Here is a 57,671-nt window from a genome sequence, read left to right as displayed (position 1 = left end):
TATGCATTCCGTGAAGTCCAAGCTGTAACACCGTGTTTTCACCGATCTTATATATCTCTTCTTCGAGTTCTATTCTGACTTTTTCGACCACTTCTTCGATTCTTGCGGGTTGTATTCTGCCATCGGCAATCAGTCTTTCAAGTGATACCCTTGCGACTTCCCTTCTAAACGGATCGAAAGATGAGAGTATAACCGCTTCCGGAGTGTCATCAACAATTACATCAACACCGGTTGCAGCTTCAAATGCCCGGATATTCCGACCTTCCTTGCCGATAATTCTTCCCTTGATCTCGTCGCTCTGGATATTCAATACAGACACAGTGGTTTCCACCGCATAATCGGCAGCGGTTCTCTGAATTGCCTGAACCACCACTTTCTGAGCTTCTTTCTTGGCTTCCGATTTCGCTTTTTCGTAGATATCTTTGATCAGCTTCTGCGATTCCATCTTGGCATCCTGTACCATGTTTTCCAGTAACATGGTTTTGGCTTCGTCAGCGGTAAGATTTGCTATTCTCTCGAGCCTGTTATTTTGCTCAGTCTCAAGAAGTTCAAGCTCTTCTTCCTTCTGCTTTATGGATCGCTGTTTGTCACTGATTGACTGTTCAAGCCGCTTAAAATCGTTTTCCTTTACTCGAACAAGCTCAATCTTTCTGTCGATTTCATCCTCACGACGCGAAAGCTGTTTCTCCATGCTTTGGAGATTCTGTCTTTTAGAGTTAAAGTCGTTGTCAAACTCCACTTTTTTCTTATACCACTCATCTTTTACTTCGAGAAGTTTTTCTCTTTTGAGATTATTGGCTTCTTTCTCGGCATCCTTAAGTAGTTGAGTGGCTCTCTCTTCTGCATTGGAAACTATATGTCTGGCTTTTTCCTCTGCGAGTTCGACGATCTCTTTCCCTTTGTCTTCGGCTGCAGCGATGCTTTTCTTCCCGAACCGGTTGTTTATATACCAGCCCAAATAGAAAAAGATCGAAACCGCTGCCAAAAGCATCGGAATTATAATTACTAAATCATCCATTATCTGTATCCTAAGTTAAAAATAAATCCGTCTTGGCCGGCAATGTCAGTCAAGGAAAAGAACCCTTTAACGACATATTGGGTAACGACCCTGAGCTTTTTGCTTCCACTGCCACACGGATGTGGTTCCGACAAGTCGGAATGAGGCCTGCAATACGCCTTTGGAGTCCGAGTCCCATGATTTTTACATATGGTTCTTTTTATGTGTGTCATCAACCGGCCGGACGGAAAAACTTATGACGGACTGTGAAGAGAGCGGGATTCTAAGAGGAGTTTTAAACCTTTTATTTTATCTGAAGCTTTAGAGGTAAATTCTTTACTTTTTTCTCTCTCTATAAAGAGATCATACGCAATGTTCAGGGCAGCAATAACTGCTACAGTTTGCATCGGCTGATTGGGCAATTCCTGCCTCGTTTCTTCCATTATTTGATCTACATATTTTGCAAGATCTTTGGCAAGATCCTCATTATCTACTAATAGAGAGTATTCTTTATCAAAAATTTTAATCTTCAGCTTCTTTTTTTCGCTCATCAGGGTGTCCGCTGTACCAATATCTATAAGTTGATCAGATGCTTGTTGATCTTAAGAATCAGATCATTTATTTTTTGTACCAAAATTTCCTTTTCGTGGTCACTCATCTCTTGAAATAATGAAAGATGAGTAGCAAAAGTTCCACTTTTAAGTGTATCACTTTCCTTCTCAAGTTCGGCGATATGTTTTCTAAGATTTTTATTCTCTTCGAGCACCTTGGTCAGTCGTGATTCAAGTGCATTTCTCTCCTCAACAGCCCGGTTATGGTCTGTAATTAGAGCTTTCACAAGATTTTGTAAAGAATCCAGATCGCTGAATAAAACATCAATTTTGGTCAGATCACTCAATCAGTTTCCTCGTAAAACTGCGTTGAAATGTTTTGTTATTTTTTGTATTAACCCGGAAAACTCCTTTTCCACTTCCTCTTCGGTAAGAGTTCTGTCATTCTCAAAAAATTCAAGAGTAAATGCAAGACTTCTCTTTCCCTCACCAATTACCGATTCATTCTCGTACTGGTCGAAAAGGTCCACTTTTTTAAGAAGTGAAGAAGAATTTTTCCTGATGAATTGAGAAATTTCACCGTATTTGATATTCGAATCAAAAATGAATGCAAAATCTCTGATGATTTTCGGATATTTCAGAAGTGGTGAATACTTCTTAACCTTATCCGTATTTCTTTTAATGCAATTTACGAATAATTCAGCACAATACACAACTTGTCCGATATCAAATTTTGAACAAAATTGATCTGATACCTTTCCAAGTACCCCAAGTTTCTCTTCGCCGGCGAAAACTTCGATCGAATACTCAAAAATCCCCTTCTCTTCGTTGTTATAGACATGACCTAAAGGACTTGTGTTCATGAATGATTCGAGGAGTGACTTGAAGTAACCCTTCAGATCATAGAAGTCGAAGTAGCGCTCACTGCTGTTCCAGGTTTTTTGAGTTGCCCGTCCGGTAAGCAGAAATGTAACCATCCTGTCTTCAACAAAATCATCGAAGGAATTTATTACTTCCCCTTTTTTGTTGAAGGTATGCCCTGTCTCAAAAAGCATCAGATCTTTTTCACCAACATTCAGATTATTTCTGACAGTATACAGAGCACCCGGTATAAGAGAACTTCTTAAGACTGCCATTTCTGCATTTAGAGGATTTAACACCGGGACAGGATTTCCGGTTTCGGCAGCAATTTCGTTCGGTTGAAGTGAATTGTTCATTATTTCATTAAATCCAAAACCTGACAGGATTCCCCGGATTGTATCCAATAACTCCAGATCATCAACTGTGGATTCCAATGGAGATGTAATCCGGTGTACAGTTGGAATATTGTCATAACCGTGAATTCTTGCCACCTCTTCAATCAAATCAATTTCGCGGTCGATATCCGGTCTGAAACCGGGCACATTTACCGTAACTTTGGATTCGTTAACCGAGACAACCTCAAGGTCAAGATTCTTCAGAATTTGGACAACTTTGTCGTCAGGGACATGATAACCGAGTATTCTTTCAATTTGTGCAAATCTTAATTCAACTTTTAGCGGTTTGAGCTGCTCGGAAACAATATCAATCTCACCGGAAAGAATTTTTCCACCTGCGAATCTGGACATCAACTCTGCCGCTCTGGTTGCAGCATAGAGTGTACCTTCGTGATTTGTACCTCTCTCAAACCTGTATGAAGCCTCTGTGGAAAGCCCCAGATATTTTGCCGATTTTCTCACACTCGTAGGATGGAAATATGCACTTTCGAGCAGAATATTGGTAGTATTCTCGCTCACCTCGGAGTTTTCCCCACCCATAACTCCGGCAATTGCCACTTCCTTCTCGCCGTCACAAATCATCAGAACCGACTCCTTCAGAGTTCTCTCAACAGAATCAAGGGTTTTGAATTTCGAATTTTCAACAGCTTTTTTAACGACAATCTTCCTGCCGCTTAGATTATCAAGATCAAATGCATGCAATGGTTGACCGAGTTCGAGCATTATATAATTTGTAATATCCACAATATTATTAATGGGACGCATTCCGGCCATCTTTAATCTGTTCTTCATCCAAACAGGTGAATCGCCAACTTTGCAGTTTTTTATGACTACCGCTGAATATCTCGGACAATTGATCTCATCTTCCACAATCACATTTGCGACATCCCAAATCCGTTCTGTGTCTCTTGTTACAGTTACAGTTTTTTTCTTCAGGGGTTTGTTAAAAAGAGCTGCCAAATCTCTTGCAACGCCGGTATGGCTTAGTGCGTCAGGACGATTTGGAGTAATTCCAATTTCGAATACAACATCATCATATCCGATAGCCTTGGCAAGAGGTGTACCCGGAACTGAATCTTCAGGAAGCACCATGATGCCGGAATGATCGTTGGAAAGACCAAGTTCAGCTTCTGAACAAATCATTCCCTGCGATAACTGTCCACGAAGTTTAGTCGATTTGATTATAAAATCAGCATCAGGTATTTTGGCTCCTTCTATTGCCAAAGGTACTTTCTGCCCTGCGGCAACATTTGGAGCACCACAGACGATCTGAAGTGTTTCCGTTCCTGTGTTTACCTTACATACAGAGAGTTTATCGGCATTCGGGTGTTTGGTTTTTTCCAGAACTTCTGCCACGATAAACTTATCATAAACGAGATTGTAGTCGGTTACACTTTCCACTTCCAAACCGGCCATTGTCAGTTCATATGCCAGCTTGTCAACACTGATTTCCGAGAGGTCGATAAATTCATTCAACCAGCTTAAAACTATTTTCACTTTTTCACCATCTAAAATTGTTTCAAGAATCTGACATCATTTTCGTAAAGAAGACGAATGTCATTGATATCATGCTTTAACATTGAAATTCTTTCTATTCCCATACCAAAGGCATAGCCGGTAACTTTTTCTGGGTCATAACCGACATATTTGAACACATTCGGATCAACCATTCCGCATCCAAGTATCTCGAGCCAGCCACTGTGCTTACAAACCCGGCATCCTTTGCCACCACAGATAAAACAGGTAATATCCATCTCGGCACTTGGTTCGGTAAACGGGAAAAAACTTGGTCTGAATTTATATTGAACACTGCTGCCGTAATATTCCCGTGCGAAATGAACGAGTGTCCCCTTCAATTCTGCAAATGTCACCTTTTCGTCAATGTAGATGCCATCAACCTGGTGAAACATACAGTAGCTTCTGGCATTAATTGCCTCATTTCTGTATACTCTGCCTGGCATTATTGCACGGATGGGAGGCTGCTGATTTTCCATGATTCTCACTTGAACCGGAGTAGTGTGGGTCCTGAGAACAAAATCCTTGTTGATGAAAAATGTATCCTGCATGTCTCTTGCCGGGTGGTCTGCCGGAAAGTTCAAAGCTTCGAAATTGTTTTTATCCGATTCAATTTCAGGACCCGTAATAACAGAAAATCCAATTTTCTTGAAAATGGAAATAATTTCCATCATTGTCTCAGCGACAAGGTGACCTGAACCTGCTTTGGTTTGCCGTCCTGGAAGTGTCAAATCGATTTTTGGCGCATTCAATTTTGCAGCCTTTTCGATTGTTTCTTTTAGATCATCGTACTTTGACTGCAGCTCCTGGCGGAGGAAGTTCAATTCCTTCCCCAATACTCTTTTTTCTTCAGGAGTTACGGTTTTAAATTCTTCGAAGAGAACCGATACAAGTCCGTTTCTCCCGAGATATTTGATCCTTAAATCTTCAAGATCTTTGGGAGTTTTAACATGCAAAATATCGGAGGCATATTGCGTTTTGGCATCATTTATCTTGTTTAACATCTGCTGACACTTTAAGTTTAAATAAAAAAACCCTCTTAATCGGATAATTTCCGAGAAAGAGGGTGTAAAACATTTAATTTAAGTTAGCTTTTAACCAGATTCGCCAGTTCTGCGAAAACCTGCGGATTTTCAGCAGCAAGATTAGCGAGAACTTTACGATTGATTGCTACACCTTTTTTGCTCAAACCGGAAATAAAAGTAGAATAATTCAATCCGTGCATTCTTGCACCGGCGTTTATTCTTGCGATCCAGAGTCTTCTGTATTCGCGTTTCTTTAATTTTCTGCCCACATAAGCGTGTGTTAAACCTTTTTCAACATGGTTTTTGGCAATAGTGTAAACATTTTTTCTGGAACCCCAGTAACCTTTTGCAAGTTTGAGGATCTTTTTTCTTCTGTGGTGTGAAGCTACATTATTTTGTGACCTTGGCATATTATTTCATCCTTCCTATTGCAACATTCTTTTAATCTTCGGAGCATCTGCGTCGGTAACCATTGTACCTTTTCTAAGATGTCTCTTCCGTTTTGTTGTTTTGGAAGTAAGAATATGGCTTCTGTAAGCTTTCTTACGCTTGAAACCGCCTGATGCAGTCTCTTTGAAGGTCTTCCGCGCTCCGCGGTTGGTTTTCATTTTTGGCATTGCTGTCCCGAATTTATTTCTTTTTGGATTTGTTTTTTACCGGTACAACGATAACATTCATATTTCGTCCCTCCAATTTAATTGGAGATTCTACTTTAGCGATTTCTGCAATTCTTTCAACAAACTTGTTCAACAATGTCTCTCCAAGCTGTGTATAAGCCATTTCGCGACCTTTGAACATTACTGACACCTTAACTTTGTTTCCTTCTTCAAGGAAGTTAATTGCATGCTTTGTCTTGAACTCGAAATCGTGAGAATCGGTATTCGGATGGAACCTTATCTCTTTGAGTATCTGTACCACTTGATTTTTTCGCTGGGTTTTCTCCCGTTTTTGCTTCTCGTATTTAAACTTGCCGAAATTGATTATTTTACAAACCGGGGGGTCTGCTTTTGGAGCTATCTCAACGAGATCCAGCTCTTTACTTCTTGCAACGGCTATCGCCGCTTTTGTTTCCATAACCCCTAATTGCCCGCCGTCTGAATCTATTACCCGAACCTGAGGAACACGAATCTCCTCGTTAATCCTTACGGAATCTTTTGGTTCTTTGGAATTTGAATTGTTATCTTGTATCAAATTTTAAATGATACCTTTCAAAAGTTGTAAAATAATCACTGCATAACAAAACCGGAATAAACCGGTTTTTGTGGGTTCTACAGGAGTCGAACCTGTGACCTTCTGTACGTCAAACAGACGCTCTAGCCAACTGAGCTAAGAACCCGTTTTAACTCCCTCTCAAATTTATGGTACCGAGAGCCGGGGTCGAACCGGCACGGGAGAAACTCCCACAGGATTTTAAGTCCTGTGCGTCTACCAATTCCGCCATCCCGGCACACAAAAATTTAGATTACAAATATACCTTTTTCTAAAAAAATAACCAAATACTTCTTTTATTTCTTTAGTTCAGGTTTTATGGGTGTAAACTTGATTTCCCGGGACTCAACAATTCGCCAGCCGCCATCAATTTTTTCGAGGATGTGTCGGGTTATTGATCTGTGATCGTCAAACTGAGGTCCGTTTACTTTTCTGACTTCCATCTCAACCTCAACTTCAGCAGACCGGGCATCGGCTCTTAAAACGGTAAAGTTCAGAATGGTGTAATCAAGATCGTAGAGTTTTGTTACTGTTTCGAAGTAGTTATAAGCATTTATTGAGTCAAGCCCGCTCACTTTAATGGTGCTCATGTAGTCCGTTACATTTTTCCCCTTTAGACCCTGTATCTGTTTGTTGAACACAAGTTTTAAAGCTGTGTAATTTGTGTCGTTTTTTGAACTTACTTCAATCGAATCTTTGGGGGAAGGTATTTCGTCTGACTTGGAACCACAACCATGAATGATTAACAATAATCCGGCGAGAATGAGAACTGAAACTCTTTTGTATCTCAAAACAAATTTATCCATTTCAAAAAAAATTATTTGTTGAAAACACAAAAATAGCTATATTTTCAGTCTCAATTTGAAATTTTTTAGGACCCTTAGCTCAGTTGGTTAGAGCAACTGACTCATAATCAGTAGGTCCCAGGTTCAAGTCCTGGAGGGTCCACCACTTTCCTGCCAAAATATCTTCCTTTTGATTCCCCTATTTTAAATAAACCAGTTTATGGTGTTTTCTATGCATTTCCCCGGATGAGGAAACAAAGTTTACATCTGCAATATAGACTCCGGATGGCTGACTTCCAAACTCTACGGGCAGCAGTAAAGTCCCGACTTCTTTGCGACTGAACAGGGTCTCCATAGCTTTTTCACCGGTCAGTGAGTAGATGTTAACTGTTACTTCCCCGCTCTCAAAATGGTCGATTTTCAATGAGGTGGAATTGTTAAATGGATTTGGGTAGGCGGTGAGTTGGAAAAAGTTGTCGGGCAATGTTTCGTTTTCAATTCCAACTGGTACATTAAATGTAAGCGTATGATATGCTTGATATTCAGGGTTTTTTATAAATTTGGGACGGAAACTTTTGTCCTTTAATTTAAGCCAGTACTTGACATGATAACCACTTTTAATAATACTGCTATCGAAGGTGACCACAAAACTGTTTGAACTTGAAGCTTTGTATTTTAATGTTATGATGTCGGTTGAGTCAACTCCATTTGAGTAATAATATTCAAAAAAAAGTGTATCAAGATAATTGAACTGCGGATTATTTGGCTGCAGACGATAGTTTAGATAATGCCAGTTGGCTGTCGAAAAAGTCGGGCTATAGGTAGTTGAGGGAGATGTTACAGGTGTAAAAATCATAGAAGGGTAGTAACCATGATCAAGGTAAAGTGTATCGCCATTTACTTTCCTCCCGAGTTTCGATAAGGTTGTAGTACTGAATTTCGACCATCTTGAACTCATCACCATTTGTGATACATCACTAATTACCCCTGTTTCCTTGGCATAGGTGACAGTTATGTCATAAACAGGGTAAACGCCATAGTGAGCCTTGAAAACTTTTGAACTGGAGTTTCCCGTTACAGTGATGGGCGTACCATTCCCGAATCCACCGATAAAAGAAGACCCTGAAGGTAGACTGAAGTCAAGATGTAGCCGTTTCACTCCATCACTATATTCATAAAGTTTATTTGAATCCCGATCAAATCCATAATAAATAAGTCCCTGTTTAAAGAACATGATACCATCAAGCAGCATTGAGTCAGTAATTTCCCAAGTACTGTAACTATAACTCGAGTAGCCCCCGTCCCCTGTTGCATGAGTTAAGCCTTCCCACCGGTCCATTCCTGATAATCTTAGGAAAGGTACCGGGTCTGTCTGAGCATGCAATAGAGGTAACCTTAAGACAAATACTAAACAAATAATCGATATGAACATTTTTTTCGTATTCATTTTTCAAACTCCTGTATAATGTTCTCAAAAATAACAAAAAATCTCAAAACTCCAAAATATCATCTCATCATAGCAATTTTCACACTTCTGAAGCCTGACTCTGTTTTCATCACGAGGAAATATACACCGTTGGTGAGATGTCTTGAGTTGAACGAAAAATTTTGTAATCCTGATGAAACCGTACCTGAAAGGAGATTCATCACCTTCTCACCGAGAGGGTTATAAAGTGATATATCTACATCCTCTGTTGTGTTTAACCGGAAAGAGACAGTCGCATTCTCTTTAAGAGGATTGGGATAAACTTTTATGTATTCGTCAGTTAACGCCACTCCGTCTTCTCCATTTGTGGAAGTTACGGTAAAGTTTTTGGTTTCAGTTGCAATTATTGAAGGTGAATGATCTTCATTTTGCCACATTGAAATAAACCTGACAGCTTCGGGGGTGTTTAGTGCTGCAAGTCTTTCTATTGCACCGGGTTTCATGGCCTGATAGCACAGTCGTGCATGAATTGTCAGTTCGCCATTTTCAGAAGGTTTTATTCGATAAGTGACGATGTCAGCCCCGCTTCCTTCGACATTAGCGATTTTATTGAAATTTGGATCGTCATTCACACCGGAAATCTTTACGCTGTCATATGAAGGATGTGCAGTTGTAAATCCTGAAGGAGGCAGTCTGTTATCTTTAACATTACCAGCCGCCCTAAGCAGCGTTTGAGTAACAACTCCATTTACATCGACAGGAACACATTCAAATATTTGAACTTCATCAGGATTACGAATTATGTCATGATGCTTTTCATAAAGAGAATCATGCCCGATGATTTCTCCATCACTCTCCCACTCTCCCGAATGAAAAATCTTCTGATTCAGCGAATTTAAAATTTTAAGTTCAATCCACATTCTTCGGAAAGGGATTCCGGAGGGGAGTTTGTGACCAGTCAGGTTGGATATTTTTACATTTATATCGATTGAATCTTCGACGGGTACAACTTCAATTTGAAGTGTTGCAGTCTTGCCATCGAAGTTTTTGTTAACTCTGCCAATTGTGCTGTCAAAAAGAGCGGCTGAAGCGGTTGCACCGAGTGAGTCAATATTATTTTTGATCAGATTCAGCATCATTTTATTAGCACCGACAAACTCATGTTTGAAGTATGGCGAGTGCTTAACGGTGTGGTTGGCCGGGATAGTGGAAATATCGATGGAGTCCTGAATTGCAGGCATATGGCAGGTTTGGCACTCAGTTCCGTTTTGGGCAAATTCACTGTTTTTCCATTCCAGATAAGGTGTTTGTTCAGGGTAATAGCCGGCAATCTGATTGTTATAATCAAAGTAGGGTGTGAAAAGCGTATGGCATGTGGCACAAAGTTCTGACTTGTTTATGTGTGGCGAATAGACAGAATTGAAGTTTACAAAACTGATCATGGGCTGTGTGAATGGATTTTGATAGGGACCGTAAATAATCCTTGTTGTATCAATTTTGTAACCACCGCTGAATGAGGTTTGCATTCCGAGATTGGCGGGATTAATCTGGTGGCAAAGAGTGCAACTTACGCCGTCCTTTCCAAGAGGGTCGTTCCGCATTTGTGTCAGTGTATAAGTCGTTAATCCATCTTTCTTTGCCTGAGTGTTTCCCATCGGAGCATGACATTTTGTACAGATTGACTCGATCTCATCTTTCATCCCCGGAAAATTATGCGTTTCTTCAGAGACCACTGCCTGCCAGAGAGGATCTTTTGAGGCATTTGCCATCATCGTGCTTCTCCAATGAGTTACAGGCGATATATCCACACCGTTTTGCGTAAGAACCGCCCCGGAACCGGTGTGACAGGTGGAGCAGTTACCGGAAGCGGTGAATAATGAAGAGTTAAAATAAGGGAGTGGATTTTGCGCAAAAAGCGCAACGGAAAAAAGGCAAATGTGTAACAAATATTTCATTCAGATCTCAATTTGATTCGCTTGTGTATCGTAATTTTTTCAGTTTGACAAGTTTTAATTGAATTTAGTTTATTATAATTGAAAATATACAGTTTCTGGACAAATTTTTATGAATCCTTATTGAATCTTTTTTGTTACACGAATATCTAACCTGTTAGAGTTTTAATAATTATCCGGAGAAGAGAAATGAAGAAGAATGTCGGATCGGCTGATAAAATTATCAGATATGTTGTCGGGATCGCCATCATTGGTGCAGGAATTTACTTTAAGACCTGGTGGGGTGCGGTCGGAATTGTACCAATACTCACTGCCGCTATGAGCACTTGTCCGGCTTACCTGCCGTTTGGCTTGTCAACCATCGAGACAAAAAAGAAGTAATTTAACAGAGGCTGTCTCAAAAGGGGCAGCCTCTTATTATATACATAATTTATTATTTTCACCTTCCGATTCAAAAGATTAATTTGGAATATACTTCAGATTAATTTTTTGGAACAGCCATGAAAAAGCTCTCACTTCTACTTACTCTTCTTTTTATATCATCAACAAACCTGTTTTCACAACCTGTAATTAAAGTCAAGGATTTTGGCGAATTCAATGAGGGATTACTCTCTGTCCTTATAGGTGATAAATGGGGATTCATCGATACAAACGGAGTTATGGTAATCCAGCCCAAATACCAAAGCATGACGGGTGCTCCATTTTTCTCAAACGGAGTAGCGGTAGTTGAACTTGAAAAAGCAGGTCCTTTTGGGGCGATTGACAGAACCGACAAGACAGTCGTTCCTTTTAAATTTTACAGAATGAGCCGGTTTGGTGATGATGTTGCGGTAACAATGAAACCTGCCGATGCGGGAAATGGCGGAACCCGAGCACATTGCCAGGTGGTTTCAAAGACCGGAACCATTCTGAATGATTCAACTATTAACGACTACAACTTCAACACATTTTACAGCGAAGGCTTGAGCCACTTCCGTGAAAAATCAAAATACGGATTTTTGGATAAAAACGGAATGGAGTACATCGACAATGTCTATGGTGACATCGCCCCCTTCAGTGAAGGTCTTGCTGCTGTCTACCATGAAGGGAAATGGATATTTATCGACAAATCGAACAAACAGGTTCCGGGATTTTCATCGAAGAACCAGCCCGGTGATTTTAAAAACGGCAGATCGATCATTTTTGAAAATAATAAAAGAGGAGCAATCGACAAATCAGGAAAGGTTGTTGTCGAGCTCAAATATGAAAGTTTAAGTACATTTGACGACGGATTCGCTGTCGGAAAATACACTGATGAAAAGACATGGGAGACTGTTTTCGAAATAATCGATTTGAACGGCAAAGTGATCAAAAAATTCGCACCCTCTGTTGATAAAGGTAAATACTTTTTCATGCTAACGGGGTTTTCCGAGGGGCTGGCGGTAATAAGAGAGGGTTATGAAAAGTCAGGATTTATTGATACCAAGGGTAAAATGGTGATTGACTTCAAATTCAATCAGCTTGAAAAATTCAAAGATGGCAGGGCTTATGCCGAGTATACAGACCCAAAAACTCAGGAAGAAAAAGCAGGATTTATTGACAAAAAAGGTAAATTTGCGTTTTACTTGAAAAAAGATTAACAAACAGAAGGACACAATTTGGAAAAGAAAAGGATCGGGTTCATCGGGTTGGGACTCATGGGTAATCCGATGGCAGCAAGAATCATCGAGGCAGGTCACGAGTTGTTTATATTCAATCGCACCGTTGAAAAAGCAACTGATCTGATCGCCAGGGGTGCAGTCTTTTGCAGTACTCCCCGGGAAACAGCGGCGAATTGTGATATCATTTTTACAATGTTGACGGATTCAAAAGTGCTGGAGGATGTTGTCTCTGGTGAAGATGGATTATTAGCCGGATTGAAGCCTGGAGCTGTACACATTGACTGCAGTACAGTACTCGCAAAAACCACCACTACACTGTTCGAAAGGTACAAAGCGGAAGCCAGGAACTTCGTTCACTCCCCTGTTCTTGGCAGCGTTCCGCAGGCAACTGACGGTTCTCTTTTAATGTTTCCCGGTGGAGAAACAGATGTTATCGAAAATTGCACACCCGTTCTCAAGCTGTTATGCAAATCAATGTGGATATTCGACCATCCATCAAAATCCGGTAATCTTAAAATAGCATTAAACTCTATAATTGCAGGAACGATCTCAATGCTTTCGCAAAGCATGGTTTTTCTCCAAAAAGCGGGAGTGGATAATTCTGTATTTCTGGAAGTACTTTCAAATTCCACCTTGAATTCACAAACGATTCAATTCAAGGGAAATAATATGCTGGACAGGAATTTTACTCCCCGGTTTACCGTACAAAATCTGCTCAAAGACAGTAATTACATGGCTGAGTCTTGTCACAGCCTTGATTGTCGTGCTGACATAGCCGAGAGCATATCTCAAATTCTGAGGGATGCAATCGCACTCGGTCATGGTGATGAAGATTATTCTGCGCTTATTAAAGCATTCGAATCGAGCGCTAACATCGAAGTAAAAAGAAAAGACTAAAAATGAAAAAACTGTTCATAATCCCTTTATTGCTCTTGTTGATTCCGGTCAGCCTCAAGGCACAAAAAGAAGAGGTAATTGTTTCCGGAGAACTTATTGCAGGCGGTAAACCGGTTGAATTGATCTTTGTCATAAAACCGGGGCGAAGTATAATTGAGGTACCGGTTCAGTATGTGTATGACATGGAACTGACTTCTGCTTTTTTTAAGGATGACAGTCTCTTCATTGCACACGACCCAATGAAAGTGAAATATTCGGGCAAAGTATACGGTTCGATCGATTCCATCAACGGAATTTATACTCAGGGAAATTACTCTTCACCCCTTTCGCTTTTTCCCAAGAAAGACTATAAACCTGTCGTCAGAACCCAGAAAATCTCACCACCGTTTCCCTACTACACAAAAGATGTTACATTCAAAAACAAAGTGGAGGGATTTGAACTCGCGGGAACAGTTACTGCTCCAGATTCAACGGGTAAATATCCCGCAGTGATTTTGGTAACGGGTTCCGGTCCACAGGACAGAGATGAAAGTCTGGTTGGTCATAAACCGTTTTTAGTGATTGCAGATTATCTTACCCGCAACGGCATCGCCGTTCTTAGATATGATGACAGGGGAACAGCCAAATCAAAAGGTAATTTTAAAAGTGCTAAAACACTCGATTTCGTGGTTGATGCATCCTCTGCCATCGATTTTCTTCGAACATTACCGTTTGTGGATACAATGAAAACCGGTCTGATCGGTCACAGCGAGGGCGGGATAATCGCACCCATTGCAGCAACTGAAAATTCCGGAATTAAATTCATTGTCTCTCTTGCGGGTCCGGGAGTTACCGGGAAGGAAATTATTATGGAACAAACCATACTCCTTGCGAGAGCCGAGAATGCAGATGAAAAGGATTTGGTGATCTTTAACGAGTTGTTAAAATCATGTCTCGATGCGATCCTTGCCAACCCGGAGTTTGCCGCAAAACAACTCGATTCAGCTTACAAGGCGTATATGTCACAATTTCCGGAAGAGGAAAAAGAGAGACTACAGAAACTGGAACAGTTTGATAAAAGAGGTTTTTTCTCCTTCACAACACCCTGGTTTTTGCAGTTTTTGGTCCTCGATCCTGTTTCATACATCGAAAAGCTAAAAGTTCCGATGCTCGCTTTGTGGGGAAGCAAAGATTTGCAGGTACCGCCAGATCAGAGTATGCCACCAGTAAAGAAGGCACTCGAAAAAGCCGGTGTTGAATATGAGATCGAGGTATTTGACTCACTGAATCACCTGTTTCAAAAAGTAAAGACCGGCGGCATGAGCGAGTATGCAACTACCGAGACAACCATTGAACCTGAGGTACTCGAAAAATTGGTGAAATTTATCAAGGCTCTCAAGTAGATTTTTTTACAGGGGATTTCATAACACTCGAAGATACCCGAAAGTGAAATGAATCCCCTGATTCTTTTCTTAGCTCAGAAAATCGTTTCTTGATGCAGGATACAACTGATTGATCATGTAAGTTCCCGCCTCGGAAAACTCTCTCAAATATCCATCGACATCATCAGTAATTATATAGTCGAACACCCTGTCAACCTCGTGTTCCTCATTTCTGTGTTCGATTACATTAAGACAGTCATTCCAGACATTCATATAAACCCTCAGGTTGTGGAGAAGGTTGTCAGTAGCCATTGACTTTACGAGAAGTACTGATCTCATCCTGTCAGCTTCCATTGCATGAACCGGAGGAAGATAGTAAACTGACTCTATTTTATATTTGTCCTTATCCAGCTTTGACACCATTCTTTCGAAAAACTTGGCATTTCTGTTGTACTTAATATCAGCACCGAGTTCTTTGAATGTGTGGGTTGAACTGTCATCGTGCACTTCAGGTTCGGTGTATCCTTCGGGCATTATTACAGCAATCGCTTTCTCCTCTTCCGCATTCATAAGTATCTTAAGTGTACCGCCATCGAACTCATCCATAATATCGGTTACATAGACAACACTCGAAAGATGTGCGCTCTCAGGCAGCATGTCGATAAGAAGGTTATCCGACTTTTTGATAAACGACTCGTTAAAATTGGCATTGGTCTCTTCAAGGAAGAGTGGCAGATATCGAATGGAAGATTCAACCAGATCCTGAAAGAAATGGGTACCAAAACTAAGGTCAGGCTTGTAATTGCCTTTCTGTTTCGCAATTTCTATAAGCATTGCAGTATTGTTGATTTGGGAGTAGGTCACACTCACACCAAGTTTGATATCTCCCCGGCTTCCCCATCTCCCCGGACCCATCAAAATAAACTTTCGTCTTGGAAGCATCTTGTTCAGCTTTCCAACTACAGATGCTACCTCAAGCATGGCTTCTTTGGTCTGGAGACCTTCATAACCATCGGGATCTACATATACAATGAACCGTACAGGATTCACTTTACCGTTCGAAATGTACTTGTTAGTTGAAAAGAGAACCCTGTCTGCCGGAATATTTTTTGGTATGGTATCCGCAGTGTGTTGTTTGGAGTAACTTTGTGGACGGCACTGCAGCAGATAAAAATCCTTACCGTCACTTGCAAACTCAACATCTACAGGGACACCAAACTTATTCTGTAAAATTTGCAGAATTGTGTGCATTTTCTGAAGGAACTGGGATTTATTCAAAAGTCCGTTAAATGTAACAACAAAATCATCATTCTGATAATCGACCTGCAACGGATTGGGTGGTCTCAACATTCCGTTCGAAATTACAGAAAGGATATTGTTGATCTGAGGGTACTCTTCCCCCACTTCTTTTATAAGCTGGTCGATCTCTATGGTCTGGAACTGGTTAGTTTTAAGATTAATAAGATCAATGTTTTTCGGAGAATATCTTAGTGATTCCTCGAAAGTAACATTCACCCTGAGATTCGGCTGACCCGGGGCTATAAGAATTGGATAGTCATCGCTTACGCGGTCAACTGCCCTGGTCCCGAGACCCGGCACAATCCTGACGAGACCGTCCTCTCTGTTGATTCTTGGTGACCATCTGAATTCGTTGTTGCTGAAAGCCACACCTGCAAACGCCGGGAAGAAATAGTCTTGAACCCGGGTTCCCACCACTTCCATGATCATTATACCCATCTCCTCGTGGAAGTCAATCAAACCTCTTTCCGACCTGTATTCAATGGGATCCGGTCCGAATGTGGAGGCATATACTTCGGCGATGGCATCCATCAGAGCGCTGAGTCGTTCCGGTTTGCTCCCCTGGTTCGCAAGGAAAAGCGATTTGTATTTCCCTGAAAAAGCAGACCCGACCTGATCTTCCAAAAGACTGGAACTTCTTACAATTATAGGACTGTTGCCAAAATCATCAAGAGCGAGTGAAAGTCCTTTAAAGATATCGGGAGGAAACTGACTGTCTTTGAAAAGCTGAAGCACCTGAGGATATTCCACTCTGATTTCCTCGATATCCCTGTATTTGTGCTCGTAAACTTCCTCAAGGTTATTGTACTGAATAAACTGCATAATACAATCGGAAGTCAGATACCATGTTTTGGGAATTTTCACTTCGAATGGCAGTTCTGCATCGTTTACACTCGCTGTCAGGATATTATGGGCAAGAAACACACCCGAACTTTTACCACCGAGTTTACCGTGACTTCCGGGGAGAAAAATCATTTTGTCGATGAGTTTGTGGAAGTCTGTCAATTTTACATAATCTTTGGCAATCTGAATAAAATCGAGATCATCTGTGAGGAATCTTCTCAGGAGCGATACTCTGAGTCCTTTGACTGTGGCAGGCGACAATTCGATTTTTTCAGGTGCCATATGGTAGAATCTTCGGATGGCATCTGAGATATCAGCAAGAGAGGAATCCTGTGACTCGAGTACTTTTATGAGAGAGCTGGTATTGTCGTTCTGAATCCATTTCTGGACTCTCCAGAGGATTTCCTCTTCTGTAAAGTTCTCACTTGTAAGTTTCAGGATGGCGTTAATATAGTTATCATAATCGTTGATTATTCTTTTTTGGAGAGGCCGATTCTCATCCTCGGTTTTTCTCTCCTCATCCCCTTTCAAATCGATACTCATCTCTTTAAGAAGTGCTTCGGCTTCCTCTATCCCTTTCCAGTTCAACTGATGGAGCATCTTTCTTAGCAGACGCATAAAGAGAGCAGGGTCTGTCTTCCTGATCATATCCACCACAATCCGCCACTCTGTTTTTTCTTTGACCGCTTCTTCAACTTTTTTCTTGTCAAGTTTCTTTTTGAGCCGCTGATTATAGATAAAATCACCGAGTCTGTTTGCCACAGTCTCGAGAAGCCTCTTTTCCTCTTTCAGGAATGGACCAATATCTGCATTGGGTGCCTCTTTCACATAAGTGACCTGAATGTCACCAACGATTTTCTCACCGGCAATTAAATCCTGATTGAGAACAGGCATGTCTTCGATATACGCCCCTGTATCGAAGGTTTTATCTCTGTAACGAAGCCGCACTTCACAAATATCAGGATGCTGCCAGGCAGACTGCATCCGGTGTATTATGATTGTAAAAATATCCTCTTTTAGAAGTGTCGGATCATGAAGGAGGTCTTCCAGTTCATGGAGAAAGCTGATCTCTTTCAATCTCTCGTCAAGTTGAGTTGATATTCTTGATTTGTTTTCGGAGTGGGGCATTAAAAACCTTAAATTATGGAATCGATTATTTAAAAATAAAAAGGCTGCCTTAATTATCGCTAATATAAGACAGCCTTAAAGCCTTTTTCAAGGGAAAATTATCAGCACCAGCCTCTGTCGTGGCAAGCCTGAGCTACTCTGCTGATTGCAATCACATAAGCGGCATCTCTCATGTAGATTTTCTTCTTTGCAGAAGTGTCGTAAACAGCGTGGAAAGCTGAAGTCATTTTTGAATCAAGCTTGGTCAGAACTTCCTCTTTATCCCAGAAGTAGTTCATGTTTCCCTGTACCTGTTCGAAATAACTGCAGGTTACACCACCGGCATTTGCGAGGAAATCAGGAATAACAAAGATACCTTTTTGTTCAAAATATTTGTCAGCCTGAGGAGTGGTTGGTCCGTTTGCACCTTCGGCAACAAACTTGACTCTAGGGCTTATTTTGACAACATTATCTTCTCTTATTTGATTTTCGAGGGCAGCAGGGATGAGGATATCGACATCCTGCTCGATCCACTTGTCACCGGAGAGTACTTCATAACCGAGTTGTTTGGCTTTATCTTTATTGATACCGCCGAATTTGTTTGTGATGCTTAAAAGCTCTTGCAGATCTATTCCCGTAGTTCTCTTGAAGCTGTATGAAGCCTGATCTTCTTCATCCCAACTGGATACGCAAATAACTTTGCCACCAAGCTGAGTATAGAGTTTAATTGCATACTGGGCAACATTTCCAAAGCCCTGAACACTTGCAAGAGTATCTTTTGGATCGATACCTTTAAGTTTCAAAGCTTCGCGAAGCGTATAGATAACACCATAACCTGTAGCTTCGGTTCTGCCAAGTGATCCACCCATCCCGACGGGTTTTCCGGTTATAAATCCGGGATATTTAGCACCGTGAATTGCTTCGTATTCATCGAGCATCCAGAGCATGTGCTGTGGATTTGTCATAACATCAGGAGCCGGTACATCCTGGATTGGTCCGATGTTTCTTGCGATTTGTCTTACCCAACCACGGCAAATTGCCTCCTGCTCTCTCATACTGAGGTTGTGAGGGTTGCAGATTACACCACCCTTGCCACCGCCAAGTGGAATATCAACAACAGCACACTTCCAGGTCATCCACATCGAAAGGGCTCTTACTGTATCTACTGTTTCCTGAGGGTGAAAGCGAATTCCACCTTTTGCAGGTCCTCTGGCGTCGTTGTGCTGACATCTGAAACCTTTAAAAACCTTGTTTGTGCCGTCATCCATCTTAACGGAGATGCTAAAATGATATTCGCGCAAAGGATTTCTTAGAAGGTCGCGGGTCGCTTCATCGAGTTCGAGAAGTTCTGCTACTTTGTCAAATTGTGCTTGCGCCATTGCGAAAGCATTGAATCCTGATTCAGACATGTTTATGCCTCCAATATTCAGATTTTAGATTTTATGCAAATAGATAATTATTCTTTCAAAGATTTAGTTTAATAATGAAAAAATAATTATTTGAGATATTAAATTACCACTAAATGAACCACATTTCAAAATAATTTTCAAGACTATTTAAAAAGTTTTGGAAAACCTGAAAAGAACACTGCCTTTAATCAGGCTGACACAGTTCCGGCAGTCCGGACTCTCTTTAAAGTGCCTTGTGTCCTATATCTTTTCGGTAATAAATATTGGCAAAACTTATTTTTTTTAGTTCTGTGTATGCACTGTCAATTGCTGAACGGAGATTTCCGGTTGAGTCCACAGAGGTAACAGCGAGCACTCTGCCGCCTGTCGTTAAGGTCTTATTTTCCTTAAATTCTGTACCTGCATGAAAAACGAAACTGTTTCCTTTTACGCCTTTGAGTCCGGAAATCTCGTATCCTTTTTCATATTTACCGGGATAACCTTCAGAAGCTGCAACTACACTGACTGCGGCAGCATTTTCGTACCAGATTTTTCCGGTTTCAATTTCTCCGGAAGCGGCTGAATACAGCAGCCCGAGGAAATCACCCTCAATAACCGGAAGAACCGCCTGCGTTTCAGGATCGCCAAAACGACAGTTGAACTCAACAACCTTCGGACCTGTCCTGGTGATCATAATTCCCACATAGAGACACCCCGTGAAAGGATTTGACTCTGCTCTCAAAGCTGCCAAAAACGGAATAATAACTTCCTCATTCACCCTTTTTTCAATTTCAGGGGTCACAACCCGTGCTGGACAATATGCCCCCATTCCCCCTGTGTTGGGACCGGAATCACCATCCCCGATTCTCTTGTGGTCCTGAGCAGCCGGTAGACAAACAAAATTTTTCCCGTCGGTAATGGCGAAAATTGAAGCTTCCTCCCCCTCCATAAATTCTTCGATTACAACAGTAGAACCTGCTGCACCGAAAATTTTGTCAAGCATCATGTCACGAAGAGCATTTTCCGCTTCTATATAATTGGAAGCTATTACAACACCCTTACCCGCAGCAAGTCCATCCGCTTTGAGAACAACCGGGAATTTGCCGGAGGCCAAGTACTCGACAGCAACATCATACTCATCGACTGTAAACTTCTGCCAGGCAGCGGTCGGAATTCCGTATTTTCTCATGATTCTTTTCGAGTATGATTTTTCAGATTCTATCCGTGCCGCCTTTGCGGTGGGTGCGAAAACCACTACTGCATGGTTTCTGAGGTGATCTCCAAGTCCGTCAACGATCGGAATTTCGGGACCGATAACGACAAAATCGATCTGCTCAATTATCACGAATGCGGCTACTTTATTGTGATCTTTCAGATCGATATCGACATTTTCACCGAGAGTGTGTGTACCACCATTCCCGGGTAAAAAGAAAAGCTTCGAGCACTGTGGAGATTTGGCAATTGCGTAACCGAGTGCGTGTTCCCTGCCGCCATTTCCAATTATTGCCACTTTCATTAGTGCACCTTCAGGAAAAACTGAAATTCAGTTGCGAGTTGTTTAGTCAGGATTCTTCTGTCAAACCTGTTCACAAATTCCTCATCGGGTTTAGGTTGTTTTCCGGAAGTGTAGTCATTATAAGCTTTTAGAATGTTTTGCTTGATTTTTTTAATATCATATGGATCGGAAATGTAGCTGGCTTCATAGTCTGCAAGGTGGCTTCGCAATGCACCATCCGGCAGACACGCAAGGACAGGTTTTCTGGTTCCAAAATACTCATACATTTTGCTGCTCGAGATTGTATCAGCATTTCTTCCCTTCCCTACCATGAACCAAAGGAGGTCACTTGCCATTATCTTTTTCAGTGCTTCATTGTGCTCCATATAGCTGTGCTCCACAACAAAGTTCTGCAGATTGTAGCGTCTGATAAGTTTTCTGTTTTCAATCCTGAGAAATCCAATAAAATGCAGTTCGATGTTCGCAGCTATTTCAGGATTTTCTTTTACTATCTGTCTGAAAGCCTTCAGGAAATATTTGGGAGTAATGTATTCGTAAAACAATCCCGAATAGGTAATCACCATTTTTTTCGAGAGTTTTACAATACTCTGGGAAGCTTTTACCAAGTCATCAGGGTCATAACCGTGCGGAATAATCAACATCTTGTTGTGAGTGAGGAAAGGATAATATTTCATCAGTCTTTCCTTGATTCGCCGGTTGGTTACCACAATCTTGTCAACTTTACGAAGGGTTGCATCCTCTTCCTTTTTGGTTTTCAATCTGTGCCACACCGTGGGATACCTTGCAAACTGATTTCCATACCAAAGATCGCGGTAGTCAACAAAGAGAGGAATTTTGAATTCTTCGCTTATTTTCAATGCTGCCTCAACCGATGAGAAAGGAGGTCCTGTAACAAATACAACATCAAATCTCTCCTCGGCACAAAGCTTTTTTGCTTCTTTGTAAGCTTTTTTACTCCATGATCTTTTGTTGTCAGGGATATAGAACCATGAACTGATGTATGAAAAGATTTTACGAAATATCTCGCGGGGCATTTTTATTGTGCCCTTCTTCTTGAGGATCGAGTTAATCTCTTTTCCGCTCACTCTTACCACTCGTATATTTTCGTTTTTCAAATCATCGAGCAGCGAGTGATCATGAGCAAAGTATGCAATATCCCCGGTTGTAATTACCGTGGGACTCCAGTTGAATTCGGGGAGATATTTAACAAATTTTGAGGTTCTCTGTACCCCGCTCAACCCCTTGGGGGGGAAATAATATGAGAATATTAGTGCTTTATACATGAAATTATTTCGTTAGCAGTTTTGGACCATCTTCTGTGATGAGCCAGTCATTTTCAATTCTGATGCCAAATTTACCGGGAATATAAATCCCGGGTTCGATGGTAATTATTTGTCCGGTCTTAAATTTAGTCCCTTTCGCTGAAGAGATTCTTGGAGTCTGATGTACCTCATAACCGAGTCCGTGTCCAAGAGAGTGTGGCAAACATTCTTCCGGATTATCATGCTTTGATTCCAGATACTCTTTTGCAGCGATATAAGCTTTGGAAGTATCTTTCCCTGGTTTGCACAGTTTTTCAGCAATTTTTACCGATTTTTTAACAATTTTCATTACTTTTTTGTACTCTTCGGTCGGGTTTTTCCCATACCAGAATGAGCGGGTAATGTCGGTGGATACACCTTTGTATTTCACACCGAAATCAATTAAAACGGGTGAATCCTTTTCAAGTTGCCTGTCCGATGGTTCTGTGTGAATTTTGGCAGTATTCTCACCAAAAGAGACAACTGGTGTGAATGCCTCCTCACATCCCGAAAGATGGATAAAGTAACTGATTGTCGCCCGAAGCTCAAACTCCCTCATTCCGGGGATTAAAAGATCAGGGATATTTTGCTCAATCCTTTTAGTGACTTTATTCGCATATTCAAAGCGTGACAAAGTCTCATCATCCGCTATCGAAATAAACTCGTCTATGGCATTCGAAATGTTGACTGGTCGGGATTTACCTCGCAGCAGACTCCTGCCGATTTGCGAAGCCGCAAGATCAGAGTCCGCGCCGACAGCCACCGGTCTGTGGGGGAAGAAATTTTTAAGAATCTCCTGCGGATCACTTACAACTTTTCTTACTATTCTTCCATCCACCTCTTCGAGTTCAAGCCGGTATCTCGGATCGGTAATAATCATAATTTCGTCACCGATGGCAAGGAGGCAGGCATTGCTGGAAACAAAATCGGAAAAGTAGCGGATATTTGAAGGATTGGCGAGGATAATGCAATCGAGCATATTATCCCGCTTGTAGTTAAGCAGAAAAGAGAATCTGTTGTCGAGATATCTGTTTATCATATCTTTTGGTAGTTTGGAGCTTCCTTTGTGACAATAATGTCATGAGGATGGCTCTCTTTCAATGAAGCCGCGGTGATTTTCACAAACCTAGATTTATCCTTAAGGTCTGAAATGGTGGCTGCACCGGCATATCCCATCGAGGCTTTCAGTCCGCCTGTAAGCTGGAATACAGTGTCAGACAATGGACCTTTGTATGGAACCATTCCTTCCACCCCCTCCGGGACAAGCTTGCTGATCTCGGTTTCGGAATCCTGGAAATAGCGGTCACCGCTCCCCTTTTTCATGGCATCCAGAGAGCCCATACCACGGTAAACTTTGAAGCTCCTTCCGTCGTAAAGGACTTTTTCACCGGGACTTTCGTCCGTACCGGCAAACAATCCACCAATCATCACGGTATCAGCACCGGCGGCAATGGCTTTCGCCACATCACCCGAATATTTTATTCCACCATCAGCGATGATGGGAATTCCCTTGTCTTTCAAAGCTCTGTGTACTTCCATTATCGCACTGATTTGCGGGACACCAATACCGGCGATTACTCTGGTAGTACAAATTGAACCGGGACCTATACCAACTTTCACGGCATCAACGCCTGCATCGTATAATTCAAGAGCTGCTTCATAAGTGGCAATATTTCCGGCTATCAGTTGTATATCGGGGTATTTCGCACGAATCTTTTTAATAGTGTTGATCACACCCATCGAATGGCCATGCGCAGTATCCACAATAATAACATCCACACCAACCGCTACTAGTCTGTCCATTCGTTCAAAGGTGTCGTTGCTTACACCTACCGCTGCACCGACTCTCAATCTGCCCATTTCGTCCTTGCAGGCGAGCGGAAATCTCTTCTTTTTTTGGATGTCCTTGAATGTTATCAAACCTCGAAGAATCCCTACACCGTCAACTACAGGAAGTTTTTCGATCCGGTGCCGGTGGAGAAGTTCTTCAGCGTGTTCCAATGTGGTGCCGACAGCAGCAGTTACGAGATTTTTTGAGGTCATCAGTTCATCAACACCGAGACTAGGATCCTTTACGAACCTCAAATCACGATTCGTCAGAATTCCAATCAGTTTTCCTGTGGAATCAACAATTGGGATTCCTGAAATGGAATATTTCCGCATCATTTCGAAAGCATCGGCAGCCTTTTTGTCAGAAGTAAGAGTAACAGGATTTCTGATCATGCCACTTTCGGAGCGTTTTACCCTGTCGGCTTCCTCAGCCTGTTGTTCGATCGACATGTTTTTATGGAGGATGCCGATGCCTCCCTCTCTTGCAATAGCAACGGCAAGTTTGCTTTCGGTTACAGTATCCATCGCTGCGGAGAGGAAAGGAATATTCAATCTTATTCCCCGCGAGAGTTGCGAAGATACATCCACTTCTCTCGGTAAAACTGATGATTTAGCAGGAAGTATCAGCACATCGTCAAATGTGATACCTTCGTAAGCAAACTTTTCGTTGTTCATTGTAATGCCTTTTTGTTTAATCGAAAGCAGGAATACCCGTGATATCCTCACCCAAAATCAGAGTGTGCATCTCGTGTGTTCCTTCATAAGTTTTAACCGATTCCAGGTTGTTGGCGTGTCTCATGACGGGGTACTCATCTAGAATTCCGTTGGCACCATGAATTTCTCTCGCTACTCTTGCTATGGTAAGCGCGATTTCACAGTTGTTTCTTTTTGCCAGTGATACATGCTGAAAACGGAGATTGCCCGAATCCTTCAGCCTGCCAAGCTGCAGGTTAAGAAGTTGTGCCTTCGTAATCTCGGTGAGCATATAAACAAGTTTTTCCTGAGTCATTTGGTAACCGGCAATCGGCTTTGAGAACTGAATTCTCGATTTTGAATAGTTTAACGAAGAATCGTAGGAAGCCATCATGGAACCGACCACACCCCATGCAATGCCATAACGGGCCTGGTTGAGGCACATCAGAGGTGATTTTAATCCGGCAGCTCCGGGAAGTCTGTTTTCTTCAGGTATAAATACGGAATCGAAGACCAGCTCCGAAGTAACGGAAGCCCGCAGCGAGTGTTTTCCCTTCATCTCCGGGGCACTAAAACCTTTCATGCCCTTTTCCACGAGGAATCCGGCTACCTTTCCGTCAAGTTTTGCCCAAACCACAGCCACATCGGCGAGTGTTCCATTGGTGATCCACATTTTGGCACCATTGAGTATGTAGCCGCCATCAACTTTTTCAGCTTTTGTGACCATACCGCCTGGATTTGATCCGAAATCAGGCTCTGTCAAACCGAAGCAACCGATTTTTTCACCATTGGCAAGTGCCGGAAGCCATTTTAATCTTTGCTCTTCACTTCCAAATGTATAAATCGGATACATAACCAGTGCACTCTGTACCGAAACAAAACTGCGTACACCACTGTCTCCCCTTTCAAGTTCCTGCATTACGAGGCCGTAGGCAACATTATTCATGTCGGATCCGCCATATTTTGATGGGAGATTCGCTCCAAACAGCCCCAATTCACCCATTTTGGGAATCAGATCCATCGGGAAAGTGCCTTCCCTGTAATGTTTTTCTATGACCGGAATTACATTGTCGTCCACAAATTCCCTGACCATATCTCTGACCATTTTCTCTTCATCTGACAATAAAAGATCCGTATTGAAATAATCCAAACCAATAAACTTTGACATCTGATCTCCTTCTGTTTTCGAACACATTTTTTTGAAAATATTAACTTTAAAGGTAAGATTTTGGGAGTTTGTGTACAAGTATTAAGAAAGGGGTTAGTTATGAGTTTTGAGTTTTTATTTATGAGTAATGGTGGATAGTTTAAGGTACGCACGGAGAAATGGTTACACGGGATTTTTAAGGGAACGCGGATACACGCAGATTCGACGGATTTACGCAGAGGCAGGATGGTTACACAGATGGCACGGATTTTTCACGGATGGCACGGATTTTTTTGAGACAACGCAGGGCGAAATATGAGAATCTCGCCCGGGCGGGATTTTCACATACCGTCTTGCGAACATTCTCAGGCAATATATATTGTCTTTACATTCACAAATTCTTTAATGCCGAATGGTGATAATTCCCTTCCGTAACCTGATTGTTTGATGCCACCAAAAGGTAATCTTGGGTCGCTTTTAACGAATGAATTGACAAAACTCGAACCTGATTCGAGCATCGTTTTTGCCATCTCTTCGCCAAATGTCAGGTCTGATGTAAACACGGCACTACCGAGTCCGTAGTCAGTTGAGTTTGCCAGGGAAAGGGCTTCTTCCATAGTTTTAACTTTGAAAAGAAGTGCCACGGGACCAAAAATCTCCTCACAAAAAGCAGGAGAATTTACTGGAATGTTTTCGAGTACAGTCGGCGGGTAGCAAAAACCGGGACTATCCGGGATGAATCCTCCTGTCAAAACTGTGGCTCCAAGTTCAATTGTCTTTTGCACCTGGGCATGAAGTGTATCCCGTAAGTCCTTACGGGCTATGGCTCCAATGTAATTTATCTCATCCATTGGATCACCCGTCTTGAGTTTTTTTACTTCAGCCAGGAAAAGTTCTTTGAACCGATCATAAACTTTTTCGAAGATTAAAAGCCTTTTCGCGGCGATGCAACTTTGTCCCGTGTTGAGCATTCTTCCAATCAGACATGCTTTAACTGCCGCCTCAATATCAGCATCTTCCATGACAATGTATGGATCGCTGCCACCGAGTTCGAGGACACATTTTTTCAGTTCACTTCCTGCAATTGCTGCTACAGACTTCCCTGCCCGGGTACTTCCGGTAAGAGTGACTGCGGCAACTTTTTTGTTCCTTATCATACCTTCCACATTTTCCACTTCAGTGACAATCATACGAAATATATTATCAGGGAAACCTGCTTCCTTAAAAATCTTTTCAATTGCAAGTGCGCATCCGGTGACATTTGGCGAATGCTTCAGGAGCACACCATTTCCCGCCATGAGAGCAGGTGCTGCAAATCTGAATACCTGCCAAAAAGGGAAATTCCACGGCATTATCGCGAGAATAACGCCCAAAGGTTGAAAAGTTACAAAACTTTTTTTAGCATCTGTTTCAATGGTAACATCCTGTAAAAATGTCTCGGCTCCGTCGGCATAGTATTCGCAGACCCAGGCACATTTTTCTGCTTCAGCCACTCCCTGCATGATTGGTTTTCCCATTTCGGTGGTCATCAATTTCGCGAATTCAGTTTTTCGGGAACGAAGAATTTCAGCCGCTTTTTTGAGTACGAATTTTCTTTCTTCAAATCCTGTTTTTTTGAAAGACAGAAAAGCCTCATCAACCTGATCAATCACGGATGCAACCTCTGAAGGATCCATCACGGAATATTCTGCCACCACTTCCCCGTTGTGGGGATTAATCGATTGAAACATTATTTTCCTGTGTAGTAATCAATCATTTTTTGAATCGCCCTTTTGCAGGCAGTGCAATAGTTGTCAACTGAAATTGAGTTCATCGAACAGTCCATTTTCGGACGGTAAACGCCTTTTTCCACATAGCCACCACCCTCGAAAGCACCGAGTTTCTTTTCAAATTCCTTGGTTGCGGGGGTCGGAATGGGTGTGTCTTCTTTTACGAGTTCTTTCCATTTTGATGCAAAATCGACCAAAGTGGTGATATTTGGTTCGAGAGGTTCGACACCCAAAGGATAAAAATCGTTGTAAGCTGTTGAACTGGTGTAGTATTCATCGGCAAGGAAGGCAAAAGCGTGTCCGAATTCGTGAACAAATACATACTCGGAATAGATATTGAAATTGACGCAGGTAGCGTAGTAATTATAAATGGCACCGCCGCCATATTTGTCGGTATTTACCAGGATGTAAATCTGATCGTAAGGGGCATTTGCTGCGAGATCCCTGACATTGTTATATTCCTCGGTCATCAGATACCGTTCTTCGTCGAAAGTATAAAAGGAAGATCCGGCTACTGTATTCACATAGATTTTTTCTTTCGGAATATCTGTGCCAGATTGAGCGGAAGGAGCTTCAATTCCCCAGATATTAAAGAAATTTTTATTCTCTTTATATGGGGATGAATTGAAAAGATACTGAGCGAAGCGGTTGCAGTCTTTTTTGAACTGATCCATTTCCTTCGCTGTATATCCTTCGGGTATTATCACGATATCCACTTTTTCGGAGGAATCACCACTGTTTACAACCTGAAATGAAGGATAGACATTTTTTCTGTCTTTTTTGATAAAGTAGTTCTTCGGATCCACTTCAAGTTCATATCTCTTTTCGAGGGACAGGTCTTTTTTTCTGGAGGAAATAGTTATAAGAACGGGATTTTTCGGGTATGGAAAGACGACACTTTCTTCAAAAGATTTGCTTATTTTCATGGCTTCTTTAGTAGTCTGCCATTCGGAAAAAAGTGTGGAGTAATGTTTTGAATAGATAAGTTTGCCCGAAGCTTTGTCAAATACTTCGAGTTTGTATTTCCCGTAATTGAAGGGATCAATCATTTTTTTAACAGGACCTCCCCAGAAGGGTTCCTCGATCAGACTTCCAAAGGAGAAGTAGTCATCGGTCTTGTTGCCTGAGTGAATATAGTTCAGACGAAGTGTCTTTTTCTCAAAATAATTGTTGAAATCACTTTGAGAAAAAGCCAGAGTGGAAACAAAAAGGACAAAAAATAAGATTCTCATTGTACACCGTATAATTGATAGTGCACAAATTTACAGATTTTCTCTCTTTTTTTTAGTTTAAAAAGATTTGGTTATCTCCCGGAAAATATTTTTTGCTCAATTGCCGAGGCAAGTTTAAAATCCCTGCCGGTAATTCCGTTGGCATCGTGTGTGGAAGTGGTTATTCTTAACTTGTTCCAGCCGAACATCAGGATATCGGGGTGGTGGTTCTGATCTTCAGCAAGTTCGGCAATTTTATTTACAGCCTGTACCACTTCGGAAAAATTACCGAGGCTGTATATTTTGGTGATTGTGTCACCTTCTCTCTGCCAGCCGTTTAAGCCTGCGAGTTCGTTATTGATCATTTCATCGGGCAGTTTTAACATTTTGTACCTCCGTAAAAATAAAAAAAGGCTACCCGAAGATAGCCTTGTTGAAATTAAACACTAAGATCGGAACCAACCTCGAGTGATTTTTCATCCATAAAGACGAGAAAATCATTTTCGTCCACATGTCTTGCAATCACGCGGGTTCCTTCTTTGAATGACCCTCTAAGAATTTCTTCCGAGAGAGGATCTTCAATATAGTTCTGAATCGCTCTTTTTAGAGGACGGGCACCGAATTTGGGATCGAAGCCTTTGTCTGCAAGGAAACTCTTGGCAGAATCCTCAATCACGAGCTCAAGTTTGTTGTCATGAATATTCTTTAACAGGTCCTTAATTTCCACATCGATAATTTTCAGGATATCTTCTTTCGTAAGATTTCTAAAAACGATCTGATCATCAAGCCTGTTAAGAAATTCGGGACTGAAAAGTTTTTTCACAGCATCATCAATTACACTTTTCATATTGTTATATTGATCCGCAACTCCGTCGGCATTGAACCCAAAGGAGCCGAGAGGTTTTATATCTCTCAGACCAATATTTGAAGTCATAATAATGATTGTGTTCTTGAAATCCACTTTTCTTCCGAGGCTGTCAGTCAGTCTTCCCTCATCGAGTACCTGCAACAGAAGAGAAAAGATATCGGGATGAGCTTTTTCTATCTCATCAAACAGTACTACCGAGTAAGGTTTTCTTCTGACTTTTTCAGTAAGCTGCCCGCCTTCTTCATAACCGACATATCCCGGAGGCGCTCCAACGAGTCTCGAAACGGCGAATTTTTCCATGTACTCACTCATATCAATCTTGATAAGGGCATCCTCGGTATCGAAAAGGTATTTGGCAAGAACTTTGCAGAGCTCGGTTTTTCCAACGCCGGTAGGACCGAGGAAAATAAAACTTCCTATTGGTCTGTCGGGGTTCTTTAATCCGGCTCTTGCTCTCCTGATAGCCTTTGTAAGTTTCTTAACGGCTTCGTCCTGACCGATGATGCTCCCTTTAAGAGCCTCTTCCATATTCAGAAGTTTATCCGATTCCGTCTGAGCAACTCTGGTAACTGGGATACCTGTCATCATCGCCACGACCGTTGCGATATCCTCTTCGGTAACATCGAAAATATTTTCTTTTGACTTAAGCTCCCATTCATCTTTGGCTTTTTCGAGCTCTGCGAGAAGGGTTCTTTCAGTATCGCGAAGACGGGCGGCTTCCTCATAATCCTGTCTTTTGACAACCGCAGCCTTCTCTTTTCTCACATTTTCAACATCGTCTTCCATCTTGAGAATTTCAACTGGAACCTCATAATTTCTCATGTGTACACGGCTTCCTGCTTCATCAATAACATCTATCGCTTTGTCTGGAAGGTGTCTGTCGGTGATGTACCTCATGCTCATCTTTACGGCAGATTCGACTGCAGCAGTCGAATAACTCACATGGTGATGTTCTTCATATTTAATTTTAATGTTCTCGAGGATTTTGATTGTGTCGTCATAACTTGGCGGCTCAACCATCACTTTTTGAAATCTTCTGTCGAGTGCGCCATCAGTTTCAATGTATTTTCTGTATTCATCGAGTGTGGTGGCACCAATACACTGGAAATCGCCTCTTGCGAGTGCAGGTTTGAACATGTTTGAAGCATCAAGTGAGCCCGAAGCACCGCCTGCACCAACAATTGTATGAAGTTCATCAATGAAAATGATTACTTCCTTTGCCTTTTCAAGCTCGGTCAAAAGGGCTTTCATTCTTTCCTCAAACTGACCACGATATTTTGTTCCTGCTACAAGTCCGGCAAGATCGAGAGTGACAACTCTTTTGTCCTGAAGGATTCTGGGAACCTTTTTCTGTATGATTCTGATTGCCAAACCTTCGGCAATGGCAGTTTTACCCACACCGGGTTCACCGATAAGTACCGGATTGTTTTTCTTTCTTCTGCTGAGAATCTGCGCAACTCTTTCGATCTCATTTTCCCTGCCGATGACGGGATCGAGTTTATCCTCGATGGCGAGTTTTGTCAAATCCCTTCCAAAATTATCAAGAACAGGTGTTTTGGTTTTCTCGGTTTTCTTTCCTTGAGGAGGTGGAACTGAGCCTTGTGACGATTTATCAGGGTTTTCCCTGCTTGAAAGCAGACTGTTCAACTCACTTTTTGCAGCCTCATAAGACAAACCGAATTGCATCAGAATCTGAGTGGCAAGGGTATCTTCATCCCTGAGGAGTGAGAGCAAAAGATGTTCTGTACCGATGACATCGGCTTTGTAGATTTTTGCTTCAATCTGAGTAATCTTTAAAATCTTTTCTGCCTGTTTAGTCAGTGGCAAATTGCCGATAGTGAGTGTACCACCACTCGAACGCAAAGAATCTTCTATTACTTTTTTCAACTCAAGTAAATCACAATCGAGATTCTTCAAAATCCGAACAGCTACGCCCTGGCCCTCGCGGATAATCCCAAGCAGGAGATGCTCTGTGCCGATATAATCATGTCCAAGTCTTACAGCCTCTTCTCTGCTGAGCCTTATTACATCCTGTAGCCTGTCCGAAAAACTTCCATCCATTTTGTTGTCCTAAGTTTTTTTCTTAAATAACTAATCGAATATATATATTAAAATCGTTTTGTGCAATTCCCTGATGTTTCAGATAAAAAATAGTGACCGAACCATCTTTATTTAGGGAATGCATTCCTGTACATATATTTAAACAAAACAGTTTGCAAAAATGTTTCGTAAATACCAATTTATTTTATCCTTTAATTCGTCTTATTTTGTTATCTTGAGGGGACTTTTTAATAAATCTTATTGGAGAATGAATAATGGAAGCTGTTTTATCCGGTACAATGATATTCTTCATTGTTGGTGCTGTAATCTTTCTAATGTTTTTCCTTTACTTCGTTCCAATCGGACTTTGGATAACAGCGGTATCATCCGGTGTTAAAGTAAAAATATTCAAAGACCTTGTTGGAATGCGACTCAGAAAAATAAATCCAAATGTAATTGTGCGTGCTAAAATCACAGCTACCAAGGCAGGGATTGAAGTGGAGATTCCGAAACTTGAAGCCCACCTGCTGGCAGGTGGAAATGTGGATAAAGTAGTAATGGCGCTGGTTTCTGCAGATAAAGCACAATTGAATCTTTCCTTTGAACGGGCTACCGCAATCGATCTGGCTGGCAGGGATGTTCTTGAAGCCGTAAAAATGTCGGTAAATCCTAAAGTGATTGAGACTCCCCTCGTCGCTGCCATGGCAAAAGACGGTATTCAGTTGAAAGCAGTTGCAAGAATCACTGTCAGAACAAATATTGAGAGACTTGTCGGTGGTGCCGGAGAAGCTACCATTCTTGCCAGAGTTGGCGAGGGTATCGTTTCAACCATCGGTTCGTCTGAAAGTCACAAACATGTACTCGAAAATCCTGATTCAATTTCCAAAGTGGTTTTAAGCAAGGGACTTGACAGCGGAACAGCATTTGAGATCCTTTCAATTGACATCGCTGATGTGGATGTTGGTGCAAATATCGGTGCCAAACTTCAAGCGGATCAGGCTCAGGCAGATCTTCAGATCGCCCGTGCCCGCGCAGAAGAGCGTAGAGCTGCAGCAGTTGCCCTCGAGCAGGAGATGAATGCTGAAGTCGCCCGCCAGAAAGCCAAAGTTATTGAAGCCGAAGCAGAAGTGCCCAAAGCAATCGCAGAAGCCTTCAGATCGGGTAACCTTGGAATCATGGATTATTACAACTTAAAAAATGTTCAGGCTGACACCTCAATGAGAGAATCGATAGCCAGACCTGACGATTCAAAATCGAAACCGACAAGCTAATACCGTGGACGACATAGTTCAAATTGTTGTATTTGTATTATTTCTTCTCTTCTCCCTCATTAGCGGGTTGAAGAAGAAGAATGATCCAAATGTACCGCAACAACGCAAACAGCAGCCAAAACCTCAACAGAGACCTGTTCCAAAGGAGTATACAACTTATAAAAGCACTCAAAAGCAAACAGAAATGGCACAGTCGAGTGATGCTTTCAAAGAGTTGGAGGCACTTTTTGGAAGGGTTCAAACTGATGAGCAGAGCTACACTTCGCCGGCGAAGGTACCTCCAACAAGCGGAAGCAAATCTTCCACAGTAAAGACTCCTGACAGAGAATCTGATTACACTCCTTTCGAGGAAACCGTAAAAACAGGCGGGTACAAGGAGTACCAGAAAAAAGAACCCCTTATCAAAGAGGATCAGGGGGAAGGAAACAGCTACAAGCCAAGTGCGGAGGAATTCTCCTACGATGCGATTGAACCCGTCTCTGTGGAAGAACTTAACAGAAGGTTTGAACAGGCTGAGGAGGATTTATTAAGGCACTCTTACGAGTCAGACCTGGATATTACCAGCAGTACAAGAAGCAAAGGTTGTGCTGCGATGCTTCGAAATCGCGGGAATGTCAGGGATGCAATAGTCATGAGTGAGATACTAAGAAGACGCGGAGCAAGTTGGAGAAGAGCATAAAAACAATAAAATTAAGGAACATTACCTCTCCCGGTAAATACTTAAAGAATTACGATGAATCAAAATTCGCAATCGATTATGTCAACTCACTCAATCAGGCGCAGTACGAAGCGGCAAGAGCTGAAGAAGGCAGTTTTCTGATTATTGCAGGTGCGGGTTCAGGGAAAACCCGCACTCTTGTTTACCGTGTCGCCAGACTGATTGAAATCGGTTACGATCCCTCCTCCATTCTTTTGCTTACTTTTACCCGCAAAGCCGCAAATGAGATGATGCACCGTGCTGAATTGCTTTTGGACAAGAGATGTTCAAAAATTCAGGGGGGTACATTCCACTCATTTGCAAACATGATTCTGCGGAAATATGCAGTGGCAGCACATCTTCAACCGAATTTCACGATCCTCGATCAGGGTGATTCGGAGGATGTGGTTAATTTGATAAGATCTGAATCAAGCGCAATAGAGGAAAAAGTAAGATTTCCGAATAAGCAGACTTTGTTCAAGATTTTCAGTTTGAGTGTGAATACCGGCAGACATCTCCATGAAATAGTGGAGGAAGAATTCCCCCATTTCATGCGACACATCGAAAAAATCGGTGAACTTCATATTGCTTACACCGAATACAAAAAGAAAAACAACCTTGTGGATTTTGACGATTTGTTGATCTATCTGAGAGATTTTTTCTTCGAATACTCCCCGACTGCTCAAAGAATCCTCAATTCGATCAATTTCATTATGGTTGATGAATATCAGGATACAAACCACCTTCAGGCGGAACTCGTTGAGTCACTGACACAAACAAACAAAAACATAATGGTTGTGGGAGATGACCTCCAGTCGATTTATTCGTTTCGAGGAGCCAATTTTAGAAACATTATGCAGTTTCCCGAACTTTTTCCCGGAACCACTCTGATAAAACTCGAAGAAAACTACCGCAGCACTCCTCAGATTTTGAATTTTGCAAACAAGGTTCAGGACGCAGCAGTCTGGAAATATGAGAAGTCGTTGTATTCATACAGACCGGATGGTGAACTGCCTTACATAATTGCATCTGAAAACGAGAATATGCAGAGCCGGTTTATTGTTCAGAAAATTCTCGATTTAAGGGAAGAAGGCGTAAAACTCTCTGACATTGCCGTTCTGTTTCGTTCTTCGTTTTTTTCATTTGATCTGGAAATAGAACTCACCAAAGCTAACATACCGTTTGTTAAAATTGGCGGAATAAAATTTGTGGAAGCCGCCCATATCAAGGATATTCTGGCGTTCTTGAGGGTTTTATTGAATCCTCTTGACCTTGTAAGCTGGTACCGGATTCTGATGATGCATGCAGGTATTGGACCCAAAACTGCCAGAAAAATATTAAACGAGATATCGGAAGGCAAAGCAGGAATCACCAGAGAAGTGAGTGCTTCGGCAAACTCGATTTTTGCTACAAAATGTCTGAAACTTCTCGAAATGATGAGAAAATTGTATGTCAGACAGGATACTCCAACTGAAAAAACTCAACTCGTTGTGAACTATTACTATCCCCTTTTCAAAGATCTGTACGACGATTTTAACAAGAGGTCAAAGGATATCGATACCCTGTTGAACATCACGGAAAAGTATGATACACTTCACGACTTTTTGTCGGATATGGCGATTGAACCACCGCTGGATTCCATATCAGATCTCGACAGTCCCGATAAAGAGGATGAAAAACTTACACTCAGTACCATTCACTCCGCAAAGGGACTGGAGTGGCATTCTGTTTTTATAATGCATGCCATCGACGGATTTTTCCCGTCAATCAGATCAATTGAGACTGCTGAGGGACTTGAGGAAGAGCGCCGTTTGATGTATGTCGCATCTACCCGTGCAAAACAAAATCTCGTTATTACATATCCCATGAAGGTTTTTGACCGCGAATTGGGAGTAACCTTTTCCAAACCAACAAGATTTTTGAACAATATCACCCCCGATATTGCAGAAGGATATCTGCTCGAAGAGTAGCAGGTGAAACTTTTTTCATTTAATCACGATATAATCAATAAAAAAGGAAAAATTATGTTCAAATTTGCTCTTTCAGCCCTCATTTTAATTTCTTCTGTACTCTTCGGTCAGACCGGTCTTACGGTAAAGAAGGAGAAATTCGCAAAGGCCTATACCAACCCTAAAAATGCCTCCGAGAAATTTCTGGATTTTCATCTTGAATATCCTGTCTTCTCGGGTACCGGTGCTGCTGCCAGTACCGCCAAATTTCTCAATGCACAAGTTGCAGAAATAGTTTTCGAAAAAGAAAGTTCACCTGAAGCCTTGTTCAACAAATCTGTAAATGAACACAAGGAATTATACGCAGAGGGTGAAGGAATGGGTATGCAGTGGATGCTTGAAAAATCACTTGAATATAACAAGTTAACAGAAGAAGTCGGAACCTTTACATATTCCGGCAGCCAGTACAGTGGTGGTGCTCACGGTGGGGCATGGGTAAATTACTTCAATTATGACCTTAAGAACAACAAATTATTACTCCTGAAAGATGTAATGAACGCAAATTTCCTTCCGGCACTCACAAAAGAAGGTGAAAAGATTTTTAGAAAGCTGAAAGGCCTGAAACCAAATCAAAGTCTTGAAGGCGATTACTGGTTTACGGATAACAAGTTTCATCTTAATGAGAATTACCTTTTTACAAAAAAAGGGATTACATTCTACTATAATCAGTATGAAATTACATGCTATGCATGCGGTACAACGGAACTGGAAATACCATACAAAAGTGTAAAATCACTTATAAATAAGAGTGGACCTTTAAAATCATTCTCCAAATAATCAAAAGGATACTATCATATATGACCAGACTCTTCTCATTACTGTTTGTAATCTCGCTTTTTGTTTCAGTAAATGCTCAAACCGTTTTATATACAATGGAAACCGAGAGCAGAGTTTACAACAGTGAAAAATACAACCGGGACTCTGTATATATAATCGACATCTCGTAGCCCGTTTTTGATGAGACCAGAGGATTTCCCGAATTAGGACAAATATTAAATAAATTTGTCAGAAAACAACTTCCCGGTGAGACAACCTCCGTCAAGTCAGGCGTCGACGATATGATCAAATTCTATATGGATTTCGAGAGTGAAGATAATTTTGGAGTTTACTGGAATTATGATGCCCGCATTAGCGTTAAAGAGACCGGTGGCGAAATCATTTCCATCATAAAAAACGAATATGATTATTCAGGCGGTGCTCACGGGAACGGTTTTGTTGGATACTATAATTTTGACATCAACTCTGGGTCCATCCTGACCCTTTCTGATTTGCTTGTTCCCGGCACTTATGAAAAGGTTACTGCCGCTGGTGATAAAATATTTCGTCAGCAAACTGAAATCGGAGATGGAGATTTAAACGAGGCAGGTTACTGGTTTGAAGGCGGGAAATTTTATTTAAACGAAAATTTCCTCATTACTGAAACAGGTCTAAGTTTCTTCTACAATTCATACGAAATTGCCCCTTACGCAGGTGGTCCAACCGAACTGGAAATTCCCTACTCCGCTATCCAGGATTGCATTAAAAAAGATGGTCCCTTAAAGTTTCTGTTTTGATTTTAGAAATGAGACCGGGGTTGGCTCCGGTCTCTTTCATTTTTATAAAAGCAGATTTTTCTCTGACCCGGCATCAAAAAGGTGAACCGCCGATGTGTCAAATTCCAGCTCGATTTTTTCTCCTGCCTTATATCGGATTCCGGTATTTACTCTCGCAACAAACTTGATACCTTCTACTGTAAAATGAAGATACTCTTCATTTCCCATCAATTCGACAAGATCAAGTTCGGCTTCAACAACATTGACACCCTCTTTTTCAATAGCTGAATGTGGTCTGAAGTGTTCGGGTCTTATCCCCGCGATCACATTCGTTGCATCTCCAAGTGCATTGTCATATTTTGATCTGTCAAATTCGACCGATACTTTACGCCCCTCACTTTCGAAGGTGTAATTGTTGAGGTGACGGTTGATTTTCCCGGGAATAAAATTCATCGAGGGGCTCCCGATGAAACCGGCAACAAATTTATTTGCAGGTTTTTCATAAAGGTTCATAGGCTCATCAAACTGCTGCACGAACCCTGCATTTAACACACATATCCTGTCCCCCATCGTCATTGCCTCGACCTGATCGTGAGTCACATAAATCATTGTGGCTTCAAGTTGTTTGTGAAGCCGGGAGATTTCCGCCCTCATCTGCACCCTTAGTTTGGCATCGAGGTTACTCAAAGGTTCATCAAAAAGAAAAACTTTGGGCTTTCTGACAATAGCCCTGCCGACAGCAACCCGTTGGCGTTGTCCTCCCGAAAGAGCTTTCGGTTTTCTGTCCAGATATTCTCCAAGTTCAAGAATGGATGCAGCTTCGTTCACTCTCTCTTCTATCTCGGCTTTGGGCATTTTCCTTAATTTAAGCCCAAAAGACATGTTTTCTCTCACAGTCATATGTGGATAGAGAGCATAGTTTTGGAAGACCATGGCAATATCGCGGTCTTTTGGTGGCAGGTCGTTCACTAATTTACCATCGATAAAGAGCTCACCACCGGTGATCTCCTCCAATCCCGCAATCATCCTTAAGGTTGTAGTTTTTCCACAGCCCGAAGGACCAACAAGCACGACAAATTCCCTGTCTTTTATCTCAATATCCACGGAGTGGACAACCCGGTTGCCCCCCTCGTAAGTCTTCGATATCTTTTGAAGTTTTACCTCAGCCATTCCATTTCTCCTTAAATGTAAACGCTTACATTAATGTTCCAAAAATAAGAGATAATTATGAAAAAATAAACTGTAAAAACCGTTTATCTCATTTTTTTATCAAAATTCAGGAATCTTTTTTATTTTTACCCGTCACTTTTCAGAAATATATGATTCGACCCAAGTCAAAGTATCTTTTTATTGTTTTGTTAGTCGTTGTGCCGGCTGTAATTTATCTGTTAATTCAGTTGAATTCCAGTGACAGCAATCATTATCTGCCTGACATCGAAAACAAGGACACTTCCTATATGAACGATGATTATTCGACCAAACGGGATTCGATGGTGAAAGACCAGCTAATCGCCCGGGGAATTAAGAATGATCTTGTGCTTAAGTCGATGCGAATGGTCAAGAGACATCTGTTTGTGCCTGAAAGATACCGTCAGTATGCATATGACGACGGCGCGCTGCCGATCGGACTGGATCAGACAATCTCTCAGCCTTATATAGTTGCTTACATGACTGAGGCGGTGAATCCGACAAAAGATATGAAAGTGCTGGAGATTGGTACGGGTTCCGGATACCAGGCTGCTGTTTTGGCAGAAATTGTAAAGGAAGTGTATACTATTGAATATTTTGATGACCTTGCAAATAACGCCCGGAAATTGCTTGATTCCCTCGATTATAAAAACATCAAAGTAAAAGCCGGTGATGGATTCTACGGCTGGGCGGAATATGCACCGTTTGATGCAATTATAGTTACCGCCGCCCCCGAAGATGTGCCAAAACCACTGGTCGATCAACTCAGGGAAGGCGGCAGAATGATCATTCCTCTCGGGCAGTCCGGAACTGTTCAATCACTCGTCATCCTCCAAAAGAAAAACGGCAAAATTGAACGGCAGGACGCCATGAAAGTCAAGTTTGTCCCGTTCCTGAGAAAATAATCTCTCCTTCCTCCTCATATATTATTTACCAAGAAATCCTGCAATTGCATTAGATACCACTTTTAAGTCGCATCCGGGTGCAAGATGTCCACAGTCATTCTGCAAAATCAAAAGATCACATCCAAGCGTTTTAGCGAATTTTATCGATTGATAAGGCAAAATCAGGTGATCTGTTGCCGAAACAATTACGAACACTTCTCCTCTCACCACCTTGGCAGTTTCTTCAAATGAATGACCGTAATTCCTTGTAATATCATGCGTTATCATCGCTTTCATCTGGGCAATTCTATTCTTTGCCGGAAATCTTTGTGCTGTTTTTCCCCGAAACTTTGCCAGCAGGTCTTTATACTCATCAGGTGTGAAATTAGTGTCAATCTGCGAAGGAGTTCTTGCAAACAGGTAAAAATTAAGATCAAATATTTTGTTTGCAACGGAATCAGGGACTCCATATTTTTCAATTGTCTGAAGTGTAAGTAGAGAAGATTCAAAGACAATCTGGTTACCGCTGCTTTGGACTGGGGTTCCCACATATGGAATATATTTTTTTGCAAATCCGGGATACGCGACCATCCACTCATAAACCTGCATGCCTCCCATGGAACCTCCGATTAATGCATGAATTCCCTGCAGTCCGAAATGTTTTGTGAGAAGAAGGTATTCACTCTGTACCATGTCGGCGATAGTAATATCAGGGAAAACCGGCTTTGAATAGTTGGTTGGCGAGGTGGAAACTCCATTTCCCAGTGCATCAACAAGAATTGTGAAATAAATCGTTGTATCGATAAGTTTGTTCTTCCCGAGACTTGCGATCATGTCTTCCGAAGATCCTGCATACCAGCTTAAAAACGCAACCACATTTGATTTGTCGTCATTCATCCTGCCAAAAGTCCTGTAGCCAACCTTCACATCATTTAGAGTTTCATCTGACGAAAGTTTTAAGTCTCCGACGCTGTAAAACTGTTGTTGACCGGATACAATTCCACCAAATACCAACAGGAAAAGAACGAGTCCTTTTTTCATTTCACAATCTTTCTGATTTTATAAAATTAACAGATTCAAAATTGCAAAAATATTATGAATCAGAGAATCCATTCAATTTTTTACAGTCGGATAAAGAGAAGATAATAGTTTTAACACCATGATTATTATGGATATTTAATCACCGTAAACAGTTAAATTTAAGATTGAATTTTATTTATTTAGCAGAACAGGTATTTAATGCGTGCAGTCTTATTATTTCTGATTTTAAGTTTTCCTTTCTTCGCCCAAACCGGTCAGCCAAAGATACGGGAGATTTCCAAAAATCTCGAATTGACCGGCTTTTCAAGGGAAAATGGTTTTATTTTACAAAATCAGGACCGATTTGTTTCAGAGGTTTCCGGACCTTCAATCATTTCTCCTGAAATGGCGATGCCCGTTTTCGAGAATGCCCCCTTTATTGCAACAGGTATAAAAGTAACAGGGAAATTCAAAACCCCTGAAGTCATCAGTTTTATTCTCACGGTTGATGGTGTGGATCACAAAATGCACGCAAATGAGGATGGTGATCCAATAATTTCCAAAACCATGATTCTAACTCCTCTTTATTTTGCAAAACCTACGAGTAAATCTGTTAAAGTTACTGTAATTGCAGAAGCTGCAGGTGTTGAGATCACAGGGGTCGAACTCGTTTTTATCAATCCGGGAATTTCGAATCCCGTTGAACCTGAAGTTTCACTGACACAGGATACATATCCCAAGCCACCTGTAGTCAGCAGAACAGCATGGGGATGTCCAATCGGGCAAAGCAGCAACTGTGGTGCTTCCTCAACCAATGTGACGCATCTTATCATTCACCATACTGATGACAATAATAACATCACCGACTGGACAGCAGCAGTTAGAGCGATTTATCAGTATCATACTGCCAGCAACGGCTGGTGCGATATCGGTTACAATTATCTTGTTGCTCCTACGGGCGTAATATATGAGGGCAGAGGTGGTGGTGACAATGTTGTAGGTGCCCATTTTTGCGGTTACAACGGCGGTACCATGGGAGTTTCAATGCTCGGTACCTATACGACTGTTTCGCCTTCAGCAGCACTTCAGGCTTCCCTGACAAAAATTCTTGCATGGAAAGCCGACCAGAGGACGATAAATCCTCTCGGAACCTCTTTTCACGCATCATCAGGGTTGACAATCAATAACATTTCCGGTCACAGAGCCGGATGCGCAACAGATTGCCCCGGACAAAAATTTGTCGATAATGATATCCAAAATATTCGTCAGGGCGTTTTATCACTTATTCAAAGCATCGCGCCAAAAATTACTTCTTCATTTCCCTTGAACGGAAGTAATGATTTTAAGGTCTTCAACCCGGTTCGCCTGACATTTAATCTTCAGATGGACACAACTTCTGTCAAAAATGCAATTTCGGTCTCCCCTGCCGATACTTTCACAGTTTCATTTCCTTCAGCTTTTGAAGCAGTGGTTACCCCAAAAGGACTTTGGAGTTTCAATACAGTTTATACCTTGAAAGTTGATACAACAGCAAAGAATATATATGGAACTCCGCTCGACGGAGATGGAAACGGAACAGCAGGAGACCCCTTCTTCCTGAATTTCACAACCTCAATGCCTGACAATGACCCTCCACAGATTATTAAATATTATCCCGCAGGCTCCGATGTCGGCACATTCGCTGAGATGATGATTGTCTTCAACGAAGAGATTGCCAACTACTCGCAAAACATATCATTGAGCGATGGTGTGAACAATAATATCCCCCTCTCGACGATGTCTTTTACATGGGATGAGAATTATGGCAGACTCTCGTTCAAAACTGTATCAAATCTCACAGGAGGTAAATTCTATCTCCTCAAGTTGAACAATAATATCAGCGACAGAGTCGGTAACAGATTGCCACAGGATTTCGATATCAATTTTTATGTACCAATTGTAAATTATGCCGACGGGAACATTGTTGACAGGTTCGAGGGCTACTCAACATGGGGAAATCCCCTTCAAACGGCTGGTACCACCGGTGTGGATACCTCTGTAACAAATTTCAGCATTACTTCTGAAAAGAAGAAGGGCGGAATCTTTGCCGGAAAACTCGGATTCAAGTTTACCGGAACTGAAAACGGCAAAATCGTCCTTAAGAAATCGACCGGGCACCTGCTTCCGACCGGGAATTCCACTGTCGGAATATGGATATTCGGTGAGCTGAACAACTGCAAACTTTCGATGATTCTCGAAAATTCTTCTGAAATCCTGATGGATATGGGAAGAATCAACTTTTATGGTTGGAGGTTTTTCAGCATCCCGTTCGACAACTCCGCAGGAAATACACAGTTTAAGGGATTTGTCCTCGAGCAAACAGACATCGCCGACAATCAGGGATCTGTCTATTTTGATAATCTGCAGTTCAATGGAACTTTCACAGGAATTGAAAATGAGACAGGTAACCCTGAACATTTTACGCTGCAGCAAAATTATCCCAATCCTTTCAACCCGGAAACAGTGATTTCATTTACACTTCCCCAAAAAAGCTTCGTTTCCGGGAAAGTCTATGATGTAATGGGGAGGGAAATTGCAGTCTTGTTGAACGGAGAATTTGAATCGGGATTTCATTCTGTCAGATTCAACGGTTCAGAACTTTCATCCGGAATTTATTTCTTCAACCTGACCGCAGGTAGTGAAAGAAAAACAATTAAAATGATCTTTAACAAATAGAATTTAATATGACTTCAAAAAAGATAACTTTTGGAACTGATGGCTGGCGAGGGATAATCGACGAGGAAGTAAATAACAAGTCGATTGCAGAAGTGGCTCAGGCGTTTGCCGATTATTTGCTTTCGACCGTGCATAAAATTATTTCCCCCTCGGTTGTCGTCGGATATGACGGCAGAAAAAACTCGAAACAGTATGCAACTCTCTTCGCAAGAGTTTTGGCAGGAAACAGAATAAAAGTTACTCTGAGCGATAAGATTACTCCCACGCCTGTCCTCTCCTATGCTGTGAAAAAAGGGGGTTTTAATGCCGGAGTGATGATTACTGCGAGTCATAATCCTGCAAATTTCAGCGGCGTAAAATTCAAGGGACATTATGGCGGTCCCTTCCTTACCGAAAATACAAAGAGAGTAGAATCTTTCATCAATTACAATTTGATCCAGTCTTCTGATAATCTTGCAACTATTGACATACTTGAAGATTATATACTCGCTCTTGTTGAGAGAATAGATTTCAAAAGTGCAAGAAAGAAAAAATTAAAAGTACTGATCGACTCTATGGGTGGAGCAGGCGGAACCCTCATTCAGACTCTGTTGCAAAGACAAAAGATTGAGTGTGAAACCATTTTTGGTGAACCTGATCCCGACTTTAACGGCAGATCACCCGAACCGATAGATCAGAATCTTACCCCTCTTAAAGAAGCAATCCTGAAGGGTGATTACGCATTTGGTATCGCAACCGACGGAGATGCCGACAGGGTTGCCTTTGTAATGGAGAATGGTGAATGGCTGAGTGCTCAGGAAACCATCCTCCTCTTTACAGACTATCTGCTCGAAACAGGCTCGGAAGACGGCGATATAGTGAAGACAGTCTCCGTGACCGACAAATTATTCGCACTTGAATCCCCCACCAGAAAAATAAGGGAAGTGCAGGTCGGCTTCAAGTATATCACCGAGGAGATGCTCGCCGGCGGGGTTGCGATGGGATTCGAAGAGAGTGGTGGATTTGGAATCACAAGCCATATCCCCGAGAGGGACGGTATCCTTTTTGCCATGCTGATGCTCGAGATGCTTGCTGATTCAGATTACAATAAATTAAGTGATTTCGTCAAGGCAAAGCGGGAAAAATTCGGTGAAATAAATTATAAACGAATCGACTTTTCCTATACTGAAGATGACAGAATGGAATTGCTTCCCAGGCTGGTGGAATCAACGCCAACGGAGTTGGCGGGATTTGAAATCACCGGTACTTCCCTTTTCCACTCGACTACAGGGGTTGTAAACGGAATGAAACTAAGGCTGGACGGCACTTCCAGATGGCTCCTGATCAGAAGCTCCGAGACCGAACCATTGCTGAGGTTTTATGCCGAGGGGGACAGTCCGGATGAACCGGAGACATTATTAAACGCGGGTATTGAAATCCTGCTTCAAAAAAAGAAGAATTAAAACCATGTCAATTAAATATATTGAAAAATCAGAAATCCCCTTTCTTTACAACGGAATGGGTGACGATTTTGCCATGATCGAAAATCCGGGATACATTTTCCCTCATTTTGAAATTGTTCCTCTGGCAAAAAAACTCAAACATGTGGAAGATATTACTGCTGTCGTGATGGATATGGATGGCACTACCACTACAACAGAAGTTCTCTGCATTCACTCCCTCGAATTTATGGTAAGACAGATTACCGGAAGGATGTCCAAAGAGGAATGGCACGGGCTCAATGAGGAACACGACTACCCTCACATTATCGGGAACAGTACCACAAAACATGTAGAATACCTTATCAAAACCTACCGTGACGATATAAACATCGAACAGCTCAAAAGGGCTTTTATCAAGGCTGCCGTAAGAACCATCTGTTTCGGAAAGGATCCAAACAGAATTGCCGAGGTAAAAAACAATCTCGTTTCCCTCGGACTAAATAATCTTCACGAAGCGGCTGAAATCTCAGTCATTGCAAAAAAGGGAGCTGCATTTTTTGAGAACTCTCCCGAACTTCAATCGTTGACTGCCCACAACCTTAATGAGTTCAGAATTGAAACCGAGCACGAAGTTGTAAGAGCAGCAATTGATATCTACTATGCCCGTTACCACGAAATTCTTGCCATCATCTCCGAGGGCAACTGTGCGCAGATAATTAAAGAACTCAGCCTCCCCTTGGGCAGACACCTGATTGAACCGATGCCCGGTGCTTTGTTTCTGTTGCTACTTTTAAAGGGGAAACTAAAAGGTAAAATCCCCGCATTAAAAAATTATCTGATAAAGAATTTTGGAATCCTGAGTGATTCCATGCTGGATATCGAGTCTGAAATTGGATTTCTACAGCATCTGGCAGCAAAATTTGAGCACTCACCTGTGAAGATAGCAGTTGTCACCTCTTCGATAAAATATGAAGCTGACATAGTCCTTAATCAGGTTTTCGAAGTTTTTCGTGAGCAACTGTCTGAGACGGGACTGAGTCCCGCTGAGATCGCTGAATTGTCATCTCTTTTCACCGATCACAATCAGTTTTATGATGCGGTAATCACCGCCTCCGATTCAAGTGAGATAAGGCTGAAACCTTATCGTGATCTTTATTCGATTGCCCTGCATAAACTTTCTGTACCTGTCGGGAAATTCGATCAGGTCCTCGGATTTGAGGATTCGGAAAGCGGGAACCTCGCTATTCGTGCCGCGGGAATCGGAATTGCAATTGCTGTGCCTTTTGCTCAAACCGCGGGCCACAATCTCTCTGCTGCAACTTTTATTGCCAATGGAGGCATTCCCGAAGTAATCTTTAAAAAACATCTTTTTCTAAATCATATTTGAGAAGTTATGTCAAAGTTTGATGACCACCTGAAAAATAAAGTCTTTCATGTAATCTCCAATACCCACTGGGACAGAGAGTGGCGCTTTCCTTTCCAAAGAAACAGGCAGATGCTCGTTGACATGATCGACAAAGTGATTGAGATTCTTGAAAACAACCCCGACTACCGTGCATTTCATCTCGACAGTCAGTCCATTGTGATCACTGATTACCTCGAAATAAAGCCTCAGATGAAAGAGAGATTCGTAAAACTGGTTGAAGAAAAACGGCTGCTTATCGGTCCCTGGTTCATCCTTCCCGAGCAGTTTCAGGTTGGTGGAGAGAACCTCGTAAGGAACCTGCTGATCGGTCATAAAATATGCAGGGAGCACGGTGGTGTCTCCAAAATCGGCTACTCCCCTTTCTCATGGGGACAAATCTCCCAGCTTCCCCAGATTTACAAAGAATTCGGAATAGAACTCATCATGTTCTATCGAGGAATTAACTCCCTTGAGTCACCTAAGGCAGAGTTTGTCTGGGAAGGTGCAGATGGGACCACAGCCCTCGCATCAAGATTTTCAACCATGCCGCGGTATAATTTTTACTTCTATATCTACCGAACCGTTGTTCACAACGAAACCCCCTACGATGTTGAACATCCATGGAACAAGGGTGGAGTTCTGTTCCATTTTGCCGATGAAAAGCTCTATAATGAAGATTTCTTCATGGCAGAATACCCTGATCACTACTACCCCGAAAATGTGAGACCTTCTGTAGAGGACATTGTTAACCGTCAGGCGGATGATTTCACAACACCGCATGTGATCTGGATGGAAGGTCACGATTCATCAGGTCCGAATGAAAAAACCGTCAAAATTATCGAAGACATTAAAAAGGAATTCCCGGAAATTAATGTTATCCACTCCACTCTCGAAGATTACGCCGCTGCCCTCGCTGAATCATTTGATGAGGAAAAGGCAGCCTTTGTTACGGGTGAAAGAAGAAGCGCTCAGTACGACGCGAGAAGTGGAAATATGTACGGCTACACAACCAGTGCAAGGATGTATCTGAAACAACGCAATTTTGAGGTGGAAAATTTCCTTCAGTTTTATGCAGAACCTTTCAACTCATTCTCAGGAATGCTGGGGAATGACATAAACCACAAATATCTCGATATCGCCTGGAATTATCTTGTTCAAAACTCAGCCCACGACTCCATCGGCGGATGCTCACTTGATGCAATCCACGATGACATGATGTCACGCTACAAACAGGTCGAAGAAATTTCAACGGGTGTCTTTGAACGGGCATGCAAATATTTTATTAAAAACATCGACCATTCGGGAAAACTCGAGAAATATGCTCATCCCGACTATCCTCAGTTTCTTACTGTTTTCAATCCGACTTCATACCTGAGAAACGAAACCATGAGATTGATGATCGATATTCCAGACAGGGCAATTGCAGGATCATTAAAAATCATCGATGAAAACGGCGAAAGTCTTTCCCTCTCCATTCTCGAGGAATATGATGTCGAACCCGTTCTCGAACAAATGATCAACAGACCGATGTATCTTAAAACAAAAAGGTATGAAGTGCTGGTTTCACTAACCAATATTGCTCCTCTCGGCTACACATCCTATGCTGTCGTTCCCGATTCTTTCTTGCCGCTTGAATCGGAATTTATTGCAACGGGTAAAAAGAAAAAAACAAAGCTTGACAACGAGCACCTGCAGGTCACTTTTAACGACAACGGTACCTTTAATGTGTTCCACAAAGAAACGGGATTCTATTACAACAATCTCGGCAATATTTATGACGAAGGTGAAGGCGGACACGCATGGGTTAACAAACCTCTCCCTCCTTTTGTCACAACCGATGAGTCAAAAGCCAGAGTAAAACTGATCGAAAACTCACCTCATTCTGCAACCGTGCAGATCAGGCAGTATCTCTCCCTCCCCACAAATCTGAAACAGAGGCATGGCAGAAATCCCGACTTTACGGTGGTACCAATAAAGCTGAATGTTACTCTCGAAAAGGGTGCCAAAAAAGTCGAAATCAAGGTGGATGTTAATAACAAAGCCGAGAGTCATCGCCTTAGACTCCTTTTCCCCACCGGTTTGAAAATTAAAACCCACTACGGTGAAGGACAGTTCGATGTAGTTGAAAGAAGTGTTGAGAGACCCGACACAAGCAACTGGATAGAACAACCGATGTACGACTTCCCGATGCATCAGTTTATGGCGGTTTCAGACGGAAGAAACGGTGCTGCGATCTTCACCAAGGGTCTGAAAGAATACGAAATCCTCCCCGATACCCAGAACACAATAGCAATTACACTACTGAGGTCATTCAACTACATAATTTCTCCCAGCTCTGTGAAAGATTACTCCGAATTAAAGGGTTCACAATGCCTTGGCAAACAATCTTTCGAGCTGGCATTCTATCCCTTTAAAGGCGACTGGTCGGATGGAAATGTTTATCCTGAAGCTCTGAAATACAATCTTCCCCTTTCGGCTGTTGTCAGCTCCAAAGCAAACGGTACGATGCCCTCTACAATGTCGTTCATAAAGATCGAGCCTGGAAACCTGATATTCAGTTGTTTCAAAAGGGCGGAATCGGAAGAAGACGGCGAGTTCGTAATAAGAGTCTATAACCCGACCGAAGAAGGAATCTCGGGTAAAATTTCGTTCGGAATTCCTCCAAAACATGTCTCAAGAACGACACTTGAAGAGGAAATTCTGGAAAACAAAAATTTGACGGTGCCTAATGAATTATCCGTCAAGATTGGTGCTAAAAAACTTAAAACCTATTTGTTAAAATATTAATTGACATAAAAATGATAAAAAATAAATACGGCTACTATACAGACGATTACCGCGAATTTGTAATTACCGATCCCCGCACTCCAAGACCATGGTTTAACTATATGTGGAACAAGGACTTTGCCGGGATGATTTCACATACGGGCGGAGGTTTTTCCTTCCTTGAAACACCCCGTGACAACAGACTTACCAGAATGCGTTACAACTGCCTCCCGTGGGACAGACCCGGCAGGTATGTCATGGTTAAAGATGCAAAATCAGGTGAGTACCACTCACTTAGCTGGGCACCGACAATCGAGAGAAAATATGACCTCTACGAGTGCCGGCACGGTCAGGGTTACACTTCAATAAAAACAGTGGTTTCAGAAATCGAAGGCAATATAACATACTTTGTTCCCCGCGAGATTAATGCCGAAGTGTGGCGGATCTCCCTTAAAAATCTTTCTAACGAAACGAGAAATCTGGAGATTTACTCATTCGCAGAACTTATGATGGGAAATGCCCTCAACGATATAATCAACCAGCCAAATGACAAGCATTTCACCGATATTCACTTCGACAAAAAACATGACACACTCGTTGCCACCCGCAGATACTGGGTACTCAATAAAAAAGTCAGCGTGGAACAGCCAAATCTCGACTGGAAATATGATCTCCTCTTCACCTCTACCCTGCCTGTTACAGGGTTCGATGGAAGTCTGGATAAGTTCATAGGCAGGTGGCGTTCTGAAGCCAATCCCGAAGCGGTGGAGAGAGGTGAAATGTTCAACACCGAAATTACAGCCGGTGATCCTGTGGCAGCACTTCAAAACAGAATTTCTCTGAAGCCGGGTGAATCAGTTGAATTTGCAATAATCATGGGTGTTGCTCCTAAAAACGAGTCGGATTCGGAGTTCAAATACAACGAACTTAAGTGGTCAGCTCTCAAGGATATCAATAAGATCGATTCCCTCCTCGCTGAAGTAAAAGAATACTGGACAAACTATCTCTGCCATTTTTCTGTAGAAACTCCTGATGAAAAACTGAACGCTTCGCTCAATGTCTGGAATCAATATCAGGCAGCTGTTACTTTCGACATGGCACGAAATTCAGGATATTATCACGGCGGCCTCCTCTTCGGAAACGGTATCAGGGATCAGTTCCAGGACATTCTTGGCATGCTCCTCCCCGAACCGGGACGGGTTAAAGCCAGAATTCTAAACGCCTTAAAATACCAGTTTAACGACGGTTCAACCCTTCACAACTTTTTTAAGATTACTGAATGGGGAGAAAAAACAAATCACTCCGACACTCCCCTATGGATTCCTTTCGGAGTAACTGAATACCTCAACGAGACAGGCGATTTTTCAATTCTCGATGAAGTGGTTAAATTCCATGATGAAGGCGAAGCCACTGTTTATGAACATACCGCGAGAGCACTTGATTTTGCTATATCGGCTGTAAGTGAAAGGGGCCTCCCCAAAATCATGAACGGTGACTGGAACGATACCCTCGATAAGGTAGGTCCGCGCGGAAAGGGCGAAACCATCTGGGGTGCCTTCTTCCTCGGTTATGTGATAAAAAAAGCTCTCCCCCTTCTTGGTTTAAGAAATGATCAGGAAAGAATCAAACAGTGGAGTACTGCTTTTGTTCACATGGAAAAACTTATTAATGAAGTTGCATGGGATGGTGAATGGTATATCAGAGCCTTCAACGATTTTATGGAACCTCTCGGCACTCATAAAAGTGAACAGGGCAAGATTTTTATAAACTCACAGTCATGGGCTGTCATCTCGGGAATGGCTCCCGAAGAGAGAGCGAAAAAGTGTATTGAATCAGTAAAAAAACAACTGCTCCGTCCAAACGGAATTCAGATTTGCTGGCCCTCCTACACAAAAGTGGAGGAAAATACCGGCTTAATCAGCAGATGTGTACCGGGTAAAAAAGAGAACGGAGCAATATTTAACCATGCTTCCTCCTGGTTTGTAATGGCTTCAATATATGCAGGCGATATAGACTCAGCAGTGGACATCTACAAAAGGATGCTCCCCTCAAATTCCTCTGAGAGAATCGACATTTATGAAGTCGAACCCTATGTCTTCGCAGAGTATATAACGAGTCCTGACCACCCGACCGAGGGACAGGCGAGCCATTCATGGCTTACAGGAACCGCCGTCTGGATGCTCCGGATTGGTATGGACTACATAATCGGATTTCAACCCCGCTTTACAGGAATTGCAATATCCCCCGCACTTCCTTCTTACTGGAACGGGTTCAAGGCTTCACGGAAGTTCAGGAATTGTAATCTGTCGCTTACAGTGAAAAGAGCCGACAAAAATGAAACTCCCGGCTTGTATCTCGAAAACAACCTGATGCCGGATAATTTTATACCGCAGGAAAATCTTATCCCGGGAGGCAATCTGAATCTCCTCTTCCTCTCTAAATGACTTTAACAAAAAAAAGGCTGCCCGATAATTACAAAGGGCAGCCTTAAATTTATGATGCTACTTTGATACTTCGCTACTCTGCTACTTCAATAGTTGAAGCTTTACTCTCTCCTTTTTCACCTCAGAGCCTGATTTCAGGGTAATCTCTGCAAAATAGACCCCCGATGCAGCGTTTTTCGAACCGAGGTTTAGCTCTTCTTCATAACTGCCGGGAAGTCGCTCTCCAAGTTCCCGCTTTTCCAGTTCCTCCCCGGACAACGAGAAGATTGTTAAAGTTACTACTCCGGCTGTCGGAACAGTAAATCTTACCCTTGTTGACGGATTAAAAGGGTTGGGAAATGCTTCAACTTTGATTGTTTTGGGTACGGTTGGTTCCTCTCCATCATTAACAGAAACAAATGTTCTGTCTCCGGCAAATATTACAGCAAAACCGGGTTCAATAATTGACGGATTGGTTATGGTTGATGTGATAAAATCATCGACTCCGTCACCAGTGACATCTCCAATCATTCCGCGACCATTATAGCCGTAGAACTTTTGATCTGCAGCCATATCGGAATTTCTTGGATTTCCTCCCAGCCAGAGCCATTCACTGTAACCCAAACTCCGAAGGAACTCCGGTTTACCGTCACCATTAAAATCGCCCGGGCTTGGTAGTGGCCTTGTAGATGCGGGCCCAACCTCCTGACTGTTGAAGCCCCGCCAGGCGAGTTTATGTTCAAACGGAGGGTAACCACCTGTTGTAATCTTTCTGTCAATCCAATAGGGGTATTGGTTTGTCCTGTCTAAATGGAGGAAATCATCTTTGCCGTCACCGTCCATGTCGGGCAATATATCTGTCAATTGACCAAAATCCGTTGAATCGTTGTGATAGTCAAATACAAAATGATCATCAAAATTGAAAGCCGGATTCCCGTATATGACATGAAGTTTACTGTTATTGGGGTTATATGGATCAGTGGCATGTTCAAAAATATCTGTACAACCATCACCATTTAAATCGCCCATTTGATAATGAGAGTAATCTGAACTATAATAAAATGTATCAAGGTAACAAATTTTGTGAGGTACGCCGGTGAATTCCGAACCTGTCTTGTAGAACGAAATGAAAGGTCTGTGCACATCATCTAAAAAATATTCGTATCGTAAAGCAAGTTCCTGCTTCCCATCACCATCAAAATCTATCCAGTTGTTTGTGGAATTATAAACTAATGCGAACATCCAAAGAGTATCGGCAAACGGCATTTCCTTGTCTGGTATGGTGTCGAGTAGAGGTCCGCCAAAATATATTTTGAATTTGGCGGGCAGGGGTTTGGTTGTCTCATATAATATCAAATCGAGATATTGATCTCCATTTAGTTCCAAAGATGTTGCGTGTATAGCATGACTATTTGCGGAGCATTTTAATCTCATTTTTGGTACTGTATCGATAGGATCACCACCGTAATAAAGTTCGAGATATCCCTGTCCTGTTGAATCGTGATCCGCAAGCCAAAAGTCGTTGATTCCGTCTCCATTCTGGTCCCCGGCTTTGATTCCCAACATTCTGGTGTAGATACCCCATTTTTTGAAGACTATTCTGGTTAACTGGGCATCCACCGAAAGACTGAGCAAGAATTGTATCAGCAAGGTTAAATATAATGTCTTTCTCAATTAACTGACTCCTTACTTTGTCAAAAGCAGTTTTATGCTGCTTCTGTATTCTGTGGTCGATTCCAAACTTTTTGCACGCATCTCCAGTATATACACACCACTGGAGACTTTTTCTCCATATTTATTTGTCCCCTGCCATTTCATCTCGTATCTGCCACTGTTGATCCCGGGTACTTCAACCTCATGGATTTTCCTTCCCAGTATATCATAAATTGACAAAGTGACATTGCTTTTCTCTTTTACAGAATACTCAACGACTGTTTCCGGATTGAATGGGTTCGGGTAATTGTTGAACAACTTGTATTCATAAATTACGCTTTCAGGCTTCGAATCACTTGGTTGCTGTTTGCTCAATACTCCGTTCATTGGGGAGTTATTCGGGATATCACTAAACAACAGGTTTGCTGATCTTGTGTATTCAGATGTCGGGAAATTACTATTAAGATAAGTAAGCATTGGAGTTACCTTCCCGGCAGTATCTATCAAACCCGATGATTTGTATTTCTCTTCAAGGAGACTGTTGTAGATCATCATAACTTGTTCACTGTTATCCCCGGCTCCGTTCATCTTGTTGCTGCTTGAATTCAGAATTTCCTGTTTGTATGCAGCCATGTTTTCCGTGTCAATGTTCATTAAGAGCATTGTTGTTGATTTAAAGAGATTTCCTGTCTGCCTGATCCTTAGGAGACCGGTTATCAAATCCTGAATTTCAGATGCCTCATAAGTACGCGGTAATAATCTTACTGCTTTCTTTTTGATTGAGGTGGATGTTTCGCCTGAAACCAATCCATCGATCAACTCTCTTGCAAGCCTGAGTTCCCCGGTATTTATAAGATTTTGTACCTGAATAAATATCGTTTTGATACTGTCAGATTCTATAGAGTTGGTCTTATTTGTATTACTACCATTGTCCTTTGCCATTTTGTTCTGTTCTTGACTGCAATAATTATTGTAACCCGCAGTGTGAACATAATAGTTGCCTTCAATTGTTATTCTAAATTTATCCGGTGATTCAGATTCCCAGTCATTTCCATAAGCATCTATCTCCACGGTTTCGCCGTAGTCTTCTGATTTTAATTCCAAACTTGTGAGATCACCCAGGAAGCAATTCCTGCCGAAAAATCCATATTCCTCTACTCTACCAAGCAGTACCTCAGAGTTCAGTGAGGATATTGATGTTCCCAGATTCTCAAATTTGTTGTTACCATCACCCAACAGTGTATCGAGCAGTTGAGGTTTTGAACCGGATAGTGCCCTCACTCCGATTCCTGACAGACTACTATTATGAAATGTGTTATCGTGCAATACCGGTTTTGAACCTACCATGGTTATTCCCCATAGTTGACTGTTCGTGATAAGCGAATTTCTTATGACGGTATTATCGACACCATAATTGTAACTGTAATATAGACTTATCCCTGTATGGGTGTCTTCTGTTTTTAGTCCGTCAATAATATCACCGGGGCTGATATGACTGTATAAACCACAGCTTGCGTTTTTAATCGTTGCATTCTTTATTCTAACAGGTGATCTGTAACAGAACACACCATTATTTGCAGTCCAGTTTTTCTCTTTGAAGTCGAGGACAATATTTGTATTTACACTGTCGCCAATGACAAGTTGACCATCTTCGACGATTAGTTTCGATGAATTTTGAAATTCGAGAGAGACCCCGTTTGCAACCGTAAGTTTATGATTCTTCATATGAAGTGTCTTCTTTATGACTTCATTTTTATAGATCGTCTCATCTTCTCTGAATTCACCACCCGTATATATGGTTGGCGTTATCATTAACATGCATCCTTCCCCTCCTGAAAGAGAGATCGTAAAACTTCTGTTTTCAGCCAGCATTCCTTCAGACAAACTGGCGACAATCGGATGTGTAGGTTCGCTCAGGTTTATTACGCTGTAGTTATTATAAGATAGACCGACATCGTTCAACTTGACCGTGATGTCTCTTTGGACTGTTGTATTTATGTTTGTGTCGTCATCATCACAAAATCTGTTTACCAAATATAATAGTATTGTGTCGGGAATTATTGAAACCGTACTTTGGGTGCTTCCAGTGGTGTATTTGAATAGTCCTGCTTCAATATATGATATAGGATCTGCCTCACCCGTTTCCGTTTTTTTGCTGCTTATCCCATTGATCCATTGATTTCCTGATACCCTGTGCGAGGGGTTTGCCGCACTATAACCATTCACCCAAGAACTTCTCAGAATGAAATTTTCGATTCCACTTATTTTTTCTGTAAACTCTTTTACAGCAAAATATCTGTAATTTCCAACCTGTTGCAGCCCACCCCCTATTTTACAGACGGGAGCATTCTCGTCATCATTATATACATTGATCACATCATCAAATAATCCATAAGTTGCTTCTACCTTTGAACCATCCTCAGACGGAATATTTGGTATCCTCGTTGGGACCATATAAAACATAAGTCCCTTTGCTCCGTATGCGATCGCAAGATTACCCATTGTATGGATTTCTTCACGGGATGGTGCTCGCAACTTATCATCTTTGGGAATGTATCTGAATGATCCTGCATTGCGTTCTATTATTCTTGAGGCAGCTACCTGGATTGTATGAAACAATGGGATATCATCGCTTAAATCATTTAAAGTAAAATTCTGAGATGCCTCCAAGGCAGGAATATAACCCATGTGTTGCATCTGGTCCATAGAGTGATCACTACCTTTTAAAACGGGTTCCCCTCTATAAACTATCATTTCGTCAAATGCCTGCTGAAGGCGTGCCTGTTTTTCCGGATCACCTGAACCCCTTGGAATCATTCTTTGCAACGGATACCAGTCGTAAAGCAGCGAATGCCTGTAGAAGGAATTGACAGACACCTTCTCCCGGTCAAACCATAGGTTCCACTTCCAAGCACCGCCTGTTGCACCGTTCAAGTCCATTCTCTCCCTGTCTGCACCGGTACGAAGGATATTCTGATAATCCCTCCGTACCCTACCCGTCAGCATATAGGGTTCGTCGTAATAATTTGATTCGAACATGGGATTGCTAATGAATGAATTAATTTTTTGGTTGATTGCGGCTTCAATCACTCCCCTTAGTGTTGCGTTAGCTGCATATTCTCTGTAATCCTGGTCTTGTATTACGATTTTATCAATATTTACTCCAATATTGTTCTCAAAGAAGATCCCGATCTCAATTTCCTTTCCAACTTCGTTGAAATTATTATTACGGCGGAAATCAGGATGAGTAATCTCGATCCACTCATACGAACCGGGAGATGTAAATGCACTTCGAAGAACGGGCATTAAGAAATCAACATCCGGTGGCGAATCACCGGGAATACTAAATGTATCTGCGAGATTGATGTTCTGCTTTCCTGCCTGTGCGAAATTTGTACTATACACGAATTCTTTAATCTTTACTTTCACAGTAAAAACTGGGGTTTCAGGTGGCATGTTATTAAGGTCAAGCTTAGCCTTGATCTTCATATAATGTTGTCGGTCGCGAGTAAACATCATCCTGTTCACAATTCCATATACCATGTAACCGCCTCCTGTTGCTTGGGGTGTCGCTCGACGGACTTTTATTAAGTCTGTATTATTGTCCTCGTCACCTATTGCAACTCCCGTAAAATTGTTCCCAATGAATGCCGGCATCAGACTTGAATGATTGTTCATAAACCAGACACTACTCTGAGATCCGCCGTTGGGATAAAATCCAAAATTGTAATCTTTTGTCAGACAGTCTTCAGTAATACCGCTATAGTCACCAATTTCGAAGGAATAATTGTTCTCTTCCTGCCCCTGCGATAAGATATACTCTCCGGGTTTGTGGCTTCCGCTGAGAGGGAGAAAACTTATTGATGACCACTCAATGTGCCTGTCATATATCTTTATTCCGGGGTTATTGTTTGTATTTGAAGAATAATAGTCCAACAATGTCACGGTGTGTGTAAATCCGGCTGTCTTCATCTGATTATAAACATCATTCACCTGATTATAAACAGTATTCGAGTTACCACCCCATGGCTCAACACCCATTCTTGCATTCACATAATGATCAAAAAAGGAGATGAAGGGAAACATTGTTTTCCCTGGTTGTGCATAAATATGGGGGGGGGGGTAATAATAACGGTTAGTAATATAAATAGGGATATCTTTTTCATATTAATCTCTAGATTAATTTATGAATTTCCGGACAATGAGTCCTGCCAATAATTGATAAGCTAAATGGTAAAGTAAACTATTTTTTTGCCTGGTGCGCTTAACCGGGGTGGGAAGAGAGATGTGAAAAATGGAGTTATCCCTGATAACACCCTGAAAAGGTTGATTCTTAATAACCGGAAGAGAATTTTACTCTTCTTTTTTAGTATGGGCTTGTTTCCGTTTGCTCCGGGAATAAATTATAAATAGGTTTATTTAATGTAAACATAATTTTATTTAAAGTCAAGAGGGGAAAAAAATATTTTTTTTACATTTAGTTTTACTGAATATTGTAAAAATATTGGCTATAAATTAAAGTCAAAATATGTGTTGCCATAATACAAAAAAAAGGCTGCCCGATAATTACAGCGGGCAGCCTTTTTATTAAGATGATTCTCCGTTACTTCGTTACTCCGCTACTTCGCTACTTTAATAGTTGAAGTTTCACTCTCTCCTTTTTCACCTCAGAGCCTGAATTCAGGGTAATCTCTGCAATATAGATTCCCGATGCAGCGTTTTTCGAACCAAGGTTTATTTCTTCTTCATAGCTGCCGGGAAGTCGCTCTCCCAATTCCCGTTTCTCAATCAGTTCTCCTGATACACTGACTATCGAAAGTGTCACTGAACCCGTTGTAGTAAGTGTGTACTTTATTTTGGTTGTCGGATTAAACGGGTTGGGGTAGGCTTCCAACTTCAAAGATGAAGGAACTGAAGAGGGATTATTATCCTGGACAGATACCAGATTCCTGTCTCCCGCCACTATTACTGCATAGCCGTATCCCGTAGAATTACCGTCATAATCATATACAAGTGCTAAATCATCAACTCCATCTCCTGTTACATCTCCCACAAATCCCC

At 41.8% G+C, this 57,671-nt stretch carries 43 protein-coding genes and 3 tRNA genes (1 of these 46 running past the window's edge); 17 read left to right on the top strand and 29 right to left on the bottom strand.

Annotated features, from left to right (window positions below):
* The 11 genes from rny to LCH52_07480 all read right to left on the bottom strand — a co-directional run.
* A protein-coding gene (rny, locus tag LCH52_07530; GenBank protein ID MCA0388329.1) for a ribonuclease Y crosses the window boundary here: on the bottom strand, positions 1 to 1,018 show its 5' portion. It extends 614 nt beyond the left edge of the window; only the first 1,018 of its 1,632 coding nucleotides appear in the window; its start codon is at positions 1,016 to 1,018; the stop codon falls past the left edge of the window.
* A 233-nt stretch (positions 1,019 to 1,251) separates the two neighbouring features.
* Complete coding sequence (locus tag LCH52_07525; protein MCA0388328.1) at positions 1,252 to 1,548, bottom strand: cell division protein ZapA; 297 nt, start codon at positions 1,546 to 1,548, stop codon at positions 1,252 to 1,254.
* A 23-nt stretch (positions 1,549 to 1,571) separates the two neighbouring features.
* Positions 1,572 to 1,895, bottom strand: a complete 324-nt coding sequence (locus LCH52_07520; protein ID MCA0388327.1) for a hypothetical protein — start codon at positions 1,893 to 1,895, stop codon at positions 1,572 to 1,574.
* On the bottom strand, positions 1,896 to 4,301 hold the full coding sequence (gene pheT / locus LCH52_07515; GenBank protein MCA0388326.1) for a phenylalanine--tRNA ligase subunit beta: 2,406 nt from the start codon (positions 4,299 to 4,301) through the stop codon (positions 1,896 to 1,898). It abuts the gene before it with no gap.
* Positions 4,302 to 4,312: 11 nt separating this feature from the next.
* Complete coding sequence (gene pheS, locus LCH52_07510; protein ID MCA0388325.1) at positions 4,313 to 5,323, bottom strand: phenylalanine--tRNA ligase subunit alpha; 1,011 nt, start codon at positions 5,321 to 5,323, stop codon at positions 4,313 to 4,315.
* A gap of 83 nt (positions 5,324 to 5,406) precedes the next feature.
* Complete coding sequence (gene rplT, locus LCH52_07505; GenBank protein MCA0388324.1) at positions 5,407 to 5,754, bottom strand: 50S ribosomal protein L20; 348 nt, start codon at positions 5,752 to 5,754, stop codon at positions 5,407 to 5,409.
* 15 nt (positions 5,755 to 5,769) lie between these two features.
* Entirely contained in the window at positions 5,770 to 5,961 is a 192-nt protein-coding gene (gene rpmI, locus LCH52_07500) for a 50S ribosomal protein L35 (GenBank protein ID MCA0388323.1), read from the bottom strand.
* 13 nt (positions 5,962 to 5,974) lie between these two features.
* Positions 5,975 to 6,535, bottom strand: coding sequence for a translation initiation factor IF-3 (gene infC / locus LCH52_07495; protein ID MCA0388322.1), 561 nt, complete (start codon positions 6,533 to 6,535; stop codon positions 5,975 to 5,977).
* A 71-nt stretch (positions 6,536 to 6,606) separates the two neighbouring features.
* Positions 6,607 to 6,680 (bottom strand) — tRNA-Val (locus LCH52_07490).
* 23 nt (positions 6,681 to 6,703) lie between these two features.
* Positions 6,704 to 6,791: transfer RNA gene (locus LCH52_07485), tRNA-Leu, on the bottom strand.
* Between the two features lie 58 nt (positions 6,792 to 6,849).
* On the bottom strand, positions 6,850 to 7,344 hold the full coding sequence (locus LCH52_07480; protein MCA0388321.1) for a nuclear transport factor 2 family protein: 495 nt from the start codon (positions 7,342 to 7,344) through the stop codon (positions 6,850 to 6,852).
* An 83-nt stretch (positions 7,345 to 7,427) separates the two neighbouring features.
* On the opposite strand from LCH52_07480, the gene LCH52_07475 reads away from it, so the two are divergent.
* Positions 7,428 to 7,504 (top strand) — tRNA-Ile (locus LCH52_07475).
* Positions 7,505 to 7,537: 33 nt separating this feature from the next.
* Here LCH52_07475 and LCH52_07470 read toward each other — a convergent pair.
* Together LCH52_07470 and LCH52_07465 are read right to left on the bottom strand one after the other, a co-directional pair.
* Positions 7,538 to 8,677: a hypothetical protein gene (locus tag LCH52_07470; GenBank protein MCA0388320.1), complete on the bottom strand. Its 1,140-nt coding sequence runs from the start codon at positions 8,675 to 8,677 to the stop codon at positions 7,538 to 7,540.
* Positions 8,678 to 8,844: 167 nt separating this feature from the next.
* Complete coding sequence (locus tag LCH52_07465) at positions 8,845 to 10,719, bottom strand: T9SS type A sorting domain-containing protein (GenBank protein MCA0388319.1); 1,875 nt, start codon at positions 10,717 to 10,719, stop codon at positions 8,845 to 8,847.
* Between the two features lie 186 nt (positions 10,720 to 10,905).
* Between LCH52_07465 and LCH52_07460 the strand changes: the two genes are divergently transcribed.
* The 4 genes from LCH52_07460 to LCH52_07445 all read left to right on the top strand — a co-directional run bounded on the left by LCH52_07460 (position 10,906) and on the right by LCH52_07445 (position 14,635).
* Positions 10,906 to 11,097: a DUF2892 domain-containing protein gene (locus LCH52_07460; GenBank protein ID MCA0388318.1), complete on the top strand. Its 192-nt coding sequence runs from the start codon at positions 10,906 to 10,908 to the stop codon at positions 11,095 to 11,097.
* Between the two features lie 119 nt (positions 11,098 to 11,216).
* The gene (locus LCH52_07455) at positions 11,217 to 12,335 is read left to right on the top strand and encodes a WG repeat-containing protein (GenBank protein MCA0388317.1); all 1,119 of its coding nucleotides are present in this window, start codon (positions 11,217 to 11,219) and stop codon (positions 12,333 to 12,335) included.
* A gap of 18 nt (positions 12,336 to 12,353) precedes the next feature.
* Entirely contained in the window at positions 12,354 to 13,253 is a 900-nt protein-coding gene (locus tag LCH52_07450; GenBank protein ID MCA0388316.1) for an NAD(P)-dependent oxidoreductase, read from the top strand.
* A 2-nt stretch (positions 13,254 to 13,255) separates the two neighbouring features.
* The gene (locus tag LCH52_07445) at positions 13,256 to 14,635 is read left to right on the top strand and encodes a S9 family peptidase (protein ID MCA0388315.1); all 1,380 of its coding nucleotides are present in this window, start codon (positions 13,256 to 13,258) and stop codon (positions 14,633 to 14,635) included.
* A 69-nt stretch (positions 14,636 to 14,704) separates the two neighbouring features.
* Here LCH52_07445 and LCH52_07440 read toward each other — a convergent pair whose 3' ends face one another.
* The 11 genes from LCH52_07440 to LCH52_07390 form a co-directional block, all read right to left on the bottom strand.
* On the bottom strand, positions 14,705 to 17,884 hold the full coding sequence (locus LCH52_07440; GenBank protein ID MCA0388314.1) for a PEP/pyruvate-binding domain-containing protein: 3,180 nt from the start codon (positions 17,882 to 17,884) through the stop codon (positions 14,705 to 14,707).
* A gap of 101 nt (positions 17,885 to 17,985) precedes the next feature.
* The gene (locus LCH52_07435) at positions 17,986 to 19,272 is read right to left on the bottom strand and encodes a Glu/Leu/Phe/Val dehydrogenase (GenBank protein MCA0388313.1); all 1,287 of its coding nucleotides are present in this window, start codon (positions 19,270 to 19,272) and stop codon (positions 17,986 to 17,988) included.
* A gap of 223 nt (positions 19,273 to 19,495) precedes the next feature.
* Positions 19,496 to 20,767, bottom strand: a complete 1,272-nt coding sequence (purD, locus tag LCH52_07430) for a phosphoribosylamine--glycine ligase (GenBank protein MCA0388312.1) — start codon at positions 20,765 to 20,767, stop codon at positions 19,496 to 19,498.
* Positions 20,767 to 22,050, bottom strand: a complete 1,284-nt coding sequence (locus LCH52_07425; protein ID MCA0388311.1) for a glycosyltransferase — start codon at positions 22,048 to 22,050, stop codon at positions 20,767 to 20,769. The genes purD and LCH52_07425 overlap by 1 nt, the downstream gene beginning before the upstream one ends.
* Before the next feature lie 4 nt (positions 22,051 to 22,054).
* The gene (locus LCH52_07420) at positions 22,055 to 23,107 is read right to left on the bottom strand and encodes an aminopeptidase P family protein (GenBank protein ID MCA0388310.1); all 1,053 of its coding nucleotides are present in this window, start codon (positions 23,105 to 23,107) and stop codon (positions 22,055 to 22,057) included.
* A complete protein-coding gene (gene guaB, locus LCH52_07415) occupies positions 23,104 to 24,573 on the bottom strand; it encodes an IMP dehydrogenase (protein ID MCA0388309.1) in 1,470 nt (489 codons plus the stop codon). Before guaB ends, LCH52_07420 begins: the two co-directional genes overlap by 4 nt.
* A 16-nt stretch (positions 24,574 to 24,589) precedes the next feature.
* Positions 24,590 to 25,759, bottom strand: coding sequence for an acyl-CoA dehydrogenase family protein (locus LCH52_07410; GenBank protein MCA0388308.1), 1,170 nt, complete (start codon positions 25,757 to 25,759; stop codon positions 24,590 to 24,592).
* 344 nt (positions 25,760 to 26,103) lie between these two features.
* A complete protein-coding gene (locus LCH52_07405) occupies positions 26,104 to 27,468 on the bottom strand; it encodes an NAD-dependent succinate-semialdehyde dehydrogenase (GenBank protein ID MCA0388307.1) in 1,365 nt (454 codons plus the stop codon).
* Positions 27,468 to 28,739, bottom strand: coding sequence for an IgA Peptidase M64 (locus LCH52_07400; GenBank protein MCA0388306.1), 1,272 nt, complete (start codon positions 28,737 to 28,739; stop codon positions 27,468 to 27,470). The genes LCH52_07405 and LCH52_07400 overlap by 1 nt, the downstream gene beginning before the upstream one ends.
* Positions 28,740 to 28,810: 71 nt before the next feature.
* Positions 28,811 to 29,104: a 4a-hydroxytetrahydrobiopterin dehydratase gene (locus tag LCH52_07395; GenBank protein ID MCA0388305.1), complete on the bottom strand. Its 294-nt coding sequence runs from the start codon at positions 29,102 to 29,104 to the stop codon at positions 28,811 to 28,813.
* A 53-nt stretch (positions 29,105 to 29,157) separates the two neighbouring features.
* Entirely contained in the window at positions 29,158 to 31,647 is a 2,490-nt protein-coding gene (locus LCH52_07390; protein ID MCA0388304.1) for an ATP-dependent Clp protease ATP-binding subunit, read from the bottom strand.
* A 254-nt stretch (positions 31,648 to 31,901) separates the two neighbouring features.
* Here LCH52_07390 and floA point away from each other — a divergent pair, with 254 nt between their 5' ends.
* The 6 genes from floA to LCH52_07360 are packed head-to-tail and all read left to right on the top strand — an operon-like array spanning position 31,902 to position 37,156.
* Complete coding sequence (floA, locus tag LCH52_07385) at positions 31,902 to 32,897, top strand: flotillin-like protein FloA (protein ID MCA0388303.1); 996 nt, start codon at positions 31,902 to 31,904, stop codon at positions 32,895 to 32,897.
* 4 nt (positions 32,898 to 32,901) lie between these two features.
* Positions 32,902 to 33,576 (top strand): hypothetical protein, encoded by a 675-nt coding sequence (locus LCH52_07380; GenBank protein MCA0388302.1) that lies wholly within the window; start codon positions 32,902 to 32,904, stop codon positions 33,574 to 33,576.
* Entirely contained in the window at positions 33,561 to 35,564 is a 2,004-nt protein-coding gene (locus LCH52_07375; protein MCA0388301.1) for an ATP-dependent helicase, read from the top strand. The genes LCH52_07380 and LCH52_07375 overlap by 16 nt, the downstream gene beginning before the upstream one ends.
* Positions 35,565 to 35,618: 54 nt before the next feature.
* Positions 35,619 to 36,380: an RsiV family protein gene (locus LCH52_07370; GenBank protein MCA0388300.1), complete on the top strand. Its 762-nt coding sequence runs from the start codon at positions 35,619 to 35,621 to the stop codon at positions 36,378 to 36,380.
* Between the two features lie 20 nt (positions 36,381 to 36,400).
* Entirely contained in the window at positions 36,401 to 36,550 is a 150-nt protein-coding gene (locus tag LCH52_07365; GenBank protein MCA0388299.1) for a hypothetical protein, read from the top strand.
* 42 nt (positions 36,551 to 36,592) lie between these two features.
* A complete protein-coding gene (locus LCH52_07360) occupies positions 36,593 to 37,156 on the top strand; it encodes an RsiV family protein (protein ID MCA0388298.1) in 564 nt (187 codons plus the stop codon).
* 42 nt (positions 37,157 to 37,198) lie between these two features.
* On the opposite strand, the gene ugpC is transcribed toward LCH52_07360, so the two are convergent.
* Entirely contained in the window at positions 37,199 to 38,305 is a 1,107-nt protein-coding gene (gene ugpC, locus LCH52_07355) for a sn-glycerol-3-phosphate ABC transporter ATP-binding protein UgpC (GenBank protein MCA0388297.1), read from the bottom strand.
* A gap of 149 nt (positions 38,306 to 38,454) precedes the next feature.
* Here ugpC and LCH52_07350 point away from each other — a divergent pair, with 149 nt between their 5' ends.
* Positions 38,455 to 39,228 (top strand): protein-L-isoaspartate(D-aspartate) O-methyltransferase, encoded by a 774-nt coding sequence (locus LCH52_07350; protein ID MCA0388296.1) that lies wholly within the window; start codon positions 38,455 to 38,457, stop codon positions 39,226 to 39,228.
* A 21-nt stretch (positions 39,229 to 39,249) separates the two neighbouring features.
* Here LCH52_07350 and LCH52_07345 read toward each other — a convergent pair whose 3' ends face one another.
* Entirely contained in the window at positions 39,250 to 40,248 is a 999-nt protein-coding gene (locus tag LCH52_07345; GenBank protein ID MCA0388295.1) for an alpha/beta fold hydrolase, read from the bottom strand.
* A gap of 198 nt (positions 40,249 to 40,446) precedes the next feature.
* Here LCH52_07345 and LCH52_07340 point away from each other — a divergent pair, with 198 nt between their 5' ends.
* From LCH52_07340 to LCH52_07320, 5 genes are read left to right on the top strand one after another with little or no spacing between them, the layout of a single operon-like run.
* Entirely contained in the window at positions 40,447 to 42,942 is a 2,496-nt protein-coding gene (locus LCH52_07340; protein ID MCA0388294.1) for an Ig-like domain-containing protein, read from the top strand.
* An 8-nt stretch (positions 42,943 to 42,950) separates the two neighbouring features.
* Positions 42,951 to 44,384 carry a phosphoglucomutase gene (locus LCH52_07335; protein ID MCA0388293.1) on the top strand — a complete coding sequence of 478 codons (1,434 nt, stop codon included), beginning with the start codon at positions 42,951 to 42,953 and terminating at the stop codon, positions 44,382 to 44,384.
* 4 nt (positions 44,385 to 44,388) lie between these two features.
* Positions 44,389 to 45,750, top strand: coding sequence for a hypothetical protein (locus LCH52_07330; GenBank protein MCA0388292.1), 1,362 nt, complete (start codon positions 44,389 to 44,391; stop codon positions 45,748 to 45,750).
* A 6-nt stretch (positions 45,751 to 45,756) separates the two neighbouring features.
* Complete coding sequence (locus tag LCH52_07325; protein MCA0388291.1) at positions 45,757 to 48,555, top strand: glycosyl hydrolase-related protein; 2,799 nt, start codon at positions 45,757 to 45,759, stop codon at positions 48,553 to 48,555.
* A gap of 11 nt (positions 48,556 to 48,566) precedes the next feature.
* A complete protein-coding gene (locus LCH52_07320) occupies positions 48,567 to 50,978 on the top strand; it encodes a glycosyl transferase family 36 (GenBank protein ID MCA0388290.1) in 2,412 nt (803 codons plus the stop codon).
* Positions 50,979 to 51,059: 81 nt separating this feature from the next.
* Here the strand turns inward: LCH52_07320 and LCH52_07315 are convergent, their stop codons facing one another.
* From LCH52_07315 to LCH52_07305, 3 genes are all read right to left on the bottom strand, one after another.
* A complete protein-coding gene (locus LCH52_07315) occupies positions 51,060 to 52,631 on the bottom strand; it encodes a T9SS type A sorting domain-containing protein (protein ID MCA0388289.1) in 1,572 nt (523 codons plus the stop codon).
* A gap of 12 nt (positions 52,632 to 52,643) precedes the next feature.
* Positions 52,644 to 56,696 (bottom strand): T9SS type A sorting domain-containing protein, encoded by a 4,053-nt coding sequence (locus LCH52_07310; GenBank protein ID MCA0388288.1) that lies wholly within the window; start codon positions 56,694 to 56,696, stop codon positions 52,644 to 52,646.
* A 541-nt stretch (positions 56,697 to 57,237) separates the two neighbouring features.
* The coding region (locus LCH52_07305; GenBank protein ID MCA0388287.1) for a T9SS type A sorting domain-containing protein at positions 57,238 to 57,671 on the bottom strand (434 nt) is incomplete at its 5' end.

The sequence above is a fragment of the Bacteroidota bacterium genome (assembly GCA_020161395.1).
Classification (GTDB): domain Bacteria; phylum Bacteroidota; class Ignavibacteria; order Ignavibacteriales; family Ignavibacteriaceae; genus UTCHB3.
Note: the sequence above shows the minus strand (reverse complement) of the source record. Positions and strands in the feature narration are given on the sequence as shown.

Coding starts and splice junctions, on each gene's coding strand:
- LCH52_07455 (MCA0388317.1), top strand. CDS start 11,217: ATGAAAAAGCTCTCACTTCTACTTACTCTTCTTTTTATATCATCAACA.
- LCH52_07340 (MCA0388294.1), top strand. CDS start 40,447: ATGCGTGCAGTCTTATTATTTCTGATTTTAAGTTTTCCTTTCTTCGCC.
- LCH52_07435 (MCA0388313.1), bottom strand. CDS start 19,272: ATGTCTGAATCAGGATTCAATGCTTTCGCAATGGCGCAAGCACAATTT.
- rpmI (MCA0388323.1), bottom strand. CDS start 5,961: ATGCCAAAAATGAAAACCAACCGCGGAGCGCGGAAGACCTTCAAAGAG.
- LCH52_07325 (MCA0388291.1), top strand. CDS start 45,757: ATGTCAAAGTTTGATGACCACCTGAAAAATAAAGTCTTTCATGTAATC.
- guaB (MCA0388309.1), bottom strand. CDS start 24,573: ATGAACAACGAAAAGTTTGCTTACGAAGGTATCACATTTGACGATGTG.
- LCH52_07420 (MCA0388310.1), bottom strand. CDS start 23,107: ATGATAAACAGATATCTCGACAACAGATTCTCTTTTCTGCTTAACTAC.
- LCH52_07350 (MCA0388296.1), top strand. CDS start 38,455: ATGATTCGACCCAAGTCAAAGTATCTTTTTATTGTTTTGTTAGTCGTT.
- ugpC (MCA0388297.1), bottom strand. CDS start 38,305: ATGGCTGAGGTAAAACTTCAAAAGATATCGAAGACTTACGAGGGGGGC.
- LCH52_07335 (MCA0388293.1), top strand. CDS start 42,951: ATGACTTCAAAAAAGATAACTTTTGGAACTGATGGCTGGCGAGGGATA.
- LCH52_07395 (MCA0388305.1), bottom strand. CDS start 29,104: ATGTTAAAACTGCCCGATGAAATGATCAATAACGAACTCGCAGGCTTA.
- LCH52_07445 (MCA0388315.1), top strand. CDS start 13,256: ATGAAAAAACTGTTCATAATCCCTTTATTGCTCTTGTTGATTCCGGTC.
- LCH52_07470 (MCA0388320.1), bottom strand. CDS start 8,677: ATGGACCGGTGGGAAGGCTTAACTCATGCAACAGGGGACGGGGGCTAC.
- LCH52_07365 (MCA0388299.1), top strand. CDS start 36,401: ATGACCAGACTCTTCTCATTACTGTTTGTAATCTCGCTTTTTGTTTCA.
- LCH52_07440 (MCA0388314.1), bottom strand. CDS start 17,884: ATGCCCCACTCCGAAAACAAATCAAGAATATCAACTCAACTTGACGAG.
- floA (MCA0388303.1), top strand. CDS start 31,902: ATGGAAGCTGTTTTATCCGGTACAATGATATTCTTCATTGTTGGTGCT.
- LCH52_07465 (MCA0388319.1), bottom strand. CDS start 10,719: ATGAAATATTTGTTACACATTTGCCTTTTTTCCGTTGCGCTTTTTGCG.
- LCH52_07320 (MCA0388290.1), top strand. CDS start 48,567: ATGATAAAAAATAAATACGGCTACTATACAGACGATTACCGCGAATTT.
- LCH52_07425 (MCA0388311.1), bottom strand. CDS start 22,050: ATGTATAAAGCACTAATATTCTCATATTATTTCCCCCCCAAGGGGTTG.
- LCH52_07345 (MCA0388295.1), bottom strand. CDS start 40,248: ATGAAAAAAGGACTCGTTCTTTTCCTGTTGGTATTTGGTGGAATTGTA.
- pheS (MCA0388325.1), bottom strand. CDS start 5,323: ATGTTAAACAAGATAAATGATGCCAAAACGCAATATGCCTCCGATATT.
- LCH52_07410 (MCA0388308.1), bottom strand. CDS start 25,759: ATGTCAAAGTTTATTGGTTTGGATTATTTCAATACGGATCTTTTATTG.
- rplT (MCA0388324.1), bottom strand. CDS start 5,754: ATGCCAAGGTCACAAAATAATGTAGCTTCACACCACAGAAGAAAAAAG.
- LCH52_07460 (MCA0388318.1), top strand. CDS start 10,906: ATGAAGAAGAATGTCGGATCGGCTGATAAAATTATCAGATATGTTGTC.
- LCH52_07310 (MCA0388288.1), bottom strand. CDS start 56,696: ATGTTTCCCTTCATCTCCTTTTTTGATCATTATGTGAATGCAAGAATG.
- LCH52_07330 (MCA0388292.1), top strand. CDS start 44,389: ATGTCAATTAAATATATTGAAAAATCAGAAATCCCCTTTCTTTACAAC.
- LCH52_07370 (MCA0388300.1), top strand. CDS start 35,619: ATGTTCAAATTTGCTCTTTCAGCCCTCATTTTAATTTCTTCTGTACTC.
- purD (MCA0388312.1), bottom strand. CDS start 20,767: ATGAAAGTGGCAATAATTGGAAATGGCGGCAGGGAACACGCACTCGGT.
- LCH52_07405 (MCA0388307.1), bottom strand. CDS start 27,468: ATGTTTCAATCGATTAATCCCCACAACGGGGAAGTGGTGGCAGAATAT.
- LCH52_07390 (MCA0388304.1), bottom strand. CDS start 31,647: ATGGATGGAAGTTTTTCGGACAGGCTACAGGATGTAATAAGGCTCAGC.
- LCH52_07400 (MCA0388306.1), bottom strand. CDS start 28,739: ATGAGAATCTTATTTTTTGTCCTTTTTGTTTCCACTCTGGCTTTTTCT.
- LCH52_07525 (MCA0388328.1), bottom strand. CDS start 1,548: ATGAGCGAAAAAAAGAAGCTGAAGATTAAAATTTTTGATAAAGAATAC.